Source organism: Myxococcus sp. AB056, assembly GCF_006547365.1.
Classification (GTDB): Bacteria; Myxococcota; Myxococcia; order Myxococcales; family Myxococcaceae; genus Myxococcus; species Myxococcus virescens.
This window is the reverse complement of the sequence record NZ_VHLB01000034.1, coordinates 1-57,671: the sequence shown is the minus strand read 5'-3', so window position 1 is coordinate 57,671 and position 57,671 is coordinate 1. Positions and strand designations below refer to the sequence as shown.

Here is a 57,671-nt window from a genome sequence, read left to right as displayed (position 1 = left end):
AGAACGAACGACAGCGAGGGGACGAGAGTGGCGCGCGATCCGGGCTCGAAAATTCGGTTGGCGGCGGTCGGTGACCTGCACTGCCGGGAGGACCACCACGGTCGCTTCCGGCAACTGGTCAAGCAGGTGAACGCCACGGCGGACCTGCTCGTGTTGTGCGGCGACCTCACCGACCGCGGAATGATTGAAGAGGGCAAGGTGCTGGCGGAGGAGCTGTCCGCGCTCCGCGTTCCCTGCGCCGCGGTGCTCGGCAACCACGACTATGAGCACAACCAGGTGAAGGAGATTTGCGGCGAGCTGGCCAAGGTCGGCGTCCACGTGTTGGACGGGGACCACTTCATCTTCGAGAAGGTGCTGGGCGTGGCGGGAGTGAAGGGCTTTGGCGGCGGCTTCGGCAACGCGACGCTCCAGGCCTTTGGCGAGGGCCAGACGAAGGCCTTCGTGCAGGAGGCCGTCACGGAGTCGCTCAAGCTGGAGGCCGCGCTGAGCCACCTCGACGTGGAGAAGAAGGTGGTCATCATGCACTACGCCCCAGTGCCGGACACGCTGGAGGGGGAGAACATCGAGATTCGCCCCTTCCTGGGCACCAGCCGCCTGTCCATGCCCATTGACCACTACGGCGCGGAGGCGGTGTTCCACGGGCACGCGCACCATGGCGCTCGCAATGGAAAGACGAAGAGCGGTATCCCCGTCTACAACGTGGCCATGCCCTTGTTGACGAAGCACACCCCGGACCAGCGGTATGTGTTGCTTGAGGTGTAGCCACCCCTCGGGGCAGCACAGTGTCGCGTAGCCGATATTGTGCGACATGTCTGGCGAGTGGACGCCTGAGGACCCAGCGCGGCCTGTGGTACGCGGTGACTTGCTGCGTCGCCCCCCGCTACCGGACGCGTCTCAACATGACAGGTGTTCCTCAGTGCCCCAAGAGTGGCCTGGCTGGCCGTTCGTGCTGTCGCGGAAGTGAGCGCGCCCTCTCGACCGTGCGGGAGGTTCGATGAGCTCCTCCACCCCTCGCGTCAATCGCTTTGGACCGCCGCTGCCGCCGCCGACGCTCGTTGGCTACGTGGTGGCGGCGCTGGCGGTGTTGCTCATCGCCGTCCTTACGTATCAGGCGCTGGAGACGCGGACGAACGCCGTGGAGATGGTCCGCCACACCATGGGGGTGGTCGAACGTCTCAAGACGCTCCTCTCCACGGTGAAAGATGCGGAGAGCAGCCAGCGCGGCTTCCTGCTGACGAGCGAGGACAGCTACCTGGAGCCGTACACCAACGCCAATCGGCTGCTACCCACGCAGTTGGCGCAGCTCCAGGCGTTGATGGACGACAACGAACTGCAGCAGCGGCGGCTGGTGACCCTCAACGCGCTCATGACCGAGAAGCTGGCGGAGATGCAGCGGACGGTGGAGCTGAAGCAGATGGGCCAGCCGGATGCCGCGCTGGCCCTGGTCCGGACCGGTGAAGGCATCGAGCTGATGAGCCGCATCCGAGCCCTGGTGGAGCAGATGGAGACGGAGGAGCGGCGGCTGCTCGAGTTGCGCAATGGCGACTTCCAGCGCGCGGCCGCCACGTCGCTGACCGTCACCTGGATGGGGTCGGCGCTGCTGCTCGTGCTCATCACCATCGCGGGATACATGACGTCGCGCGAGTTCCGGGCGCGCTCCATCCAAGCCTGGATTCAGCGCGGCCAGTCGCAGCTGAGCGCGGCGATACAGGGCGAGCAGCGCCTGGAGCAACTGGGCGACAACGTGCTGCGCCTGCTGGCGGGGTACCTGGATGCGCAAGTGGGCGCCATCTACCTGTCAGATGGGGCGGACCGCTTCCGCCGCTTCGCGGGTTATGCGCTGCCCGCGTCCGTCCCGAACTCGGGTGCGGTGCTCCAGCCGGGGGAAGGGCTCGTCGGCCAGGCGCTCAAGCACCGCCGAACCTTCCACGTCCGGGACGTGCCCGAAGGCTACCTGCCCGTCAGCTCCAGCCTGGGGCGCGGGACGCCGCGACACCTGCTGGTGGTGCCCGCGCAGGTGGACGGCAAGGTCAACGCGGTGGTGGAGCTGGGCTTCCTCCACCCCGTTCATCCGTCGGACCTGGAGCTGCTCGAACGGGTGTCGGAGTCGGTGGGCATCGCGGTGCGGACCTCCCATGACCGCACGCGGCTGGAGGAGCTGCTGGAGGAGACGCAGCGCCAGTCCGAGGAGCTCCAGGCCCAGCAGGAGGAGCTGCGCGTCTCCAACGAAGAGATTGAGGAGCAGAGCCGCATCCTGAAGGAGTCCCAGGCCCGGCTGGAGGAACAGCAGGCGGAGCTGGAGCAGACCAACTCCCAACTCGAGGCGCAGACGCAGTTGCTGGAGAAGCAGAAGGACGTCCTCACCCGGGCCCAGGCGGAGCTGACGGAGAAGGCCGAGGAGTTGGAGCGCACCAGCCGCTACAAGTCCGAGTTCCTGGCCAACATGAGCCACGAGCTGCGCACGCCGCTCAACAGCTCGCTCATCCTGGCCAAGCTGTTGGCCGACAACAAGGACGGGAACCTCACCGAGGAGCAGGTGAAGTTCGCGCAGACCATCTCCGCCGCGGGCAACGACTTGCTCGCGCTCATCAACGACATCCTGGACCTGTCCCGCATCGAGGCGGGGAAGCTGGACCTCCAGCCGGAGGCGGTGAGCCTGCCGCGCTTCGTGGAGAACCTGTCGAACACCTTCCAGGTGCTGGCGCAGGAGAAGGGCATTGGCTTCACCGCGCAGGTGGAACCGGGAGCGCCGGCCACGGTGGAGACGGACCCCCAGCGGCTGGGCCAGGTGCTGAAGAACCTGCTCTCCAACGCGCTCAAGTTCACGGAGAAGGGGGCGGTGTCCCTGCGCGTCCTGCCCGCCGGTCCGGGCCGGGTGGCGTTCGCCGTCACGGACACTGGCATCGGCATTCCCGCACACCTCCAGGGCCTCATCTTCGAGGCCTTTCGGCAGGCGGATGGCAGCACCCACCGCAAGTACGGCGGCTCGGGGCTGGGCCTCTCCATCTCCCGCGACTTGGCGCGGCTGCTGGGCGGTGACGTGTCGGTGGAGAGCACGCCCGGCCAGGGAAGCACTTTCACCGTGACGCTGCCGGTGGCGCTCAGCGACCGGACACTGGTGGTTCGCGAGTCCCCTGGCGCGGTGGCCTCCTTCCGTGCGCCCCCGTCGCCGGTGGCCCCGCGGCCCGCGCCTGTTCCCGCCTCGCGGGTGGAGACCGCGCCGCGCCCGCTGGCCGCCAGCGCGGTGGAGGACGACCGCGAGCAGCTGGCTCCGGACGCGCGCATCATCCTCGTCGTCGAGGATGACCGGCGCTTCGCCCTCATCCTCCGGGACTTGGCGCGGGAGCTGGGCTTCCTGGCCATCGTCACCGACAACGGGAGCGACGCCTACCAGGCCGCCGTGCAGTACCAGCCGAGCGCCATCCTGCTGGACATGAACCTGCCGGACCATTCGGGCCTGGCGGTGCTGGACCAGCTCAAGCGCAACGCGAAGACGCGGCACATCCCCGTGCACGTCATCTCCGTGGCGGACCACACGCGCGAGGCGCTGGAACTGGGGGCCGTGGGCTATGCCCTCAAGCCGGTGCAGCGCGAGCAGCTCATGGAGGCCGTGCGCAAGCTGGAGACGAAGTTCTCCCCGGGCGTGCGGCGCGTGCTGGTGGTGGAGGACGACGCCCGCCAGCTCGAGAGCATCCAGCACCTGCTGGAGAGCGACGAGGTGGGCATCGTCGGCGTGGCCACGGCGGGGCAGGCGCTGGAGAAGCTGCGGGAGCGCACCTTCGACTGCATGGTGATGGACCTCAACCTGCCGGACCTCAGCGGCTATGAGCTGCTGGAGCAGATGGCCGCGCTGGAGAACGTCTCCTTCCCGCCCGTCATCGTCTACACGGGCCGCTCGCTGACGCGCGACGAGGAGCAGCGACTGCGGCGCTTCTCCAAGTCCATCATCATCAAGGGCGCGCGCTCGCCCGAGCGCCTGTTGGACGAAGTCACGCTCTTCCTCCATCAGGTGGAGGCGCGGATGCCCCCGGAGCGGCAGCGCATGCTGCAGGTGGCGCGTGACCGGGAGGCGGCGCTGGAGGGCCGGCGCATCCTGGTGGTGGAGGACGACGTGCGGAACATCTTCGCCCTGTCCAGCGTCCTGGAGCCGCGGGGCGCCAAGGTGGAGATTGCCCGCAACGGAAGGGAGGCGCTGGAGCGCCTGACGCGCAGCCTCGCCCAGCCGTCGCAGACGGTGGATTTGGTGCTGATGGACATCATGATGCCGGAGATGGATGGGCTGACGGCCATGCGCGAAATCCGCAAGCGCACCGAATGGCACAAGCTGCCCATCATCGCCCTGACCGCGAAGGCCATGCGGGATGACCAGGAGAAGTGCCTGGCCGCTGGAGCCAACGACTACATCGCCAAGCCTCTGGATGTGGAGAAGCTGCTGTCGCTCATCCGCGTCTGGATGCCCAAGGCCTAGGGACGGGCGGGCGGCATGAGGGCATCCAAGGACCTGGACATCGAGCTGAGGCTGCTGCTGGACGCCATCTACTTGAAGTACCACTACGACTTCCGTGGCTATGCCATGGCGTCGCTCAAGCGGCGCATGACGCTGGCCGCGGACCACTTCGGCTGCCGCACGTTGTCACAGCTCCAGGGCCGCCTCATTCACGAGCCGGACCTGTTCCCGGAGTTGCTCAACTACCTCACCGTGCAGGTGAGCGAGATGTTCCGGGATCCGTCCTACTTCCGCTCGCTGCGCGAGAGTGTCGTCCCGCTGCTCAGGACGTACCCGTCCCTCAAGGTCTGGGTGGCGGGGTGCAGCACGGGCGAGGAGGTCTACTCGCTGGCCATCCTGCTGCGCGAAGAGGGACTGCTGGAGCGCACGCTCATCTACGCCACGGACATCAACACCCAGGCACTCCAGAAGGCGGAGGCGGGCGTCTACGCCGTGGACCGCATCGCCGCCTTCACTCAGAACCACAGCCAGTCCGGGGCTTCGGCCTCGCTCTCCGACTACTACACGGCGGCCTACGGGAACGCGGTGTTTGACCGCACCTTGAAGAAGCACATCGTCTTCTCGGACCACAGCCTGGCCACCGACAGTGTCTTCGCGGAGGTCCAACTGCTGTCCTGTCGCAACGTCCTCATCTACTTCAACCGTGAACTGCAGGAGCGCGCGCTCGGGCTGTTCAAGGACTCCCTCTGTCGCAGGGGGTTCTTGGGCCTGGGGGCCCGTGAGTCCTTGCGATTCTCTCAACACGCGTCGGCTTTCTCCTCCCTCGTCTGGGAGGACCGCCTCTTCCAGAAAGTGTAGGCCGCTCGTGGACTTCGAAAGCCTCAGGGGCCGCATCGACGCCGTGGTGGTGGGCGCTTCCGCCGGGGGCGTGGATGCGCTGGTCACGGTGTTGCCCTCGCTTCCCCGCGCGTTCCGCCCCTCGGTGCTCGTCGTCATCCACCAACCCCGGGAGCGACGCAGCATGCTGGTGGACATCTTCTCCGCGCGCTGCGCGCTCCCCGTCCGGGAAGCGCAGGACAAGGAGTCCGTCCAGCCAGGGACCATCTACTTCGCGCCGCCCGACTACCACCTGCTCGTGGATGAAGGACCTTCGCTGGCCCTCTCCGCGGACGACCCCGTGCTCTTCTCCCGGCCGTCCATCGACGTACTCTTCGAGTCGGCCGCGGACGTTTACGGTCACCGCCTGGCGGGCCTCATCCTCACGGGCGCGAATTCGGACGGTGCGCGCGGGTTGGCGGCTGTGCGGGACGCGGGCGGCGTGACTTTGGTGCAGCGTCCCGACACGGCCCACGTCGCCACCATGCCCGCCGCGGCGCTGGCGCGTGGCCCCGCGGATTTCGTGCTCTCGCTCGAACAGCTCGCCGACCTGTTGCGGAGGGTAGGAGGTGGACATGAAGGTTGACGGTACCGGGAAGGACTCCGCTCCCATGACGCCCCGGGTGAAATGCCTCCTCGTCGATGATCTCGAGGAGAACCTCATCGCGCTCGCTGCGCTGCTGCGCCGTGAGGACGTCGAGGTGCTCCAGGCCCGTTCGGGCGCGGATGCATTGGAGCTGCTGCTGGAGCACGACGACGTCGCGCTCGCGTTCCTCGACGTGCAGATGCCGGAGATGGATGGCTTCGAGCTGGCGGAGTTGATGCGCGGCTCGGAGCGCACGCGCCACATCCCCATCATCTTCGTCACCGCGGGGGCACACGACCAGCGTCGGCGCTTCAAGGGCTATGACGCGGGCGCGGTGGACTTCCTCTACAAGCCGCTGGAGCCGCACGTCCTGCGGAACAAGGCGGAGGTCTTCTTCCAGCTCCACCGGCAGAAGCAGCAACTGGCCCAGCAGTTGGAGGAGCTGACGGAGACGCTTCGCCTCAACGAGATGTTCACCGCCGTGCTGGGCCATGACCTGCGCAACCCGTTGAGCGCCATCCTCACGGCCGCGGACCTGCTCTTCCGCCGCACGGAGGACCCCGCTGTCCGCAAAAGCGCCAGCCGCATGCTGACGAGCGGCAAGCGCATGGGCCGGATGATTGAGGACGTGCTCGACCTTGCGCGGGCCCGGCTCGCGGGTGGCATCCCGCTGCGCCGGAGCGAGACGGACTTCGGTCTGCTCGTCCAGCGAATCGTCCAGGAGCACCACGCGGCGTTCCCCCAGCATTCCCTCGACGTGCGGAAGGAAGGGGACCTGGTGGGGGACTGGGATTCGGACCGGCTCGCGCAGGTGGCCTCGAACCTGATTGGCAACGCGCTTCAGCACGGGGACACCAGCGAGCCGGTGCAGCTCCGGCTGGATGGCAGCCACGCGGACACCATCACCTTCTCCGTGACCAACGTGGGCGTGATTCCCGCCGAGCAGCAGCCCTACCTCTTCGACCCGTTCCGGGGATGCTCACAACAGCGGGCTCGCACCGGAGGCCTGGGATTGGGGCTCTACATCGTCCAGCAAATCATTCACGCGCATCACGGCAGCGTGGACGTGGAGTCCGGCTCTGGCCGTCACACCGTGTTCCGCGTCGTCCTGCCCCGGCGGGGGACGGAGGTCATCAAGCTGTGAGCTTCGCCAGGTCCTTGTTCCGCACCGTCGCTCGTGAAGGGAGGCCGGTGGCGGGCGCTGTCTGACGGTGAGTCGGGGACGGGGTGCTCAGGGCGCCTGCTCCGTCTTCGCGGGCGGCTTCGGTGCGTCGGGGGCCTTCGCTGCTTCCTGCAAGTCCTCGGGCCTGGTGGGCAACGTCAGTCGTGACTCGGGCACCTTGAGGACGTCGGGGCCGGAGCCGCGGGCGTAGCGCGTGCCGGGCTCGTCGGGGACTTCAGCGCCGAGCCAGAGTCGCGCCAGTTCGCGCCCGTCCGCGCCTAGCAGCACGGCGCCGGGGGAGTCCTCCGTCACGCCATACCGGGCCCAATTCTTGGGGTTCGTCTCGCCGTAGCCCGTGGCCTTCAGGCCTTCCAGCGCGCGCAGCAGCGAGGCGAGCTTGAAGTGCTGTGCCTTGCCCCGCTGCGGGGCCTCCATGTCCCAGTGCCCGGCGCCTTCGTTGGCTTCCGACGTGCTCACCACGGTGATGGCGGGCGCGCCACCGCCCGGATGGAACACGATGCGGCGGACGTCCTGGCGCCGGAACTCCAGCACGCGCCGGTCCTTCAGCTCCCGGACGCTCACGTCCAGCACGCCGAGGGCGTCTTCGGGCACCTCGCCCAGCACGGCTTGCGTTCCCTGCTCGCGCAACGCATAAGCGCGCACGGCGCCATCTTCCGTCACGCGGGACATCCGCACGCGAACCGGCTCGCCCGGGCCACCGGTGAAGCGGGCGTCCACCACCGGGGCCTCCAGACCCAACCGCTTCCGGGACTCCGGCGTGTCTTCGGGGAAGGACAGTGCCCGCTGCTCCACCAGGGCCTTCAGCAGCTCCGCGACACGCGTCGCGTTCGCGTTGGCGGCCACCGGCGCGACCAGCCGCCAGCCCGCGCCGTCCGCTTCCCGCGTCAGTTGATACGCACCCTGCGGCGCCTTCACCTCGATGCCCTTCAGCGCGCGCTCGTCCAGGGGTGCCAGGAGGTCCTTGGCGCGCAGGGCGAAGGTGTCCCGGTCCAGGGCCCATCGCACCGTCCCCGCGGCGGCGTGGACCGCCGGCTCCGCGTCTCGGCGTACGTAGACGGAGCCGTCGTAGGTGTTCTCCTTGCCACAGTGCAGCGTCACCGTGCGCTGGCGAGCGGGGTCCTGCGCCCCCTGGCCTCGAGCATCTGGCACGAAGGCCCGGGCCGTGACGGTGAAGAGGGGCGGTTTCAGGCCGTACGCGTCCAGGTCGGCGTCGGTGGGCGCCTCCTTCACGGTGGCGCTGAAGCTCGAAGACGCCAGCGTGCCGAGGATGGTCTCCACCACGGCTGCCTCCGCGCGAGCGGACACGGGCGCCGTCAGCTTCCATGTGCCGTCCTGCTCGCGAACCAGCTCCGTGGTGTCGCCCCGGGCCCGCACCGTCAAGTGCGTGAAGACAGGCTTCGCGGCAGGCGCCCCGTCTTCCTGTCCGCGCGTCTCCTCCGTCCCCGTGACGAAGAGGCGCTGCTGGGCGTCGGCTTTCCGCCGGGCCCCGCTCGCTTCGGACGCCTTCTCCCCGGTGCATGCGGTGAGCCCCAGGCCCGCCGTGACGACGGTGAGGATGCTCCACCGCCACCTTCCGCGGGCCGGCGTCACTTGTTGCGCCTCGACAGCCAGATGGCCAGGCCCACGCCCAGCAGCGTCAGCGGCATGAGGTCCGTGGCGAAGAATCGGATGCGGCTGAGCGTCGCCGCGTCCAGCTCCAGCGTGGACACCTCGCGGTCCGGCGGGCGGATGGTGATTTTCGTGAGCTGGTTGGACGCCCAGCCCAGCGCGTTCATCACCAGGTTGCGGTTGGGCTCATGGCCCCAGTTCGGGTCCAGGAGAAGCTCCGAGTCCCCCATCACGACCAGGCGCGCTTCATCAAAGCGCTTGCCCGGCGAGGCCTGGGTATCACGCGTCACGGCGGCCACCAGCACCAACTGGCCCGTCTTCTCGCCATCCGACGGCACCGCGTTCTCCTCTGGCGTGCTCTCCACCCAGCCGTACTGGGACGTGAGGACCACCGGCTGCACCTGGACGCCCGGCGCCATCCCCATGCGCAGCAGGGTCAGGCTGCGCGGGGTGGGGAACTCCACGTTGAGTCCCCGCTGGTGCAGCGGCTTGCCAATCTCGTGGTCGCTGTAGAAGAGGGACAGCACCACGAAGGGATTGCCGCTGTTGTACTGCGCGTCCGCGACGATGCCCTCATCCACCTGCACGCCGTGCTCCGCCAGCAGCCCGTCCAGGCCATCACGGAGGCCGGCGTCAGCGAAGTAGAGCATGCGTCCTCCGGAGGCGAGATAGCGCTGGAGCAACTCCTTCTCCGGCGCGGTGTAGGGCCCCCGGGCCCCCGCGATGATGACCAGCGCGGCGTCCCGTGGCACGTCTTGGACACCCGCGAGGTTCAGCGGTTCCGCGGTGTAGCCCTCCTGGAGCAATTGCCTCCGGAATTCGGACAGGCTGGCGCCCGGGTCATGGGGCGGCGCCTGCTCCTTGTCCAGGGGCCACTCCCCGTGGCCGGTGACGAAATAGACCTTCTGGGTGCCCACCGCGTTCAGCTTGAGGACCGCGTGTGTCAGCTCCTGCTCGGACACGGTGGCGAGCAGCGTGTGCGTGGCGTGCTCGCCCTCGCCGCGTACCAGCACCACCGCCGTCTGGCCCTCACGCACCTGGTACTTCGCGGCCAGGTCCGGGCTGCGGCGCGGGTCCTTGAAGGTGTACTCGAACTTCCCCGGCGCTTCGGCATGGTAGAGCGCGAAGAGGGCTTCCAACTGGCCGTACTGGGCATGCGCCGGGGTGATGAACGCGATGGCGCGCACCTGGTCGGGAATGGCGGCCAGCGTGGACACCGTCTGCGGCGCCAGCGTGTGGATGCGCGCCTGCGTCAAATCCCAGCGCCGGTTCTGCTTGAAGGCCAGGTAGTTCACCGCCACCAGCACGGCCAACACGCCCAGCGTGGTGAGCACCGTGGTGGCGAAGAAGCTGCTGGAGCGGCGCGTGGCGAACTGGCCGAACTGCCGGTAGTTCGTCGCGCCGTAGATGCCCACCAGCACCAGCCCCGTGCCCGCCTTCACGGCGGCGGTGACGGCGCTGTCCGAGGTGATGAACAGGGTGAACGGACTCGACAGCAACAGCAGCAGTCCGAACGCGCCCAGGACCTTGCCGACATGAGCCGCCTTCATGTCAGGCCCACCGCTGCGCATCCACCGTGCGGTGGGTGAGGAAGAGGGAGAAGCCGATGACGGAGGCGAAGAACACCAGCGACTGCGCGTCCAGCACGCCCTTGATCATCCCCTGCAACTGGAGGTCGCAGGCGACGTAGGACAGCGCGGAGCGCAGCGGCTCCTCCGCGCGGCGGGCCACCTGGCCCAGCAGCATCCACGCCAGCAGGGCACAGAAGGTGAGGAAGGCCGCCAGCATCTGGCTCTCCGTCAGCGCGGAGATGAACAGGCCCACGGCCATGCAGGTGGCGCCCCACAGCAGCAGCGCACCGTAGCCCAGCAGGACGGTGGACCACTCCAGCACGAGCCCGGACTCGCTGTGGCCCAGCACGGACAGCAGTAGCGGGAAGACGAGCGTGAGCGCCAGCGTGGCGGAGATGACGCCCAGGCCGCCCAGGTACTTGCCCAGCACGACTTCAATGGGCCGCACCGGGGCCGTCATCAGCAGCTCGAAGGTGCGGTTGCGCTTCTCCTCCGCGAACAGCCGCATGGACAGGAACGGCGTGACGACCAGGGTGATGACCAGGACGCTGCCCCACAGCTCCACCACCACCCCGTCCGTGAGGTTGCGGTACATGTTGAAGTCCGGGGACATCTGCGCCCAGCCCACCCGGCGCGCCACGCCCTGGACGTCGTTGAACGCCTGCAGCAGGTCCATGAAGTAGAAGGCCGTCAGCGCCGCCATCGCCGTGAAGACGGCGTAGGCCCACGGCGTGGTGAAGTAGATGGACAGTTCCTTGCGGGCAATCGCCAGGGCGGTGCGCATGGAGGCGGGGTCCTCGAAAAAGGGGCCGCGCTCAGGCGGCGGTCAGCTTGATGAAGACTTCTTCCAGCGACGCGTTCTCCGCCTGCCCGTGGATGCGGGCCAGTTGGGAGATGTCGTCGTACGCGGCCATCTTCCCCTGGTGGATGATGAGCACCTTCTGGCACGTCATCGTGACCTCCGGGAGGATGTGCGTGGAGAGGATGACGGTGTGCTTGCCGGCCAGGCCCTTGATGAGGGCGCGCAGCTCGGCGCGCTGTGCGGGGTCCAGGCCTTCGGTGGGTTCGTCCAGGATGAGCACCGGCGGGGAGCCGAGCAGCGCCTGGGCGATTCCCACACGCTGCTTGTAGCCCTTGGACAGGTTCTGGATGACGCGGTCCATGACGTGCGTCACGCCCATGAGGGCGGCCACCCGCTCCAACTCGGCCTTGAGGGCGCTCCCCGACAGCCCCTTCAGCGAGGCGACGAAGCGCAGGTAGCCTCGCACCGTCATCTCCACGTAGAGCGGCGGCATCTCCGGCAGGTAGCCGATGCGGCGCTTCACCTCGAGCGGCTGGGCCTCCACGTCATAGCCTCCGACGCGGACTACCCCCTCCGACGGCGGAAGGAAGCCGGTGAGGATTTTCATGGTGGTGGACTTGCCCGCCCCGTTGGGGCCCAGGAACCCGAGAATCTCACCCGCCTCGACCTGGAAGGTGAGGTCGTCCACGGCCACCCGGTCTCGGTATCGCTTCGTGAGGTGCTGGACCTCGATCATCGGCATGGGCGCGGTATTAAACCCGACATTGGCGTGTCAAGGCGACACCGACTCCGGGTGTGGGCGTCGTTCAGCGGCTGGCCAGACTTCTGCAGGGAGGCCTACCAGTGTGGTTTTCCGGACACGCCGAACAAGGGTAGTGAGTCGAATCATGCCAATCGTGGTCCAGAAGTACGGCGGCTCGTCGGTCGCCGGCGTGGAGAAGCTCCGCAAGGTCGCCCAGCGGGTGAAGGACAAGCGCGAGGCGGGCTACCAGGTGGTGGTGGTGGTGAGCGCCATGGGCGACACCACGGATGAACTGCTGGCGCTGGCGAAGGGCGTTTCGGTGGACCCGCCCCGTCGCGAACTGGACATGCTGCTCACGTGTGGCGAGCGCATCTCCATGGCGCTGCTCTCCATGGCGCTCCAGGAGATGGACGTGCCGGCCATCAGCTTCACCGGCAGCCAGAGCGGCATCATCACCACGGACGCGCACGCGCAGGCCCGCATCGTGGAGGTGCGGCCGTACCGCATCCACGACGAGCTGGCGCGCGGCAAGGTCGTCATCGTCGCGGGCTACCAGGGTGTCTCCTTCAAGAAGGAAGTAACGACGCTGGGGCGCGGCGGCTCGGACACGACGGCGGTGGCGCTGGCGGCGGCGCTGGACGCGGAGGCGTGTGAAATCTACTCGGACGTGGACGGCGTCTTCAGCGCGGACCCCCGGGTGGTGCCGGACGCGCGCAAGCTGGAGTCGCTGAGCTACGACGAGATGCAGGAGCTGGCGAGCGCGGGCGCCAAGGTGCTCAACGCGCAGGCGGTGGAGTGGGCCAAGGCGCGCGGCATCACCATCCTCGCGCGCACGGCGCACGGCCAGGGAACGGGCACCGCGGTCCAGGAGCTGGCCGTCCCCACGGACCACCGCCTCAAGGGTGTCACCGCCGACGCGGAGATGGCCGTGCTTTCCGCCTCGGAGCCCATCCGCCTGGCGGAGCTGCTGGAGTTCCTGGATGCGCGCGCCGTGCGCGGGCGGACGCTGGACTTCGAGGGACAGGTGGGCGGGGCACGCAGGACGGTCATCACCGTGCCCCTGGCGGACATCCACGGCGCGGACGCGCTGCGCCGGGAGCTGGCCACGCGCTTCGGTGACACCGTGTCCTGGCGCGAGGACCTGGGCACCGTCACCTGCGTGGGTGTGGGGTTGAACGCGGACTGGGCGCCGCTGCGCCGCGCGCTGGCCGCCGCCGAGGAGCTGGGGGCTCACGTCCACGCGGCCCATACGTCGCCTTTGCAACTGACGCTGCTGGTGGACAAAGCACACCTGAAGGCGCTGACGGCCCGGCTGCACCGAGAGCTCCTGGGAGGTTAGGCCTTTTCCTACCCTGGGCTTTTGTCCGGGTGATCCATCCCAATCATTGCTCCAGGAGGGCACCCGCTTCCCTCCTGAGTGTTCGTGGCTACCCTCCGGTCGAATCACCGTGGCTTGGAGGAACGGGATGGCTCAAGCAGGCCGTTGGGCGGGCTGGGTGTGTGGGCTTGCGCTCATGTTCGGTGGCATTGGCTGTGAGGATGCGGCCGTGCGGCCGGTGATACCGGGTGACAAGCACGACACGCCTCCCCTGAACGACGGTTATGACGGCGGCGACGGTGAGCCGCATCCGGGCATCATTGATGCGGGGATGCCGGACGCAGGCACCGGGCAGCCCGAGCCTCCCGACGCGGGCCCGGTGGAGCCGCCCGCGCGAGACGCGGACGCCGTGCGCAAGGAGAACCGCCGCCCGGGGACCACGGCGTGGCGCATCACCCGCAACGCCCACAGCCGCGAAATCGAAGGCTATGCGCTGAAGGCCACGCTGACGCAGGGCGAGACGCTGCGCGTCGCCGTGTCGGTGTCCGAGGCCCGGACCTTCCGCTGGTATGTGTACCGGATGGGGCACTACGGTGGCACGGGTGCCCGTGAGCTGGCACGCGGAGGCCCGGTGGCCGGCGTGCGCCAGGGCGACTGTCCCGCGGACCGGTCCACAGGCCTCGTCGCCTGCCGCTGGGCCCCCACGCTGGAGATACCCATTGGTGAACACTGGGTGCGCGGCGTGTATGTGGTGAAGCTGGTGCGTGAGGACAACCACCAGCGCTACGTGCCCTTCTTCGTGCGCGACGCGAATCCGCGCGCCGAGGTTGCCGTCCTCATCCCCACTGCTACCTGGGCCGCCTACAACACCTGGGGGGGCACCAGTCTCTACGACGACCGCGACCGGGTGATGCGCGAGCACGGCGTCAGCCGCGCCTTCCGGGTGTCCTATGACCGGCCCAACTACCGGGGCCATGGCAGTGGCCACTTGCTGACGGACGACCTGAGCCTGGTTCAGTGGCTGGAGTCGCAGGAGCTGGACGTGGGCTACTTCACCGACGAGGACCTGGACGCCAGCTATGACTTCCTGGCCGGCGCCAAGGCCTTCATCATGTCGGGCCACGACGAGTACTGGAGCCCGCGCATCCGCGAGCACGCGGACCGGGCGGTGGCGGAAGGCCGGTCGCTGCTCAACCTGGGCGCGAACAATGCGTACTGGCAGGCGCAGATGGAGCCGTCCCAGGACGGCCGGCCGCGGCGCATCATCGCCTGCTACAAGGGCCACGCGAACGACCCGTACACGGGCGCTCAGCGCACGGTGAAGTTCCGCGAGCGCGTCGTGGGCCGTCCGGAGAACGCGCTCCTGGGCGTGCAGTTCTCCTCCCGCTGGCACCAGTTCGGCTTCCCCGCCGTCATCACCAACCCGGGGCACTGGGCACTGGCGGGCTCGGGGCTGAAGGCCGGTGACACGCTGTGGATGGCCAACGGCTACGAAGTGGACCAGTTGGTGAGCAACGGCAACTCGCCGGAGGGCCTGGAGGTGCTGGCCGAGTCCCCGCTGCTGTCGCTTCAGGGCGCCTTCGGCTTCGGCCACATGGTGCTGCGCAAGCAGGGCAGCGCCTACATCTTCTCCGCGGGCGGCATCGACTTCGTGCGCACGCTGGCCTCCGAGGACATGGCGGACCCGCGCGCGGCCCGCATCGTCGCGAACGTGCTCTACAAGGCGCTGGGCCGTCCGGTACCCGACACGCTGGTGCGCTTCGAGCGGCAGAACGCGTCGAGCCCGCAGGGGCCCTCCGCGGCCGACGTGCGCACGGTGGCGGGCGTGCCCGGAAAGCGTGTCCGCGCCGGTGTCCCCGTGGCGGGCAATTCGCTGGGGGCGCCCACCGCGGTGGCCCTGCTGCCGGATGGAGGCATCGTGGTCGCGGACGGCCTGGGCAACACGGTGAAGCGCGTGACGCCGGGGGGCGAGGTGAAGACGGTGGCCTCCGGCCTCAATGGCCCCATGGGCATCGCCGCGGACGCCGCGGGCAACGTGTACGTGGCCGACACGGACCACTACGTCATCCGCCGCATCGACCCGGAAGGGAAGGTGGAGGTGTTCGCGGGCGGGACGCCGGGCCTGATGGACGGCCCCGCGAAGCAGGCGGCCTTCAACCAGCCCACGGGCCTGGCGGTGACGCCGGATGGCACCGCGCTGCTGGTGGCGGACATGAACAACGGCGTGATTCGCCGCATCGACCTGGTGGCGGAGGGCCACCCGGTGACGACGCTGCAGGGTGACTGGCTCTACCGGCCCTCGGGCGTGGCGGTGAGCGCGGATGGGAACACGCTGTTCGTCGTCGAGTCCGGCATGTCCCGCGTGGTGCGCATCCGCGACGGCCTCACGTCGGTGGTGGCGGGCACGACGCCGGGCTTCCGTGACGGAGCGCCGGAGTCGTCCCAGTTCCTGCCGTACCTGGGCATCGCGGTGCTGAAGGATGGCTCGCTCGCGGTGTCGGACCCGGGCAACTACCGCGTGCGCCGCGTCGCCCTGAACGCGGACGGAAGCGCGCGGAAGGTGACGACGCTGGCCGGAAGCGGGCGCTACGGCCACTCGGACGGGCCGGGCGACGAGGCGGACCTCGTCCTCCCGGCCGGTCTGACGGTGGGGCCGGACGGCCGCCTCTACGTGGCGGACGCCGGCAATTCGCTGGTGCGCGCGATTACTCCATGAGCGCGGCGGCGGTGGCCTCGGGGCAGTCCGACTCCACCGCGCCGATGTCCGGCGCGGCGCCGCAGTAGGGCAGCCCCAGGTCCGTGCCCCGGTCCACCGCGCGCTCGCCGGGCATCAGCGTGTCCAGGTCCACCAGCGGCTCGCCGCTCTCATCCGAGTCCAGCTCCACGCCGTTCGACAGCCAGTGGGCGAGCGTGCTGCCCACCCACCCGCTCTGCGGGGCGACGAAGATGCCCGTGTTGAACGCGGCGTCGGCCAGGTAGAGGTTGGACGTCATGCTGAGGCCGGGGGCGGACAGGCCCATGCTGACGGCGTTGCGCGTGGCGAACAGGTTGTTGCGCACCGCGATGTTGGTGGACGGCCCACCGGTGCCGTGGCCCACCACGAAGGCGAAGCCGTCCGTTCCCACCACGGTGTTGTGCAGCACGCGCACGTCGCTGCCATTCTCGATGCGGATGCCGGAGCCCTCGGGCGTCTTCAAGTCGTGGATGCGGTTACGACGGATGGAGATGTTGGTGGGCGGCGCGCCCACGCGGTTGCCACCCACGGCGATGCCCAGCGAGGAGTCCGAGATGTCGTTGTCTTCGATGACGACGTTGCGCGCGGAGTAGTGCACGACCACGGCCTCGCCACGGGACGAGGTGGACTTCTCGAAGCCGTACAGGCGGTTGCCGCGCACGACGACGTCGTGGCACGTCTTGAGGTCCACCGCGTTCTCCCGGTTGTCGTACATGTCGTTGTCCTCGATGAGGACGCCGCGCGCCGGGGCGTTGTTGCTGAAGCCCTCGGGGCCCAGGCACTGCACCGAGTCGCCCGAGTTGTCGTGGATGTCGTTGCCCCGCACGGTGATGTCCACCGACGTGGGCGCGATGACGACGCCATGCGAGTCGTCGTTGCCTCGCGCGAAGTGGTGGATGTGGTTGTTCTCGATGGTGATGCCGTTGGCGCCCGCGTCGGTGCTGATGCCGCTGCCGAACGCGCCATGGTGCAGCTCGTTGCCCGCGAGCACGGTGCCCGTGGTGTTCCCAGAGAACGTCACCGCGACCTGGCGCTGACCCCGGACGTCGAACTCAAAGCCCTCGATGCGCCAGTGGGGACGCTGCACGTGGGCCATGAACCAGCCGCTGTGGGTGGGGACGAGCTTGGGCAGGCCCTCGCCACGCAGGGTGATGGGGGCCTCGGCGGTGCCGGCCTTGGCGCTGGCGTCGATGATGAGCTTCTCTGCGTAGGTGCCCTTCTGGACGCGGATGATTTCCCCCGGGCCCACCCGCGTCAGGGCCTTGGAGATGGTGCGCAGCGGCTTTTCACGCGAGCCATTCGCCGAGTCATTGCCAGACGGGCTGACGTACCACTCCCGAGCATAGGCGGGCGGCTCCGGTGCCTGTGGCGCAGGGACGGGAGCCGGCTGCTGCACCACGGGCGTGTCGTCTTCGTCATCGCCGTCGTGGCCAGAAACGTCGTCGTTGTCGTTCCGTGGCGGGGGCGTCGGCATGTTGGGGGCCGAGGGCTGCCGCGAACCAGGGTAGCTGGGAAGGGGGCTCGAATCGGACGCTGGAGCAGGTGCCTGCGCGCCGTTGGAGCAGGCGACGCCACCCACGGACACGAGTCCGAGGAGGCACAAACTGCGCAGTCGGGACATGGGGGTCGGCTCCTGGGGGAAGGGGGCGAGCCGACAACGCTCCTTTCGCCGCGCCGTATTCTGTCGGAGGCCGCGCACGAGCCCTTCTTGAGCGCCGCTCCCTCACTGTTCCAGCCGCAGGCGGAGCGCTGGCTGCGCCAGTCAGCCGAGCAGGGGAGCGGGACTTCAGTCCGGCGCGCGGGTGCTGCCCAGAATCCAGGAAAGGTACGGCGCGTGCCCCTCCGCGATGTCCACGCGCAGCACCTCCGGGACGTCGTAGGGATGCAGCTCGACGATGCGCGCGCGCAGCGGCTCGAAGAGGGCCGCGCGCGTCTTGAGGATGAGGAGGACCTCGGGCTCGTCCTGGACCTTCCCCTCCCACCGGTAGATGGAGCGCAAGCCGGGAACGATGTTGCCGCACGCGGCCAGCTGCGCTTCCACCAGCGCGCGGGCCAGCTCGGCGGCCTTGTCCAAGGTGGGCGCGGTGACGAGGACGATGATGGCGTCAGTCATGGGGGCAGGATGCGCGAAGCCTCCGCCGGCCGTCGAGCGGGATGGCGCAGACAGCCATCCAGCGTGACTACCGTCCCAGCGTGCGTCCGCCGCCCGGCGCATGGTGCATGGGCGCGTCCATCTCCTGCCGGGTGCGGCGCCGGTCCGGCGTGTCCTTTGGAAACTCGACGAAGGTGCACAGCTCGCACAGCCGGCTGTAGATGCGCTCACCCACGCGCTCTCGGAGCAGCTCCGTGTCGCGGACCGCGCTGCGTGAGTCCTCGGTGGTGCGGTAGCCTGTCGGCGCCGCGCTTCGGATGGCGCGCTTCTCCGGCTCCAGAGAGTAGTTCGACGCGAACAGCGTGGTGCGGCCCGCGTTGTAGCGGCGGGCGATCAGCTCATCGAGCGTCTCCATCTCGAAGGGGCTGCCGCGGCCCTTGCCCATCTCGTCGATGGCCAGCACCTCCACCTCCGACAGGGGCCCGATGATTTCGCCGCCGCTCTTGCCCTCCTGGAATCCACGCCGGATGGTCGCGTAGAGGAGGGAGATTTCGACGTAGCGCCCACGCACGCCCAACTCCAGAGCCAGGTGCGCCAGCGTCGCCGCCAGGAGGTGTGTCTTCCCGGTGCCCACGGGCCCGCTGAGGATGAAGCCCTTGGACGAACCACCCGGCACGTACTGGAAGGCGAACTGCATGGCCACATTGCGGCCCCTGTCCTGTTCCTCCTTGGATGCGCGGTAGTTTTCAAAAGTCGCATGCGCTGCTGAGGCAGGCAGCCCCAGCGCATCGAAGCGTGCAATGCGATTTCGCAGCTTGGTGCAGGTGCACGTCTCCATCACCTCATAGCGCCGGGGGCCCATCTTCTGGCTGAACTCGCCCTCGCGCTCGACCAGCACGTGCCCGCGCCCGCCGCACACCGAGCAGTGCTCGGAGCACGCGCAGACGCGCGCCTGGGCCTGGTCCCCGCGGCGCTCGATGACATAGGTCCGCCCGCCGCACACACCACACGCCTCGCCATTCGCCTTTGGAGCCATCTCACGCACCGCCATACCAGAGCCTCTCCTCGGCCGTCAGTCCACTGAACGGGCAATCAGGCGTCCCGCCCACCTACATCTCCTTCACGCCCAGCCGCCGGCGCACCGTCGCCAGCACCCGGAAGCGCCGGGACACCTTGCGGGCGCGCGGCGACATCACCTGTTGTTCAGCGGATGCCGCCAGGGCCTCACGCCACACGGCGCACCGATCCAGGAAGGGCAGGGCGCGCAGCACCAGCAGGAACGCCAGCGCTTCCTGGGCATCCATGGCCGCCGGCTCTTCCGGGACATGCGCCAGGACGGTGATGCGCAGGTTGCGCACACGGTGCGACAGCGCTTCGTTCCGCCCCGCCAGGTCCTCGAGCGCCGCGCACAGCCGCGCGTGCCGCGTCTCCTCCCAGGAACGGGCCCGCTTGCGCTTGGGGCTGGAGGAGGGTTCCTCGCCCGCGCCCGCCGCCAGCTCCCGGTACTTCTTGATCTCCGACTCCACCTGCCGCCGGCATGCGCGCAGCGAGCGCAGCACCGGCTCTCCGGGCCGCGCGTCCCAGAGGGCCTTCTCCGCCGAGCGGGAGATGCCGCGCGCCACCACCTCGAAGGGAACGCCTTCCCGGGCCCAGGTCGTCAAAAGCTCGGTGTCCAGCGCAGAGAGCATCAGCCCCGCACCACGCACAGCAAGGAAGTAGTCCTGCACCAGCTCTTCGAAGCTGGCGCTTTCGGGGAGGAGACTCATGATCCGACGCGTACTCCAGTGCAGGGAGGCCGGGCAACCGACCGTCCGTTCCCCCATACCTGGCAGGTCCGACATGGCAACTCCAGGGCGCCGATTTTCACAGCGGATCTGGAAGATTTTGAACCGACGCTCCCCGAGGAAAGCAGGCGGCCAGTCAGTGTTGACCCGCCGCGCGGAAACCGCGCATAGTGAGGGTCCCCGAATGGAAATTCCCGAAGATTCCCGGACACTTGCCTACCAAGCAAGCAACTGGGGACGCCGGTGCCCCTCTCCTAGGAAGACCATGCGCCGTTCGCTTCTCGTCTGCCTCGTCCTCCTGGCCACGGCCTCCGCCGCCCAGGAGAAGAAAGCCCCGCGCGATGCCGATCTCGGCCGGAAGTCCGCCACCGCGGTGGACAAGTCCCTGGCTGGCGACATCACCCGTGAAAAGAAGAAAGAAGAGGTCGCCCCCGCGCTTCAGTACGACCAGTTCCGGCTGGGCGTCGAGCTGCAGGTGGCCTCCAAGCGGCGCGAGCAGATCCAGTCGCTGAAGAAGATCATCTCCTTGTCGCCGGATCCGAAGGAGGCCCCCAGCCTCCTGTTCCGCCTGGGCGAGTTCTACTGGGAGGAGTCCAAGTTCTTCTTCTTCGAGGCCAACCGGAAGGATGACGACCTCATCCAGGCCATGAACCGCAACGACGCCGCGGGCCAGCAGCGGGCCAAGGCGGAGAAGGCGGAGTTCATCGCGAAGCAGAAGGAGTACGGCAAGCTCGCGGTGGAGCAGTACACGAAGATCGTCCAGGAGTACCCGAAGTTCGAGCGCACCGACGAGGTGCTCTTCTTCCTCGGCCAGTACCTCATGGAGGATGGCCAGGACCGCAAGGCGCTGGTGGCCTTCAAGCGCCTGGTGGAGAAGCACCCGCAGTCGAAGTACATCCCGGACGCCTACTTCGCCTTCGGCGAGTACTACTTCAACAACTCCAAGGGGAAGCGACCGGAGCTGGAGAAGGCGCTGGCGGCGTACAAGAAGGCCGCCGAGTTCCCCGAGAGCCAAGTGTACGCCTTCGCCCTCTACAAGCAGGGCTGGTGTCACTACAACATGGGCGACTTCGAGTCGGCCAAGGACAAGTTCAAGACGGTGGTGCTCTACGGTGAGCTCGCCGGCGCCAACGCCCTGGAGAAGGACGGCGGCAAGGGCGGCGGCCGAAGCTCGCTGCTGCGCGAGGCGCGCGCCGACTACGTGCGGGCGTTCGCGCACCAGGGTGACGTGGCGCAGGCCCGGGCGGAGTTCGGCAAGGTGGCCACCAACCCGGAAGACCGCTTCACGATGCTGAAGCAGTTGGCCAACCTGTACTACGGCGATGGCAAGGACCGCGAGGCGGCCATCACCTACAACGGCCTCATCAAGGAGAAGCCGCTGTCCCCCGAGGCGCCTGGTTTCCAGGGCCGCATCGTCGACTGCATCCTCCGCATGGGCAACAAGGAGCGCACCGTGGTCCAGGTGCGCCGGCTCGTGAAGATCATGAAGGAGGTCGAGGGCTCCGGCGTCATCAAGGAGGACAAGGACAAGAAGCTGCTGGCGGAGGCGAAGGAGCTGTCCGAGCGCACGCTGTCCAACCTCGCCGTCACCTGGCACAACGAGGGCAAGAAGACGCGCAACGAGGAGACGTTCCGCTACGCGGACGCGGTGTACAGCGACTACCTCACGCTCTTCCCGGAGAACCCCAAGGCGTACGACCTGCGCTTCTTCTGGGCCGAACTGCTCAACGACAACCTGCAGAACTTCGACAAGGCCGCCGCGAACTACACGCTCGTCGTGCTCCAGGACGCCAAGGTGCTGGAGGCCAAGGACGACAAGGGCAAGCCGAAGCCGGGCAAGCCGGGCAAGTGGCTGCAGAACGCCGCCTACAACGCGGTGCTGGCCTACGACGAGGTCGTCAAGGCGGGCGAGGCGCGGGGCGAGGGCAAGAGCGAGGCGGTGGGCTCGGACATCACCAAGAAGGCCGCCATCCCCACGCTGAAGAAGGCGCTGCTCGACGCGTGTGAGCGCTACCTCAAGTACGTGCCCAAGGGTGAGAAGCGGGTGGAGATCGCCTTCAAGGCGGCCAACATCTACTACCGCCACAACCACTTCGACGAGGCGGTGCTGCGCTTCAGCGAGATCGCGCTCGGCTACCCCGAGTACAAGTTCGAGAACGGCGAGCGCGCGGCGGAGATCTCCGCCAACCTCATCCTCGACTCGTACCACCTGCTGCAGGACTACGCGAAGGTGAACGAGTGGGCGCGGCGCTTCTACGCCAACGACAAGCTGGCGGTGGGCAAGTTCCGCGACGACCTGGCGAAGCTCATCGAGCAGTCGTCCTTCAAGCTCGTCAGCCAGCTGGAGGAGAAGAAGGAGTTCGAGAAGGCCGCCGAGGCGTACCTCGCCTTCGTGAAGGACTTCCCGCAGACGGAGATCGCCGACCTGGCGCTCTACAACGCGTCCGTCGACTACTACAAGGCGAAGCGCCTGGATAAGGCCATCGAGGTGCGCAAGCGCCTGTTCGCCGAGTACCCGCGCTCCAAGCACGTGCCGGACTCCATCTACGCGAACGCGGAGGCGCTGGAGGCCATTGGCGACTTCGAGGACGCGGCGGCGACGTACGAGGCCTACGTGCGCGGCTACGAGCGCAGCCTGGGTGAGAAGGGCAACGCCAAGGCGCGTGGTGGCGGAAAGAAGAAGCGGGGCGCGGCGGACGACAACAAGCCCGCGGTGGTGCAGAAGTGGGACGAGTCCAAGGCGCAGGTGGCGCTCTTCAACGCCGCCACCTACCGCGAGGGCCTGGGCCAGGTGAAGGCGGCGCTGCGCAACCGCGAGCACTACCTGACGCTGTGGCCGCGGGCGAAGGACGCCGACGAAATCCGCCTCTCCATCATCGACCTGACGGCCAAGAGCGGCGCCGCGTTCAAGGCCATCAAGATGCTGGAGGAGTACGAGCGCGACAACATGCGCTCCCCCAGCCGGTTCCTGGCCGCCGAGGGCCGCATCGTCGACCTGTACAAGAAGATGGGCAAGACGCGTGACGTGGCCCGCATGCAGAAGCGCATCTTCGAGCACTTCGACCAGCTGCCCCGCCGCGTGCAGGGCTCGCTGGAGAAGCCGGCGCTCGCCACGGCCGCGCAGGCGCAGTTCCTGTCGGTGGACCTGGACTGGAACGAGTACCGGCGCCTGAAGCTGTACTGGGGTGTGCCGCCGTCGCCGGACCGCTTCAAGGCGAGCATCCAGGACAAGAGCCGCGCGCTCCAGGTGGTGGAGAAGAAGTACGTGCAGACGGTGACGCTGGGCGCGCCCGAGCCCGCCATCTGCGCGCTGCACCGCATCGGCCTGGCGTATGACCACTTCGCCGACCGCCTCATCAACGCGCCCATGCCGCGCGGCCTGGACGAGGAGTCGGAGCAGGCGCTGCGCGACGAGTTCGCCAACCAGGCCCAGCCGCTCAAGGACAAGGCGACCGAGGCGTTCTCCGCCACGGTGGCCAAGAGCCGGGAGCTGGACGTCTACAACGACTGCGCCGCGGAGAGCCTGAAGCTGCTGCGCACCACGTACCAGCCAGACCGCTACCCCGACATGCACGAAGAGAAGGTGGCGCTGAAGGGCCGCGTGCAGCTCATTGGCGGCGACCTGCTGGCCACCATCCAGGACGTGCCGCCGCCGGCGCCCAAGGCGGCGTCGGACGCGCAGCAGGCCCGGGCGGAGACGCTGCAGGAGGACCTGACGGACCTCACCGCGCAGCTGCGCTCGCAGACCGAGACTCAGGTGGACGCCCGCCCGGCGGCCACCACCGACGGCGCCACTCCCGCGAAGCAGGGCGGGAATGACGAGGAGCCGGAGGACTTCCTCTAATGAACCGGACGACCCGCACCATGCGCCTGTTCCCCCTGTTGGCGGCTGTCTCGCTGGCCGCCGCCGGTTGTACTTCCTCCAAGGCCACCGGCCCCGGCTCGGCCAAGACGGCGGATCCGAACGCCGGCAAGACGGAGGCCCTGCAGCCCATCTCCAACACGGCCAAGGCCCGCTTCGAGGACGCGCTGAAGGCGTTCGACACGCAGAAGAAGGCCAAGGCCATCGACTACCCGTCGCTGGAGCGGAAGTTCCAGTCCGCCCTGGAGGCGGACGGGAACCTCGCCGAGGCCGACTACAACCTGGGCGTGCTCGCCGAGCGTCAGGGCAAGCTGACCGAGGCGCGCAACCACTACAAGACGGCGCTCACGAAGAAGCCCTCGCTGCGTCAGGCCTCTGAGAACCTGGCGGTGATGGAGCAGAACGCGGGCAACGTCGCCGGCGCGGTGGCGCTGTACCAGGAGGTGCTCCAGCGCTACCCGGATGACGCGCAGTCACGCGCGCGGCTGGCGGAGATCTTCCGGCAGCAGGGGGACCACACCAAGGCCATGGACCTGACGCGCGCCGCGCTGATGCGCGACCCGCAGTCCACCACCGCGCTGAAGGTGATGATCCGCAGCTACCTGGATCGCAAGCAGCTCGCCATGGCGAAGCTGGTGGCCCTGCGCGGCGTGAAGCTGGACGCGGCGGACCCGGAGCTCCACCACGCCGTGGGCCTCATCCTCCTGCAGGAAGGCGACGTGGATGACGCGCGCCTGTCCTTCAAGAAGGCGCTGGAGGTCCGCGAGGACTACGTGCCGTCGCACGTGGAGCTGGCGCAGCTGGCCCTGGCCGCGGAGAACTACCCCGCCGCCGAGCAGCACCTGCGCCGCATCCTCCAGGCGGACGGGAAGAACGCCGCCGCGCACCTGGACCTGGGCGTCGCCTACAAGGGCATGGGCCAGTTCGACAAGGCCATGCAGGAGTACGACGAGGCGGAGAAGCTCGACCCCGAGCTGGCGGCCGTGAACCTCAACCGCGCCATCATCCTCCACAAGGTGAAGGACGCGCCCGAGCGCGCCTCGGAGCTATACCGCAAGTACATCGCCATGGCCGGCGGTGAGGTGGCGCTGCCCGCCGAGGCTCCCGTGTTCGCCCTGCTGCGCGAGGTGGAGGTCATCGTCAACGCGAAGCGCGAGGCCAAGTTCGCCGAGGAGCAGGCGAAGCAGATGGAGGAGCTGCAGAAGCAGCAGCAGGCCCAGATGCAGGCCGCGGAGAAGGCGGCCGGTGCGGCGAACCCGCCCGCCACCGCCGCGACGCCGGCCTCCGGCACGGGCCCCGCGCCCCAGGTCACCCCCGCCAGCGGCAACACGCCGCCGGCGCCCGCCCCCGCGAACGGAAACTCCGACCAGAAGAATGCAGGCTCGGCGGAACCCGGGGAGCCGGAAGACGACCTGCTGTGAAAGTTGGGACGCCCCCGAGTGCCTTCGCTGTGGCGGGGGCACGGGGGATGATGCGAACCTTGTGTTTCCCCCTCATCCGGGGATTCGGTGTGCGAAGGGACCTTCGGGTCCCTTCCGGGAGGCAGTGATGCGTAAGGCGTTGATGCTGTGTGCGGTGCTCGCGGTGACGCCCGCCCTGGCCCAGGAAGAGGGCTCCAACCCGGGTGGTCCAGGGGAGGGCAATGTGCGCTACTCCAAGACGACCAACATCGACTTCGAGGACGACACCATCGAGGGCGACCTCACGAAGCCGGATGGCGAGTACATCGATGCGCGTGAGCGGGTGAAGCACTCGAACCTCATCCGCATCCGCGAGGACTTCGAGGACAAGGTGATGCAGTCCGTGGGCGAGCTGTAGCCAGCGCCACAACGCGGCGGGAACCCACCGCCGCGCGCGTTGTCTGACGCCGTACCCACTTTACGTTGGAGCCCCCATGGCCGTTCCTCTGACACTCAAGGTCTTCAAGGGCGACTCGCTGGTCGCCTCCAAGGACTACGAGCGCGACATCATCAAGATTGGCCGTCTCTCCTCGGCGCACCTGTGCCTGGAGGACGAGAAGGTCAGCCGCATCCACTCCGTCATCGAGGTCGCCAGCGACGGCGCCATGTCCATCATCGACATGGGTAGCGTCGAGGGCACGTACGTCAACGGCAAGCGCGTCACCAAGGGGCTCCTCTCCTTCGGTGATGAAATCCGCGTGGGTGGCACCACCATCCGTCTGGAGAACCCGGCCGCGGTGGCCGCGGTGAACCTGGCGGCCGCGGCGGCCAGCTCGGAGGTGGCGACGGAGAAGAATCCGGTCATCGCCGCGCCGGCGCCGGCCGAGAGCCTGGCGCAGGCTGCGGTGGCTGCTCCGGCCGCGGGTGCCATCGACCCGTCCTTCGCCGCCACCCAGCAGAACCCGGTGGCCGCTCCCGTCGCGCCCGCTCCAGCCCCCGTCGAGGCCGCGCCGGAGGAAGCCGCGCCGCGCGTGCGGAAGGTTCGCCGCACGAAGTCCAGCGGTCCGCTGGGCGTGGGCCTGCGCTTCGCCTGGGGTGACCAGCGCGTGGGCGAGTTCTTCCTGGGGCCCGGCAGGAAGGGGGCCTTCGTCGTCGGCAGCGCCGCGGGCGTGGACTTCGTCATGGGGGACGCCCGCCTGGGCGCCCCAACGTTCGACGTGGTTCGTTCGGACGGCCAGTCCTTCAGCGTTCGCTTCACCGCGAAGATGAAGGGCGAGCTCACCCGCAAGGGCGAGACGCTGGACCTGAAGGCCGTCATCGAGTCCGGCAAGGCCTCGCATGAGGGCGAGGCGTACTCGCTCACGCTGGACGCGGAGGACTTCATCTGGGTGGATCTGGGCGGCGTGACGCTCGAGGTGGCCTTCCAGCCCGTGCCCAAGCGCGTCGTGGTGCCGCTGGGCGAGTCCATGGACTACACCGCGCTCAACATCTTCCTGGTGCTGTTCTTCATCGCGACGGCGTTCGTCATCACCGCGATGAACCGCACCGTCGCGGGGGACGAATACGCGGACGAGCTGTCGGCGGACAACGCCCGCATCGCCAAGCTCATCATCAAGCCGCCGGAGGCGCAGAAGAACAAGTTCCTCGAGCGCCTCAACCAGCAGAAGGAGCAGAAGAAGAGCGGGGAGATGGCGGCGAAGAACCGCGGCGACGAAGGTCAGATGGGCAAGAAGGAGGCGCCCAAGACCAACAATCGCACCGCGCCCAAGGGCGACCCGAACAAGAAGGACGAGGCGCGCGCGCTGACGGCGAAGATCTTCGGCGGCGGCAAGGGCGGCATCTCCACGGTGTTCGGCAAGAGCGGCCTGGGCGGCGACCTGAAGAGCGCCATGGGCAACATGTTCGGCGCCAAGGCGGGCAACTCCGGCGGCTTCGGTGGCATGGGCCTGCGCGGTACGAGCGGCGGCGGCGGCGGCACGGGTGACACCATCGGCATTGGCGGCATTGGCACCAAGGGCCGTGGTGGCGGCACCGGCACCTACGGCAGCGGCGTGGGCGTGCTGGGCGGCAAGCAGAGCGTCGACGTGGGCATCACCTCGTCCGACCCGGAAGTCATGGGCTCGCTGGACAAGGAGCTCATCCGCCAGGTCATCCATCGCAACCGCGGACAAATCCGCTATTGCTTCGAGAGCCTCCTCAACCGCTTCCCGAAGCTGGGCGGCAAGGTGGCGGTGAAGTTCGTCATCGCGGGGAATGGTTCGGTCGCCTCGTCGTCGGTGGCGCAGTCCACGGCGGCCAACGCGGAGCTGGAGACGTGCGTGGCCGGACGCGTTCGCACCTGGAAGTTCCCCGAGCCGAAGGGCGGCGGCGTGGTGGTCGTCACGTATCCGTTCATCTTCAAGCAGTCCGGCGAATAGCGCCGGGTGGCCTTTCTCCGGGTGGGCAGGCCTGACTCAGGTCTGCCCACCGCGCCTTTCCCCGGCTCCCACTCCCCCGAGGGGGCCGGGCCAACGTCAGGACCGCATGAAAGCCCTCGCCTCACTTGCCCTGTGCGCCTCGTTCGTTCTCCCCACGGTCGCGAGCGCCCAGCAGCCCACCACTGCCCAGGGCGACCGCCCGGCTGTCACGTTCGATGAAATCGAGCGAGGCATCTACTTCGCGGTGCTCGGTGGCCCCCTGTTCATCACCAACCCGCCGGCCGCCGAAGGCACGCCGCGTCCGTTCTCCTCCGGGCCCATGGCGCAGGTGGAGGTGGGCGTGGACCTGGGCGAGCACGTGTCCGTCGGCCTGTTCCTCATGGGCTCGAGCGTGCGGACGGGCGCTCAGTACGTGGGTAACTCCGGCGGCGCGGTGTCGGGTGACTTCTCCACCCTGATCCCCGGCGCGGTGTTGCGTGCTCGCCTGGTGGGGTTCGCTGACAGTCAGGAAGTGAAGCGCACCTGGTTCTATCTCCGCGCAGGTGCTGGCTATGCGATGTTCTCGCCGCAGCGGCTCCTCCCCGATTCCGACATTCTTGTGTTTGCCGGGCCCGGAGTGGAGTACTACACACGGCTGCGCCACTTTTCCGTAGGGCTCGAGGTGACGGGGCAGTACCTCGTCTCCGGGGGCTCGTTCGGGTTCGCGGTGGCGCCGAACATTCGCTACGCGTTCTAGCGGGAGAAAGACGTGCCTCAGGAGAATGGAAGCGGTGGGCCGCGCCCGGGTGGGCGTGGTCGTGACGGGGGTGCACCGGGCCAAGGTCCTCGCCGTGACGGACCGGGTGGTTTTGGTGGCCGTGGCGGGCCCGGACGCGGTGACGGCCGTGGGCGTGGAGATGGCCGTGGACGCGGGCGCGATCGCGAAGAGGGCCCCGTGGGCCCTGGCCAGCGTGTCATCTCCGAGCTGAGCATCCTGGAGAAGGCGCTCTCCAAGACGGATTTCGGGGCGGAGAAGGCGCCGCTGCAGGCCATTGTCCGCTCGCTTCGGCCCATGCGGCTGAAGTCGCTGGACGACCTGGACATGAACACGCGTGGCCGCCTCATCACCACGCTGCTGCGCGTGCAGCGTCAGCCGAAGCCGGCCGCGCCCGAGGCGCCCGCCGCCGAGGAGGCCGCTGCTCCCTCCGAGGCGCCGGCTCCCGTGGAGGCCGCCGCGCCCGCCGAGGGTGAGGCTCCCGCCGAGGGAGGGGCTCCCGCCGAGGGAGGGGCTCCCGCCGAGGCACCTGCCACCGCCGAGGGTGAGGCCGCGGCTCCCGCCGAGGCCGCGGCTCCCGCCGAGGACCCGGCGCGGGAGAAGTTCGATGCGTGGACGGACGTCATCTTCCTCGTCGGTCAGGCCTGGCGTGCCGCGGGTGATGCCGAGCGCGCGGAGGCGGCCTTCGCGGCCAGCGGCCGTCAGCCCGGTCCCGAGGCCGAGGAGCCCGTCGCGGCGCCTCGCACCGAGGAGCGCCGTGAGCGGGGCGAGCGTGGGGAGCGCCGTGAGCGTGGCCCTCGGCCTGAGCGCGGTGAGCGTGCCGCCTCGGGTGAGCGCCGGGAGCGTCCGGAGCGCCGCGAGCGTCCTGCTCGGGGTGAGCGTCCGGAGCGTGGCGAGCGCCCGGAGCGTGGCGAGCGCCCGCTGCCGGAGCTGACGGGCACCTGGGACGAGCAGGCGAAGCAGCTCGAGACCATGGGCCGTACCCGCGACGCGGGCCGGCTGCACGAGCGCAACAACTCCTTCGCGGAGGCGGCTCGCCTCTTCGAGGCGGGGGGCGACCTCAAGAGCGCCCTGCGCAACGCCCTGGCCGGGAGCGACAACGACACGGCCCGCCGTCTGGTGGGTACGCTGCCGCCGGATCAGCTCGCGCCCACCCTGGAGAAGGCCGGCGCCTACGAACTCCTCATGGAGCACTTCGTCGGCAAGGGTGACTTCGAGAACGTGGCCCGCCTCTATGAGCGCGCCCGGCAGTTCGACCAGGCGGCGCTCGCCTACGAGCGTTCCGGGAAGCTCACCCTGGCACGCAAGTCGTACGAGCGCGCGCGGGACATCGCCAGCGCCAACCGCATCCGCGGGCTCGAGGTGAAGAGCCTGGTGGAGCGGGGTGACCGGCTCGGTGCCGCCACCCTGCTGGCGGCCGTGGGCCAGCGCCGCGAGGCGGTGGAGGTCCTCAGCCCGCTGCCTCCGCCCAAGGCCTTCCACTTCATGCAGCGTCTGAAGCTGGACGACGAGGCGAAGGAGCTGGCGCAGAAGGAGCTGGCCCGGGCCGAGCAGGAGCAGAAGCCGGCCGGCCGCGCCCGGTGGCTGGAGCTGCTGGGTGACATCGCCGCCGCTGCCGAGGCGTGGGAGGGTGCTGGCCGCAAGGACAAGGCGCTCCCGCTCCACGAGAAGCTTGGCAACCTGCCTCGCGCCGCTCAGCTCGCGGAGGAGCTGCAGCAGCGTGACAAGGCCGTTGCCCTCTACACTCAGCTGAATGACAGCGCGGGTGTGGAGCGTGCAAAGGCGCTTCCGGAGACGACCGCACCTGCCCAGGCCCCCGCGGCGGATGCGGCGGACGGAAGCGAGGGTGGCGAAGGTGGCGAGACGCCGCCTGACGCTCCCTCGGCCGGGTAGCAAGAAGGCCAATGATTCCCGCCGTTTGGCGGGTTTTGCATGATTGCTCGGGGGCGCTGGCGACCGGTAGAGTTCCGGTCTCTGGCGCCCTCGCTGCTTTTTCTTTCCATTCCAAGGCCCGCCCCTCCATGCAACAGCCCACGCCCTCGTCGCGTCCCACGCTGCGCGTGTCCGATGACCGCACCTTCGTCGAAACCGAAGCGGCACTCGACAAGGCCGGCCGTGTCGAGGAATTGATTCGCCTCTACGAGGGGCGCTCGCGCGATGTCGCCTCCGATGAAGCGGTGCGCCTGCTGTGCCGCGCCGCGGAGCTCGCGCATGACCGGCAGCGCAACACGCAGCGCGCGGAGGAACTGCTCAAGCGCGCGTTGCTGGTGGCGAAGGATCCGATCCCCGCGCTCCGAGGCCTGAAGCGGCTGCACGAGTCGCGGCAGGATGGCGCCGCGCTGGCGGACGTCCTGGAGCGGCTGGGCGGCGTCACGCACGGCGAGGAGTGCGCGGGCCACTACCTGAAGGCGGCCGACGTCTACGAGCAGAAGTTGTTCCGGCGCGACCGCGCGGTGCTGTGTCTGCAGCGTGCGGCGCGCGCGAAGCCGGACCGCGCCACCTTCCGGCGCGTGCGTCAGTTGCTGTTGTCGGAGGAGCGCTTCCAGCCGGCCTTCGAGGCTCTGGAGCGCGAGCGCGCGGCGCTAGGGGACGCGGGCATGGCGGAGGAGTACGCCGCGCTCGCCGAGCGGCTGGTGGACGACCCCACCGAGCATGAACTGGCGCAGCGGGTGGTGGATGTCGCCCAGGCGTTGGAGCCGCAGAACGCGCGGCTGGAGAAGGCCGCGCGCGCGTTGCAACGCTTCGAGCAGACGTGGCGTGACCGCGTGCGAATGCTGCGCAGCATGTCGCTGGAGGAGCGCGACCGGAAGAGCGCGGCGCGCCTGTCGCTGCTCGTGGCGAAGCTCTTCGCCTGGTACGACCCGGGCGCGGCTGCGAAGGTGAAGGAGGCGCTGGACCGCTGCTTCCTGCTGTGGCCGGGCATGCCCGAAGGGCTGTCGCTCATCGAGAAGCTGACGGTGCGCTCGGGCGGTGATTTCGCGCCGGCGATCGAGCAGATCGAGGCGATGGCGGGCGAGGTGAAGGACCGCACCGCGCAGGTGGACCTGTGGCTGCGCGTGGGCACGCTGCGCCTTGGCCGGATGAACGACGCGGACGGCGCGCTGGCGGCCTTCGAGAAGGCCGTGGCGGCGGACCCGTCCCGCGCGGACGCGGCCAGCCTGACGGCCGAGCAGCTCCTGGAGAAGGGCCGGGCCCCGGAAGCCGTCGCGGTGCTGGAGCGCTACCTGGGCACGGTGAAGGACCGCTCCACCCAGGCGGGCATGCGGCTGCGGCTGGCGGACCTGTTCCTGACGCAGCTCAAGGACGCGGACGCCGCGCGTGAGCACCTGGAAGCGGCGCTGAAGCTGGACCCCACGCAGGCGTTGGCGGCCTTCCAGCTGGCGCGGCTGTTGGCCGAGGACGACGAGCTGGAAGCGGTGGTTCCGCTGCTGGACCTGGCCCTGCTGGCGCCGCGTCCGCGCCCGGAGCGGGTGGCCTTCTGCGAAGCGCTCGCGCTGATGTTCGAGGAGAAGGACGACGCGCGCGGAGCCTTCGAGGTGCTGTCGCGCGCCCTGGAGCTGGAGCCGGGCCGTCCGTTGCTGTTGGGCACGGTGGTGGAGCACGCGGAGAAGGCCCAGGCGCAGCCCGCGCTGGCGCTGGCGCTGCAACGCGCGGCGGAAGCGGCGCCGGTGGCGGAGGTGGCGGCCACGATCTGGCGGCAGCTGGCCCAGTTGCTCCAGGGCCCCCTGGCGGACCCGTCGCGCGCGGAGGCCGCATGGCGGGAAGTGCTGGCGCGTGCGCCGGGTGATGCGGCTGCCGTGGAGGCGGTGAAGTCGCTGCAGGCGGCCGCGGCGCTCGCGGACGACCCGAAGGCGCGGCTGGAGGCGGACGTGTCCCGGCGCGAGGCGGCCGGCGCGGCGCCCGAGGAACTGGAGCCATTGGTGCGCCAGTTGGTGCAGCTCGCGCCAGAGGATGCGGCGGGCGTGCAGCGACTGCAGGCGCTGTGCGTGGCACAGTCGAAGTTCGACGAGGCGGCGGCGCTCGCGGGGCGGTTGGCGGGCCTGGCGGAGACGCAGCTGGAGCGCAACGAGTGGACGGCGCGCCAGGCGAAGCTGTACGCCGAGCGGCTGGGGCGTCAGGAGGACGCGACGGACCTGTTCCTCGGCCTGCTCTCCGAGAACGTCTCCACCGGCGTGGTGGTGGGCGGACTGGAGCGGCTGGCGGCGGCGGGCATTCGCACGGCGGAGGTGGCGGAGGCGCTGGCGGCGCACTACGGGCGCAGCGGCGACCACCAGCGGCAGGTGGCGGCGCTCCAGCAGCAGTTGGAGGTGACGACGGAGCCCACGGCCCGCAAGCGCCTCTTCTCGTTGCTGGCCAGCATCCATGAGAAGCAGCTCGCGGACAGCCGCGCGGCCTTCGACGTCCAGGTGCGCGCGCTGCGCGAGGACGCGAAGGACGAGGGCTCCCGCGCGGAGTCGCTGAGGCTGGCCAGGGACTTGTCCGCGCACGCGGAGCTGGGGCGTGTGCTGCGCACGCTGGCCTCCGAGTCCGAGGACCCCGCGGTGGCCGTGCCGTTGCTGCTCGAGGCCGCGAGCCTGGCGGAAGAAGGCGCGCTCGCCGCGGAGGCCATCGCGGCGCTGGAAGCGGCGGTGACCCGTGCGCCCGAGTCGAACGCGGTGCTGCAGCGGCTGGTGCGTCTGTACGGGCGCGCGGGCCGGTCCGCGGACGCGGAAGGGCTGCTGCGCAAGCGCATCCAGGGCGCGCGTGGGCAGGAGCGGCTGGAGCTGCTGCTTCAGCTGGTGGACCTCAACTCGGAGCTGGGACGCGATGCGCAGGCGGCCGAGGCGCTGCAGTCCGCGCTTTCGCACGGCGCCGAGGAAGGCCGGCATCTGCCGCGCCTGGCGGAGCTGTACGAGAAGGCGGGCCGGACGCGCGAGCTGGGAGACACGCTGGCGCGGATGATTGCGCTGGCCGAGTCCGCGGGTGACGCGGACAGAGTGGCGCGGCTGAAGCTGCGTCGTGCGCACCTGCTGCAGGAGTCGCAGGACGGCAGCGCGGAGGCGGTGCAGAGCTTCGCGGACATCCTGCTCCAGCGCCCCACGGACCCGGATGCGCTGGCGGCGCTGGAGGCCATGCTCGCCTCGGGCCCGGCGCGCGAGGCCGCTGCGCGTGTGCTGGTACCTGCCTTCGAGCGCACCAAGGACCACCGCAAGCTGGTGGCCACGTTGGATGTTCTGGCGGAAGTGGCGAAGGACGACGCCGCGCGAGTGCAGGCGCTGCGACACGCGGCGCAGGTGCACCTGACGCACCTGCGGCAGCCGGAGCTGGCCTTCGCGGCGTTGGCGCGCGCACTGCGCCTGGCGCCCGGTGACGCGGGGCTGCGCTCGTCGGCGCGGCAGGCGGCGGAGGACGCGGACTCGCTGGACAGCTACGCGGAGATCATCGCGGAGCTGGCGGAGGAAGGGGACATCGGCTCCGCGCGACTGGCGCTGCTTCGCGAGCTGGCCGAGGTGCAGGAGAAGAAGCTGGACGACAAGGCCGGCGCGGTGAAGGCGCTGCGCGACCTGCTGGCCATCGAGCCGGGCAACCTGGACTGCCTGCGCGCCCTTCAGCGGTTGCATCGCGCGGGGGAGGAATGGGCGGCGCTCGCCGAGGTGCTGGAGAAGCTGGCCGCGGCATCGCCGGAGCCCGCCGAGCAACTGGCCTTCTTGCGCGAGGCGGCGCTGCTGCACGAGACGAAGTTGATGGACAAGGAGAGCGCCGCGGACGCCTGGCGCGTCATCGCGGAGCGCGACCCGGCGAGCCGTGAAGCCGCGGCGACCCTGGACCGGCTCTACACCGAGAGTGGCCGTCACTCGGACCTGGCCTGGGCGCTGGCGCTGCGCCGCAACCAGGAAGGGCAGAGCCCGCAGGGGCGTGAAGTCTCCTTCCGTCTGGCGGAACTCCAGCGCACGGTCCTGGATGACCCGAACGCGGCGCTGGGCCTCTACCGGAAGATTCTGGCCGAGGACTCGGGCCATCCCGGTGCGCGCGCGGCGCTCGAGGCCTGGGTGAAGGCAGCGGTGCCCGCGAGCGGCGCGGCGCTGGATGTGCTCGACCCGGTGCTGGTGCAGGTGGGCGACCACGCCCGCCGTGTGGCGCTGCGTGAAGCGCGGATGACTTCCGCGCTCACCGTGGAGAAGATCCTCCTCTCGGGAGAGGTTCGCCGCATCTACGAGCGCGACATGCTCCAGCCTTCGCTGGCGTTCATGTCCGCGGTGAAGTCCTTCGCGCAGGGGTTGGACCGGGAAGGCGTGCAGCCGGACCTGGAGCGGCTGGCGCGCGAGACGGGCTCGCACGAGGTGCTGGCCGAAATCTACGAGACGGCGGCGACGGAGCTGAACGCGGGAGACCCCGCGGCGCTGGAGCTGCTGCGGCGCTCGGCGGAGCTGCGCGAGTCGCTGGACCAGCCCGAGGAGGCCGCGCGGCTGTGGAAGAGCCTGCTGGCGGACGCTCCCCAGGACCGGCAGGCGCTGGAGGCCCTCTCCCGCCTGTACGAGAAGGGACAGAACGCCAAGAGCCTGTCCGACGTCTACACGCGTCAGGCGCAGCTCGCCACCGACCCGGAAGAGCGCGTGGGCCTGCTCCTCAAGGCGGGCGAGGCGTACGCGAACGCGGGTGAAGACGCGAAGGCCATCGAGACGTATCGCTCCGCGCTGGCGCTCCGGAAGGTGCCCGAGGGCCTGCTCGCGCTGGAGAAGCTCTACGCGAAGTCTCGGCGCTTCGTGGAGCAGGCGGACGTGCTGGACCAACTCGCGGATGGCGCCGCGGATGAAGGCGCACGGCGCAACTGGCTGCTGAAGCGCGCCCAGCTCCTGGAGAAGGAAGTGGGGCCGGCGGAGTCGCTGCCGGTGTACCGCCGTCTGCTGGAGCTGGCGCCTGGAGACGGACAGGTGGTGGCGGGCCTGGAGCGGCTGATGGCGCACGAGGCGCCTCGCTCCGAAGCGGCGCGCCTGCTGGAGCCTGTCTACCGTGGCGTCAACGACACCCGGAAGCTGGTGGACGTGCTCGAGGTGCTGCTGCCGGGCGTGGCGCCCGAGCGGCGGCTGGAGCACCTCCAGGAGATCGCCACCCTGCGCGAGGCGCTGGGGCAGACGTCGCTCGCCTTCGTCGCACGCCTGCGCGCCTTCAACGAGGCGCCGCAGGAGGCCGCGGTGCGCGACGAGCTGGAGCGGCTCGCGGCCGACTCCGGTGCGTTCGAAGAGGTGGCGGCGGCCTACGAAGACCAACTGGAGCGCGGCGCGCAGGATCCGCTCGCCGGTGACTTGTGGCGGCGCCTGGCGGGCATCTACGACAACCGCCTCAAGCGTTACGACCTGGCCGTCCGTGCGATGGAGGAGATGTCGCGCAGGGACCCGAAGAACAAGTCGGTGTTGGATGCCATTGCCCGGGTCCACCGCCGCACAGGCGCGCACCGCGAGCTGGCGCTCGTCATGCGCCGTCAGGTGGCGGCCGAGGCGAACCCGTCCTCGCAGGTGAACCTGCTCTTCGAGCTGGCGCACCTGGCCGAGGAGACGCTGGCGGACAAGTCGCTGGCGGCGCAGTCGTACCGGGAAATCCTCGGCCTGCGGCCGGAGAACGCCAACGCGCTGAAGCTGCTGGGGCGGGTGCTCGCGGAGATGGAGCGCTGGCCGGAGCTGGCGCAGCACATCGAGCGGGAAATCCAGCTCGCGGACGAGCGTGGCGCCCAGGAAGAGGCGTCCGACCTTCGAGTGCGCTTGGGCCGGCTGAAGGTGTCGCGTCTGGACGACCCGCGCGGCGCACTGGAGCTGTACCAGGCCGTGCTGGCGCGCCGGGAGGGACATGCCGGCGCGGTGGGCGCGCTGGAGGAGATGGCGCGCTCGGAGAGCCCGCTGCGTGGCGCCGCGGCCAGTGCGCTGGAGCCCGTCTTCGCCTCGGTGGGCAACCACCTGAAGCAGGTGGAGATGCTGGAGTCCCGTGCCTCGGCGGAGGCCGTGCCGCAGGAGCGCGCCGCGCTGCTGCGCCGCATCGCGGAAATCTACGCCGGCTCGCTCGAGAACGCGGAGATGGGCTTCCTGGCCGCCACGCGCGCGCTGCGCGAGCTGCCGGATGACCTGCGCTCGTTGGAGTTGTGCGTCGCGCTGGTGGACAAGGCAGAGGCGCCCGAGGAACTGGCCGCCATCCTGACGGAGGTGGTGGGCAAGGCGGGGGATGCGTCCCGCGCCGAGCTGTACCGCGCGCTGGCCCGCATCCAGACGGACCTGGGCGAGCCCTCCGAGGCGCTGGTGTCATGGAAGCGCGTGCTGGAGCTGCGGCCCACGGACACCGAAGCGCTGGATGGCACCGTGCGGCTGGTGGCGTCGCAGGGCAAGCCCACGGAGCTGCTGGAGGTGCTGCGCCGGCAGCTCGCGGTGGCGGAGGACCCGGCGCGTCGCGCCACGGTGCTCTTCCAGATGGGCACGCTGCAGGAGGAGCAGCTCAATGACGCGCTGGGCGCGCTGGCCACCTTCCGGCGCCTGCTGGAACTCAAGCCGGACGACCTGCCCACGCTGGAGCGCATGGAGGCGCTCTGCCAGAAGCAGGAGCGTTGGCCGGAGCTGGCGGACGCACTGGCTCGCCGCATCGCGCTGATTTCCACGGAGGAGGGACTGGAACTGAAGTTCCGTCTGGCCATCGTGCGTGAGTCGCGGCTGCTGGACCGCACAGGCGCGCTGGCGCTGTACGGCGAGGTGCTGTCCGTGCAGGCCAACCATGCGGGCGCGGTGGGCCGCATGGAGGCGCTGGTGACCCGCGAGCCGCAGAACCTGCTCGCGGTGGAGACGTTGCTGCGCGCCCTCCGTGCCAGCGGCGACATCACGCGTCTGGCTCAGGTCATCGAGACGCGTGTGGGCGTGTCGGGCGACGCATTCGAGCGCAAGGCGCTCCTGGGCGAGCTGGCCACGCTGCGGGAGTCCCAGGAGGAGTCGGAGCTGGCCTTCCTGGCCCTCTTCCGCGCCTTCAAGGAAGACCCGAACGACGCCGCCGTCCGTGCTCGGCTGGAGAACGCGGCGGATGCGTCCGCCAGCTATGACGAGCTGCTGGCCGCGTACGAGGAAGCGCTGCCGCGCGTCGCCGAGGCCGCGGATGCCGCGCAGGTCTGCCTCCGATTGGGACAGATGCTGGAGACGAAGCTGCGCGACTCGGACCGCGCCGTCTCCTACTACGAGCGCGCGCGCACGCTGCACCCCACGGTGCAGGAGCCGTCGCTGGTGGCGTTGGACAGGCTGTACCTCCAGTTGGAGGCCTGGCCGGAGCTGGCGGGCATCTTGGAGGCCCTGGTCGCTGGCGTGACGGAGCCCTCGGAGCGGGTGGGCTACTTGTTCCGCCTGGGCCAGCTCTACCAGGAGCGGCTGGACAGCCCGGACCGCGCGGCGGGTGCCTACGAAGGCATCCTGGCGTTGGACCCGGAGCACCTCGCGTCGGCGCGGCTGTTGGAGGGCATCTACGAGTCGGCAGGCGCGTCGGAGAAGCTCTACGGCATCCTGAAGCTCCAGGCGGAGAAGGTGTCGGGCGCCGAGCGCGACCGCGTGCTGGCGAAGATGGCGCAGGTCTCTGCCGAAGGACTGGCGGACCTGGGCGGGTCCATCGAGCTGTACCGCGAGCTGCTGGCGAAGAACGCGCGCAACGAGCAGGCGTTCTCCGCGCTGGAGTCTCTCTACGAGCGCGCTGACCGGCCGCAGGACCTGCGTGAGCTGCTGGAGGGCCGGCTGGCGGTGACGCTGGACCCCCGCGAGGTCGTGCGGCTCAATGAGCGCCTGGGCCGCGTCGTGTACCGCCTGCTGAAGCAGCCGGAACACGCCGTGCCGTTCTTCAAGGCCGCGCTGGACCGGGATGCACGTCACCGCGGCGTGCTCGACACGCTGCGCGAGCTGTACGACGAGACGGGCCAGCGTGAAGAGTTGGTGGGCGTGCTGCGCCGGCTGATTCCTCTTCAGGAGAGCAGTGACGGCGTGAAGGCGCTGCGTCTGCGCCTGGCGGAAGTGCTCGCCGGAATGGGCCGCCGCGAGGAGTCCCTGGACGCCGCCCGACGCGCGCTGGAAGTGGAGCCGCACCAGGTTCCCGAGCTGGACCGCGTGCACGAGCTCTTCGTCTCACTGCGTGCGTGGAACGACGCGGTGCGCGCGCTGGAGCTGAAGGTGCAGGTGCACCTCCTGACGGAGGAGCGTGAGCAGGCGGTCGCTGCTTACTTCGCGGTGGCGGACCTGTGGGTGGGGCAGGGCGGCAAGCCCGAGCTGTCCTCGGGCGCGCTGGAGAAGGTGCTCGAGCTGGACCCCGCCAACCGCACCGCCTACGAGCGTGCGTGCGACCTGTACCGGACGCACAACGATTGGCGTGCGTACGCCCAGGTGATGGACCGCTACATGCCCCACCTCGTCACGGACGAGGAGAAGCTGGCCGCGCTGCGCGAGCTGGCCCGGGTGCAGGAAGCGCGGCTGGGACAGAAGGACGTGGCCTTCCTGGCGCTGTGCCGCGCGCTCCAGTTGGACGCGTCGGACGACACGCTGCGCGAGGAGGTGGAGCGGCTGGCCGACGAGACGGGCAGCCACGAGGAGCTGGCCGCCGTCTACGAGGAGGTCGCCGACGAGCTGCCGCGTGGCGCCCTGGCCGAGCGGCTCTACGCGACGCTGGCGCGCGTCCACGACACGCACCTGGATGACCCGCAGGCGGCGGAAGCGGCGTTCCGGAAGATTCTCGAGTTCGACCCGACCAACGCCACCGCGCTGGATGGGCTCGCCGCGGTGTTCCAGCGGCGTGGCCGTCAGCGTGAGTACGTGGTGGCGCTGGAGCAGAAGCTGGAGGCCGCCGGCTCCATCGAGCAGCGCAAGGGCATCCTCCGCGAGATTGCTCGCGTCTGGGACGAGCAGTTGGAGGACCCTGTCGAGTCCGCCAGCGCGCTGCTGCGTGCGTTGGAACTCGAGCCCGACGCGGAGACGCTCAGCGTGCTCACCGCGCTGTACCGTCGTCAGCGGTCGTGGCCGGACGTGGCGTCCACGTTGCTGCGGGCCCGGGACCTGGCGGACAGCATCGAGGAGCGCGCGCGCATCCAGGTGGAGGTGGCGGGCGTCTACGAGCGTGACATCGGCGACGACGAGTCGGCGGTGGCCGCGTACCGGCAGGCGCTGGAGTTCGACCCCGTCAACCGCGAGGCGCTGGATTCGCTGGAGCGGCTCCACACGCGGTTGGACCACCCGGCGGATCTGCTCGCCATCTACGAGCGGATGCTGGAGCTGAGCGAGGACTGGCGCGAGAAGATCCGCGTCCTCTTCCGCAGCGCGACCATCTGGGAGGACAAGTACCAGAACCCGGCGAACGCGGACGTCTGCGTGGAGAGCGTGCTCGCCATCGATCCGCAGAACGTCCAGGCCATCAAGACGCTCATCCGGCTGCGCCGGGCGCAGGCGCGGTGGGAGGACCTCATCGCGGCGTACGAGCGGCAGCTCGCGCTGGCCGTCAGCCCGCAGGAGCAGGCCGAGCTCTACGTGGACATCGGCAACGTTCAGTACCAGCAGCTCAAGGCGCTGGACCGCGCGGTGAACAACTACCACGCGGCGCTCGCGGTGGACGCTGAGTGCCGTCCGGCGTTGCACGCGCTGGGCACGATGTACGAGCGCAGCGGCAACTGGCCCTTCGCGCTGGAGATGCTGTCGAAGGAGGCGGAGCTCGCCGGGCAGTCAAAGGACGCGGTGGAGCTGTACTACCGCCTGGGCAAGATCAACGAGGACATGCTGATGGACACGGGCAGCGCCCGGACCGCCTATCAGCAGGCCCTCGCGGTGGACCCCGGCCACCTGCCCAGCATCCGCGCCCTCAAGGGCATCCAGGAGCAGGAGAAGGACTGGAGCGGCTACGAGCAGACCCTGCGTCAGGAGGCGGAGCAGACCGAGGACCCGGCGGCCAAGGGCCGCGCGCTGCTGGACGTCGCGCGCTACCACGCGGAGACGCGCGAGGACCGGGACACCGCCACCGGCTACTGGCAGGAAGCGCTGAAGCACATCCCGGACAGCCTGGAGGCCGCGCGCCCGCTGTCGGACGTGTACATCGCGCACGAGGACTGGGCCTCCGGCGAGCGGATGCTGGACATCGTCACGCGGAAGATGGCGGAGATGGCGGTGGCGGACAAGGACTCCGTCTCCGCCGCGGACCTCTGCCGTCAGCTCTACCGTCTGGGCTACGTGGCGGAGAAGCTGGGCAAGCGTGACAAGGCGCTGGGCTGCTACGAGAAGGCCTACGAACTGGACGCCACGTACCTGCCCGCGCTGGAGGGCTACGGCAACCTGCTGGTGCAGACGCGCCGCTACGAAGGCGCGCTCAAGGTCTTCCAGACCATCCTCATCCACCACCGCGAGGAGCTGACGGACCTGGAGGTGGTGGAGGTGTACTGGCAGCTCGGCGACATCCACGCCGCGCTGAGCCAGACGGACCGCGCGCAGAACCACTTCGAGAAGGCGCTGGCCATCGACCCGGGCCACGAGCCGACGCTGCGCGCGTTGGTGGCGCTACTGGAGAAGCAGGGCCAGTACGAGAAGTCCGCCGAGCTGCGGCAGCAGTTGGTGGGTGTGCTGGAGGGCGAGGCCCGCGCGAAGGTGTGCCTGGAGCTGGGCCGCATCGCGCGTGACGAACTGCACGACCCGTACATGGCCATTGACGCCTTCACCAACGCGCTCAAGTCCCAGCCGGACGCGCCGGAGGTGATGGACCAGCTCTACGTGCTGCTGCGCGAGACGCGTCAGGGCCAGAAGGCGGCGGACGTGCTGGCGCGCATGCTGGCGCTCCCCGCGCTGGGCCTGGAGCCGCACAAGGCCAAGCGTGTCTGGTTCGCGCTGGGCGAGCTGCGCCGCGATGACCTGAAGGACGTGGAGGGCGCCACCGAGGCCTTCAACGCCGCCCTGGACCTGGACCCGCGCTTCGTGGAGGCCTTCAGCGCACTGGAGGCGATGCTCGGCGCGGCGCGCCAGTGGAAGCAACTGGAGGAGAACTACACGAAGATGCTGGGCCGGCTGCCCAAGACGCCGGAGACGCACGTGGCGCGCATGGCGCTGTGGCGCGCGCTCGGCGACCTGTACCTCCAGGTGCTCAAGCACCCGGAAGGCGCGGTGGCCGCGTACGGCGTGGCCGCCAAGGGCCTGCCCGACGACGCGGCGGTGCAGGAGGCCTTCGCGGACCTCGCCGGACAGATGCCGGGCCGGGAGGACGAAGCCATCGCCGCGCTCCGCCGCGCGCTACCGAACACGACGGACCCGCGCAAGGTGGTGGGCGCGTTGGTGCGTCTGTCCGCGCTGCGCAAGAACTACGACGGCGCCTGGCTCGCCGCGCAGGCGGTGTCCGGCCTGCTGGGCGAGGCAGGGGAGGACGAGCAGGAGATCCTCACCAAGCTGGGGCCCTACGCGAAGAACAAGGAGAAGGTGGAGCCGCGGCCGTTGAACGACCAGCTGTGGCACAACCACCTGTTCCACCCGAAGGCGCGCGGCCCGCTGGCGGAGCTGCTGGGCCTCCTCTTCGCGAAGGTGGGGCACCTGTACGCGGTGCCGTCCCAGCAGTACCAACTGGTGCCCAAGCGCCACCGCATCGACGTGGCCAGTGCGCCCGAGTACCACGTCCACCACTACCGGTATGTGGCGCGCGTGCTGGGCATGGAGGCGGTGGAGCTGTACTCGCCCTTCCTCGTGGCGACGCGCGAGCGGATGGCGAAGCGCTCCAACGAGCCGGCGCCCGAGCCGCTCATCAACGTGGAGTTGCTCCAGACGCACCCGGCCTCGCTGCGCGTGGGCGGCAAGTACTTCGCGGAGCAGGGCCAGAAGGAAGTCTATTACCTCCTGGGCCGCACCCTGGCGCTGGCGCGCTCCGAGCTGGCCTTCAGCCAGCGCGTGGCCCCCGAGCGGCTGGAGGCCATCCTCCAGGCGGCGCTGAGCCTCGTCGTGGGCAACGTGCGCATCGCGGAAGCGCAGCACCTGGTGGAGCCGGAGCGTCGGCTGCTGGAGCGGAGCCTCAACGAGCCGGACCGCGCGGCGCTGGCGAAGGCGGCGCGTGCGTGGTTGCCCACCGCGACGCCGCAGGCCGTGCGGCAGTACCTGGAGGGCGCGGAGCTCACCGCGGCGCGGGCGGGCCTGCTCGCTGCGGGAGAGATGGAGCCGGTGCGCCGAATGGTGCAGGGCGAGACGGGCTCCGCCTTCCGCGTCCCGGTGCGTAACAAGCTGCGGGAACTGTTGGTGTTCGCCACCTCCGAGGACCTGCACGAGCTGCGCGTCGCTGTGGGTACGCACGTGGAGGTACAGGTGCGCAGGTAGGGACAGACCCCGACGTGGGGGTCGTGCGTTAAAAGGCAGGCGGGCGGACTTGGCTCTGAACCTTGACCCCTCCGTCTGCCACTTCTACGATTCAGGCGGGATTTCTCCCGTCATTTCCGAGGCTTACGGGAACGATGCGTTTCGTCTGCGACAGCTGCCGCGCGCAGTACATGATCAGCGACGACAAGATTGGCCCCAAAGGGGTCAAGGTTCGTTGCAAGAAGTGCGGCCACACCATCACCGTGCGTCCCGCTGGCGCGACGGCCGCGAAGGACTCTGCGTCTGAGTCTTCGACCTCCGAGGCCTCCGCCTCGACTGACGTAGGGAAGGGGAGTGACGCCTCCGCCGCCACGATGCCGGCGACGTTGGGCACGCCGCCCGAAGGCGGTCTCTTCACCGACGTGGAAGAGGACGAGATTGGCGCCGTCTTCGACCAGGTGCTGAGTTCCGGCACGCAGAAGATTCCCACCGAGGCCGCGAACGAAGCCGCCGCGCGCGAAGCGTCCGCGGAGAACGTGCGCAAGCTGGCCGAAGCGGAGGCCGAGCCGGACAAGGAAGAAGCCAAGGCCAACGCGGCGGCGCACGAGTGGTACGTGGCCATCGACGAGAAGCAGGTCGGCCCCTTCAATGTCGAGAAGGTCAAGGACCTGTGGGATCGCGGCGAGGTGGGCCCGGATAGCCTCTGCTGGCGCTCGGGCTTCAGTGATTGGATTCCGTTGTCGGAGACGGCGGAGCTGGCGTCAGTGCTGGCGCCGCGGCCCTCCAAGCCCGTCATCGTCGCGCCCGAGCCTGTGTCCGGCTCGACGCCCACGGTGTCCTCAGGCCCCGTGCAGTCCGCCTTCAGCGCGGGGAAGGGGGCGCGTGGTGATTCCGGGCCTGCGGGCGCTTCTGAGGAGGCCGTGGGCTGGAAGCCGTCCGCGGCCAGCGTGCTGGCCTCGCTGGTGAAGGAAGAGAACGACGCGCTGTCGAAGCCGCCCCCGACGCCCGCGCCCGCGCTGGGCCGGGAGCCGGTGTCGCAGTCGCGACTGCTGGACGTGCCCATGCCGCCGCCGGAGCCGGTGTCCTCGCCGTCCCTGCGGGGCGCGGAAGTGCCGATGGCGCAGCCCATGGCCTCGCCCATGCCGTATGGGCAGCAGCCCATGCAGCAGTATCCGCAGCCGGCGCCCATGCCGTATGGGCATCAGCCGGGGCCGCAGTATGCGCAGCCCATGCCCGCGCCGTACCCGCAGCAGCCGAGCTACCCGGCCGCCTATCCGCCGCCGGGTGGGGGCAAGGGCAAGACGGGGCTCTTCGTTGGCATTGCCGCGGGGCTGCTCCTGGTCGGTGGTGGCGCCGCGGCGCTCTTCCTGAAGGGCGAGTCTGGCGCGGACGCGGCACCGGCGAATCCCCCGGTCGTCGCGGCGGCACCCGTGGCCACGCCGACGCCGTCCCCCAGCAATCCTCCGCCTCCTCAGGCGAACACGGCCCCCACGGCGGCCGCTCAGCCGCCCGTGAATCCCGCGACGCCGCCCACGGAGGTCGCTGCGGCGCCGGTGAACACGCCTCCGCCGGAGACGCCGCCCACGGCCGTCGCGGCGGCGCCCGTGGCCACGCCGACGCCGCCTCCGGTTGAAACGCCGAAGCCTGCGGAGACGGTGGTGGCGAAGGCTGAGCGGCCCACGAATCGACGCACCTCGTCGTCGTCGCGCCGGGAGGACCCGGAGCCTCGCACGTCCGCGCCGGCGCGTGCGGAGCGGCCCTCGTCGAGCGATTCGGATGATGACTTCGACGAGCTCTTCGGCACGAAGAAGTCGGCGCCGGAGGCGAAGCCGTCGTCGGCGCGTCCGACGGCCTACGTCCCTCCTGAGCCTGGGGGCGGGGTTCCGGACCGGCTGCAGCAGTCGGACATCATGGCGGTGGTGCTGGCCAACAAGCCGGCCATCATCAAGTGCGTCAACGAGCAGAAGAAGAAGGACCCGTCGTTGAGCGGCAAGCTGGTGATGCGCTGGACCATCCAGACGAGTGGCAAGACGAGCGCGGTGTCGTGCCGCACGGATGAGTTCCGCACCACCTACATGGCGAGCTGCATTTCCGGGCTCATCAAGAGCTGGTCCTTCCCGCGTCACAAGCGGCAGGGCGAGCCCATCGACTTTCCGTTCACCTTCTGAAAGGTGAGGGGCGTACCTTGAGGCTATCGCGACATGAACGTCGCGATGGCCTCCGCTCCCGCTGTCTGCTTGCGCGAAGGGTGAATTTCGCGGCCGAGCAGCCGTCCAGGTGGCGTCGACACTCGTTGACACGTCCGGACGGGCGGGACTAAGCCTCACTTGCTCGCATGGTTGTTGGGGCCTGTAGTCAGTGGCCGGAGGCCCCCCGGGCGGCGTTCCAAACAAGAGGAAATCTCAACATGCAGCTTCGCAAGATGATGTTGGTGCTCACTGCGCTTGGCGCGATGAGCGGTCTCATGGCTGGTTGCGGTGACGACACGACGTCCCCGGGGGCGTGCACCAGCAACGACGAGTGCGGCGAGTCGGAGATCTGTCACCCGACCGCCCAAGTCTGCGTGCAGACCTGTAACTCTGGTTCGGACTGCCCCTCCACGGCGAAGACCTGCGCCCCGCTGGGCGGCACGGGTCCCAGCGCCACCACGAACATCTGCCAGTGCTCCACGGATGTGCTCTGCAACGGTGGCACGGACTCTGAGTCCACGGGCCTGGTCTGCTCCAACCTGGACAACGTCTGCGTGACGGCCTGTTCGACCGACGCCCAGTGCTCCGGCGACCGGACCTGCAACACGACCACTGGCCAGTGCGAAGAGGGTGACACCGAGCCCGTGCCCGGTGAGAGCTGCACCGGTGAGGGCCGCTCCACCTGTGGCTACGGTCTGATCTGCACCAGCAGCACCTGCTCCGAGCCGCCCGCTCCGACGTGCCAGAACTACACCGCGTACCCCAACAAGGCGGCGGACGTCGGCACCACCGGCCCCATCATCTACGACATGGCGACCGTCAATGCGGTGGCGGGCACGACCGCTTGGTGTCCGGGGGCGAAGCGGCTGCGTCTGTCTGTTTCTGCGTACACCGATGCTGCGTCGCCGTTCCCTCAGACCGCTCCGGAACTGGGCAGCTTCTACTACGTGAGGACGGATGGATCGCGAATCAACGCAGTCATCAGCAATGGGGCGAATGACTACGTCATCACTCAGAACGGTACCCGCGCTGACATCATTGTCAACCTGTGTGTTCCGGCTGACAGCACCACCACTTTGGTTGGCTACCACTTCGGTGACGGCAACTTCTTCTGCTTCCGGTCGAACTACTAGGACTTGATTGCGGACTCCCCGGAGCTTTGGGTGTGGTGCGGCGATTCGCAGCATGCTCACAGCACGGGCCACGATGAATCTTCTTCGCGCTCGACCGTCTCATCATGGGAGCGCGGATAGTTCGGCGTCTTGATAAGGAGAGAACATGCGGTACACCAAACTGATTCGGACGATGACTCTCGGGCTGGCCCTGGCTGCCCCGACGGCGATGGCCAACGATGTCGCTGTCAAGCTGAAGTGCCCGGCCGGCGCGACCCAGGTCGGTACGAAGGCTGAAGGCCTGTCCTGCGCGAAGATTGATGCGGCGCAGGGGACCCAGGTCGCGCATGGCGAGTACGTCGCGTTCCACCCGAACGGGGTGAAGGCGGCGCAGGGGCAGTTCGAGAATGGGTTGAAGGTGGGCGTCTGGACCTTCTTCGACGCCGCTGGAAACAAGCGGGGAACCACTGAGTTCAAGGATGGCGGGTGGGATGGCAAGCGCACCGCTTACTTCTCCAACGGCAAGCCCCAGCGCATTGAAGAGTACAAGAGCGGCAGGAAGCATGGTTTGACGCAGGAGCTGTCCAAGGACGGCAAGGTCGTCAGCAAGGCTCACTACGACCACAACCGCCTCGTCTCTGCTCAGTAGGCAGGTGACTTCATTGCGGTAACAAGGGCCTCTCCTTTTGGAGAGGCCCTTTGTTTTTGAGGCCTTCCCCAGCCGGGTCGACTCAGTTAGGAAGTTGCGTGTGAAGCCCCCCTCCCTTGCCCCTGCCTTGCCCGATATTCCCATCCGACCGGTGGGGCAGATGGGCCTGCGCGAACTCGAACGGATCCGGCTAATCCTTCGGGGCGGCTCGGTCATCGACTGGCGGAGGATGTATTTTCAGACCCGGGACGAGGTAGACGCCTTTCTGCGACTGCTTCAACTGGATTTGTCCCAGTCCTTCGATGAGATCTGGGCGCGTCAGGTCCTCGCAGAGGCCGTCGAGTATCTCCGGAAGACGTTCAACTACCGCGTGTCCAATGTGGTGGCACAGCCGGAAGAGATTCATGACCTTTTCCTTTTTGCGTCGGGAGTAAAGGGCTCTTCCCGCCATCGGCGAATTGCATGCGTCGTCCTCAAGGTGATGCACGTTATTCAGCACATCGAAGGACGGGATTTGCTGTTCCGCCTGGCAATTTCAGAAGTCGAACTGGCGGAACTGGTGACTGCGAAGGTCTTGAGTGTCGCCACGGAGATGCAGGCCAAGGGATTGCCTGTCGTGGAGTTTGCTCACTCCATCAAGACGCAGGACTCACTCATCACGAAGTTGCTGGCAAAGAAGGAGACGGTTGCTGCGCAGGTATATGACCGGACTCGATTCCGTGTGGTGACAAAGCGGCGCGAGGACTTGCTTCCTGTTCTCTACTACCTCACCCAGCGCCTCTTCCCCTTTCACCTCGTCGTTCCAGGGCAGACGGAGAACACGCTGCTACCGTTCAAGCAGGTGCTCACTGAGAACCCTCATTTCGAGCAGTTCATATCCAAGCTGCAGCTCGACCGTGATTTCGAGGACCGGGAAGGTCCCGGCAAAAACATCTATTCGGGTAACTCGTATCGGGCGTTGAACTTTGTGGTGGATATTCCCGTTCGAATGGATGCGTATCTTCCTACCCCCGAAGAGGACGACCGTCAGCGCAAGGGGAGGATCGTTATTTCATTGGTTGAGTTCCAAATCGTCGACGAGGAGACGGCTCGGATTAATGAGATGGGAGAGAACTCTCACGATGCCTATAAGCGAAGGCAGAAGAAGCGAGTTCTCAAACGCCTGAGCCAAGGTCTTGTGGTCCCCAGGCGTCAAACGTAATGGCTCTCTGAATCCTGAACGGATGAAGCGGAGCACTCACGGCCAACTCCTACCAGGCCCTCGACCATGAGTGCCTCAGTCACATCATTGATTGTGACGATAGACGTGAATGTCGGTGCCGGTTGAACCTGCTTCGTGCCAAGCCAACCATGGGCGGCTTTGGCGATCCATGTCAAGCGTGGGCCGATGTGCCTGGGCACCGCTCCCCGTCATGGAGCGCAAAGGCGGACCGATGGGCTCCCAGGCGGAGGCGCGTTGGCGGGAGACATAGATGGACCGCTGGGAGTTCGCGACGCCGCTCCATGCCACCGTGGGAATGCCATTGTCGCCAATGGCGAGCGATGGCTCAGTATTGTTTGTCGAGTCGTGACTGAGGAGCACCGGCTCGGCCCACTCGCTACCTGTCCAGCTCGAGAAGTGAATCGAGCCTTCTACTGTGCTCTTATGCACTTCTTGCCATGCGACGGACGGCACGCCAACTGCTGAGGTGGCGATGCTGGGGGTGACCGCGGCTACTGACTGGGGCGCGGTGATGATGCTGCTCCCCATTGCTCCTGAATGGTTCAAGAGCACGCCAATGACACGGGTTTCATGCTGGGCATGGTAGGCGTCGTATGAGACGAATACGTTCGTGCCGTGCGCGCTGATGGTCGCTCTTCCAGTCGTGTCATAATCCAATGGAGGATGTACTTCGATGGTCGTCCAGGTCGTCGCACCTGCGCTAAGTTCAAAAGCAACGAGCCGGGAAACGCCGAATTGATGTGTTGCGTAGACGTAAATGGTTCCGGTGCTTGTTGTTGTTATGCTGGGTTCCGCGATGAACCTGTCTTCGGTTCCCGTAATGGGAAAGGCAGGTAGGTCCTCCCAGAAGGTGTTGTTCCAACGCCGCGCATATAGGTTTTTCCCGGTGCCAACTCCCGTCGCTTCCTGCCAGGCGATCAACACCCTTCCCGAGGCATCAAGATGCAGCGTGGGGTTCTCTGCGTGAGTTCCGGTGCCAGTAAGTCCACTCAGTGCTCCGCCTAGATGGATCCAAGTCGCGCCGTTCCAGCGGGCCACATGGATGTTCTTGGCTGAGCCATCAAACTCAGACCAAGCGACGACGGGCAGGTCATCTGTATCCAGCTTGAGTACTGCATTCTCTGCTGGGGTCGATCCAGTCCTTGCACTGAGAGCTCCGCCAACGGGGAGCCAGACAGGGACTGTGAACTGCCATTCGGTGGTGGACTGCAACACATTGCCCGCCAGGTCCTGGATGGGCTGACTGCCGGTTCCGAGCTTCACCAGGACGGTACTGGGGGCAGGCAGGGGCGTGGTGGGCGTAATCGTCAACGTGGTTCCGTCGGCGGAGAGGCTGACGCTTGCCTCAATCCGGGTGTTGCCGTGAGCGAGCACTTCCACGTTGTCTGGAGATATGCTCGCAGGGCGCACTGGCTCGCTGAGCGTCGCCTCCAAGGATGCACGCGCGCTGACCTGCGCATCGCTCGACGCAGGCGCGCGGCTCGAGACATGAGGAGGCGTGCGATCAACGATCACCGTTCGTGCGACGCTCGTAAAGGTAGTGCCGCCTCGCGCGGCGCGCGCCACAAGTTGGAAAGATCCTTCGGGCATCCCCCGGGTGTCCCACATATAGGTGTACGGAGGCGCCGAGACACGCGCCAGAAGTTGCGTGTCGCGGTGGAACTCGACAGTGTCGGCCGCGCCCCCCTCAATCGTTGCTTCCAGCGGCAACGCTCCGTTGGTGTAGGTGGCAGAGTCCGCTGGGGCGGGAGCCGCCCATCGCACGACCAAGTCTCCGGCCGGTACGACGGTGAGCTTGAGCGAGGCAATCCGGAAGTCGTTGCCAGATGCCGCGCGGACCGTGATCGTCGATTCTCCCGTCGCCGCGCTGGGGGAGACGTGGAGGGTCAATGTGGCGGTCGTCTCGCCAGCAGGGATCTCTGTGGGCAGAGCAGTGATGCCGGAAGGCGGCTGCTCCAATGTCACGGAGACACTGTCCGAGTATCCTTCGGCTCGAACGATGGAGACCTGAATGGGGCGGTTGCCGCCCTGGAGTGCGGAGTCCTCGCTGGGGCTCAGTCTTAGTGCGAACTTCGTCGTGGGCTGTGCTCCTCCGTCCGGGGTTGGGTCGGGCTCGACCTCTGGGACGTTGATGCACGCAGTGGACAGGGTGATTGCGGTTAACAGCAAGGCGCAGGGGAGTCGGGACATGAGTCGGATGCTTGGCAAAGAGCGTTCCAGGAGCCGCGACGGTTGTTGAGGATGCCTGCGCCCGGCGAGGCTGCGGCCTCTCCGCGCAGCCCAAAGGCGGGTGGTGCAAGGGCGTCGCGTTCGATGCTTGGACGCATACCACGCCTTGTGGCGGTCCCGTCCCCACCGGTGGATTCCAGTCCGAACGCACGGATGCGCCCTGAAAACACGAACGCCCGCGCTCCCAGCACGGATGCGGGGAGGCGGGCGTGGGCACCGGGGCCTCGAGCGGCCTACTTCTTCTTCCGGTTCTTCTTCTTGTTCTCCTTCTCCCGCTTGCGGCGCTCCTTGATGGCGTCGCGGTCTTCGCTCTTGCCAGCGGCGGAGGGCGGCGCGTAGCCCATCAACCGGGCCTTGGCCATGGCGGCCTGGCCCATGGGCGGCGTGTAGCCGGGAGCAATCTGCGGCAGCTGCATGGGCATGCCCATGCCGGGCATGCCACCGCTCATCATCTTCTCCATCATCTTCGGGTCGCCGCCGAACATGCTGGAGAGGTCCATGTTCTTCATCTGCGACAGCTGACCCAACTGCTTGAAGCCGGGGATGCGGCCCAAGAGGCCCGGATTCTGGCCGATGGTGCCCATCACCTGCTGCATCATCCCGAACTTCTGGAGCAGCTCCTTGACCTCTTCGACCTTGCGGCCGCTGCCCTTGGCGATGCGGTTGATGCGGCTGTTGTTGACGGTATCTGGCCGCAGGCGCTCCTTCGCCGTCATCGAGTCGTACATCGACTCAATCTTCGTGAGCTCCTTCTCGTCCGGATTGAGGTGCTCGGTGAGGTCGCCGAAGAGGGGGAACTTCTCCAGCAGGTCCTTGAGCGGTCCCATCTTCCGGACCATGCGGATCTGCTCGACGAAGTCCTTCATCGTGAACTGGCCGGACAGGAGCTTCTTGGCATCCTCCTCGGCCTTCTTCTCGTCGACGACCTTCTCGAAGTCCTTCATCAGGCCGACGATGTCGCCGAACCCGAGGATGCGGCCCGCGAGGCCGGCTGGGCGGAACTCCTCCAGCTTGTCCATGGACTCGCCCATGCCGAGGAACTTGATGGGCTTGCCCGTGACTTCCTTGATGGACAGCGCGGCGCCGCCGCGGGCGTCACCGTCCAGCTTGGTGAGGATGAAGCCGTCCAGCGTCAGCCGCCGGTCGAACTCCGCCGCCGTGCGCACGGCGTCCTGACCAATCATCGCGTCGCACACCAGCAGGATGTTGTCCGGCTGGACGTTGCCCTTGATGGACTCCAGTTCGGCCATCAGGGACTCGTCGATGGCGAGCCGGCCGGCGGTGTCAATGAGCACCACGTCGCACTTCTGCTCGCGCGCGGCGGCATAGCCCCGCTTGGCGAGCTCGGGCGGCTGGATGCCGGGCTCGTGGTAGACGGGGACCTTGAGCCGCTCGCCCAGGACCTTGAGCTGGTCCACGGCGGCGGGGCGGTAGATGTCGGCTGCGACGAGCAGGGGCTTGCGCCCTTCCTGGAGGAGCCGGCTGGCGAGCTTTCCGGTCGTGGTCGTCTTTCCGGAGCCCTGGAGGCCCACCATCATGATGCCGGACAGCTGGCCCTTGGGCTTCAGCTTCAAGCTGGTGTCGACAGGCCCCATGAGGGCCTCCAGCTCGTCGTGGCAGATCTTGATGAAGTGGTCCATCGGGCTGACCTTGCGCTTCTGGCCAGCCGTGTCGGTGATGGTCGTCTGCACCAGCTCGCCCACGGACTTCTCGCGGACGCGGGCGACAAACTTCTTCACGACGTCGAAGGCGACGTCAGCCTCGAGCAGGGAGACGCGGATGTCGCGCAGCGACTCGTCGACCAGCTCCGGGGTGAGCTCGCTCTTGCCGGCGAGGCGGTTCTTGGCGGCGCGGAAGCCCTTGGTTACGGTCTCGAGCATGGGGGGCGCTTTATAACAGGGTCAGGCGGGATGCGACGGTGGAGCACATTCCGGCCGTCGAACTGTGAAGAGAAGGGGGCCCGGACCGGCCTCCCTGGCGGCGAATCCGGCCCGGGGCCCTGGATTCTTCAACGCTCTTGAGGGGTTGGCGCATCCCTAGGCACCCTGGCGCGGGCCTTGAGGCATCGCCGGGCGCGAAGTGAGGCGCCCAGGCCTGCCAGGAGCCCCAGCGGAGAGGGAAGAGAGCCTGGGGCTGCACGAGGCCTTTGCCGGAGGTAGGACAGGCCCTGTAGGGTGCTGCCCGCAGCCGGGCACGAGTGGCGGAACTGGCAGACGCAGCGGACTTAAAATCCGCTGGCCCGTAAGGGCCGTCCGGGTTCGATCCCCGGCTCGTGCATTTCTAACCGGCTGTAATTACTCAGGAGTTCTCTTCAGGCGGCGCCATGTGCCCCCAATGTGCCCCTGACTGGCTGCTCTAGGACTCGTACGGCGTCCTTCTTCACGTCAGGGCTGAGATGCGCGTACCGCATCGTCATCTCGATAGAGGCATGCCCGAGCAGTTCCTGAATCGCTTTGAGCGGCACTCCCCTCATGACGAGGTGACTCGCGAACGTGTGCCGCAGCGTGTGCCATCCGATGGGGCGCAGTCCGGCCTGCTTGCTGGCCCGGCGGATGGCGTTTCGGCACGTGTCATTCTTGAGGTAGGCCCCATCCTCGTCGCAGAATACGAACGCTCCACGCAGGTGTCGATGGGCCTTGAGGGCGCTGAGAGCGATGCCGTTGAGGGGCACCTCGCGTGAGCGGCCTCCCTTGGGACTGCCGAAGTGACCTCTCCATACGTTGCGCTTCACGATGAGGCGCCCCGAGACGAGATCCATCGCGTCCCATTGAAGCGCGATGAGCTCTCCGCGACGCAGCCCTGTGTGAAGCGCCACCGACACCATCGCGCGCCACTCTGGTTCGGTGGCGGCGATGAGACGCTCGGCTTCCTCGAATGACAGGAAGTCGAAGTCTGGGCGCTCCGCCTTGAGGAATTTGACACGTGGCACATATCTGAGGACTTCCTGGTCTACGGCCACCGTGAAGACAGTACGCAATACGGTGAGTGCGTTGTTAATCGTCTTCGGTGCAAGTCCCGCTCGCTTCTTCTTCGCCTTGAAGTCCTCGATGCGTTCTGGATTGACGCCATCGAGAGGCAAGTCTCCGAACGTGGGTAGCAGGTGCGTATCGAGCAACTGCTTCTTGGCGGCAACGGTGCTCGCCTTGTTGTTGTTCTCGCTGTAAATGAGGAACCGCGGCGCGAACTCCCTCAGCAACGGGATGCGTGCCTCCTTCTCTTCCTCCTTTCTGAAGGAACCAGTGAGGAGGGCATGCCGCAACTCCCGCTCGTACTGCTCGGCTCCTCGGCGCGTGTTCACCGGGGCCGCCTTCCGGATGCGTTCGACCCGCCCATCCGGATGCTGGAGTTTTACGTCCACCGTCCATGCCTCCTGCTGCTTCCCGTTCTTGTCCGTCCACTTCCGCAGCCTGACGCTCATGATTTCTCTCCGAGCGCAGAACCGCCGTTACCCAGGTGCCAATCTAGCAGGGCAGATCGTTGGATGCGGAGCGCTCTTCCTAGGCGAACGATGCCGGGCACTTGGCTGAGGCGGATGGCCTCATAGAGCGTCTTCCTGTTCACGCGGAGTAGGCCGGCGGCTTCGTCCACCGTCAGGAACGCAGGGAGGGCCTCTGGGTTGATGGGGGCGGGCGCGGACACGGCTACCTCGGGAAGACGCGACGGGGACCGAGGCGCCCGAGGGCATGCAGCCCGATGCCAATGGCGTCCCAGATATTGTGATGTAGTGAGGACGCGGAGGGCAGCTCCACGCGCAGGTGTTCGGCGGCATCAAGGCGTTGCTTGATGCGCTCGATGAACGCATCCGGTTCTAGAGAGCCTTTCCAGTCGCGCGGATAGATGCTGCGGCGACTGGCGATGCCTGGCAGGGAGCCGCCGAGCATCCCGACAACACCGGCCAACTGGATGAGGTCGTTCTGGTCACCCTTCTGATGCGAGGCTGCGTAGACGCGAGGCAACTCGATGACGAGTTGGAATGGCTCATCGCCCAGTCGCGGCCGGAGCCACTCCCGAACCGCGAAGGCCATGGACGCCCACGAGGCCAGCGACATTTCTCCGCTTTGGCGCTCGGGGTTCTTCGGCATCCCGGCGGCCTCTAGCGTTACGCGCTCACGAGTTGGTACATCGAACACCGCAACGCCGCAGTGCCGGAGGCCAGGGTCGATAGAGACGAGCTTCGCGGCGAGGTGCGCGGATGCGTTTTCCGGATGGAGGGACGAGCTCACTCCTTCTTGAATGGGGACACCTTCCGCAAATGGTTCGTGCCGTGCCTACTAACCCGCAATATTGCGCCATTGATGCGTATGTCGGATAGACTAGGCCCACTGGAGGAGTGGAATGCGTGACTACCTTTTTGTCGATCAGCACCGACTGGACTCCTTTTGTTGTCAAATCATGGAGAAAAAGCAGGGCAAGGTGAAGGTTAAGGGTGGGCTAAGCTTTGACGTACCTCTCGTGGGGGCAAAGTTTGACTTTGCGCTGGAGCCTGCTGAACAAAAAGAGAGCCTGCATGGGCAGATTGATTTTCTGGTCGGAGAGCTCGGACGCATGCGAAAGCTATCGCGAAAACGCCCCGCTCGATTCCCGGGTGATTTTGAGACAGGGGAATTTGTTTTGGAGGAGTTTGAGGCGTGTCGGTTCGTGTTCGGGAAGGAATTTCTAAAGGGAGTGACTGGGGCGAACGAAATTGCAGTGTGGGTTTCCGATCCAGAATATGGCGAGCTGCGCAGTGATGGATATGACACCGGCGGGTGTTTCTTGTTCTTGGTTGAAGTGTGGCTGGATGTGCCAAGAGGATTGAAGTTTATGTCCGGGTTTTCTGCACTGCGGGTGCTCGCTAAAGAGCTGGCCGATTCGAAAGTCGAGAGGGGGGCATTGGAGGCCATGCTGATGGCTGATGGGAAGTATCTCCATCCTGCTAGAAGACTTATTGATGCAGGAGCTGTCACTTCGGGAGAGGTGAGGCGTGTGTCGTCCTTGTATTACAAGAGGTACTTTACCAATGAGCAGTTCTTTTCGTTTTCGGGGGGCAATTATCGTACAAATGAACTGTTGGGCTATCCGATATTCATTGCGCACGAGTTGGGCGGGGTTTCTTGATGGCGCGATTGGACTTGTTCTTCTGCCGGTCGAGCCCACACTAAAAGGCGCCCCGAGATGTCTCTAACGGTGGCCGCTTCCTTCGAGAGCACCCGCGACAGGGCAGGTTCGGCTTCAATGGCGCCAGCCAGGTCCGGCGTTACCTCGCGCATAGCCTGCCGCATGAGCTCCGCCATCCGTTCGGCGGCATCGTGGAGCTTGTTGGGGCAGTCTGCGCGCAGCTCCGCCACCAACTCGTCATGCACCATGAGGACAAGGCGCGAGCCCCAGAGGGGTGAGCGACGGTCCGCGTACATCTCCCGCGACACACGCCATGTGGCCAGCTTGGCGCCCACTGCTCCGAGTCCCTGGAACGGCGTGTTGAGCCACTGGGTGTAGCCGCATCCACCCCGGAGGATGTTGGCGCCCGGAATCATGACGTCCACGAACTGTCCCTGACGGGTGAGGGCGCTAGCTCGGGCAAAGAGCGCGCGTTGCTCGGGCCACGCGTCCAGCCACCTGTTGCCGTAGTGGCGCGACACCTCGACGCATGCGGCGCAGACCATCTTGACCTTGCCCTGGACGCGCACCGGAACGCGCTCCACGCCACACGTGTCCTCTAGCTTCGCGAGGAGGCAGAAGCGGACGCCGTCCTTGGCGCGTGCGTGGTACGCCATGCCGCCAGCCCCGAGGCCCCCGCCCTTGCCGAAGTTGAAGATTTTGGCGAGCGAGCGGAAGGACGTGGCGGTGGGCTCCTTTTCCTTCACTCGCGGAAGGAGGGTGTCGTAGCTCTCGCCCAGGAAGGTGGCCGCGGCGGAGGTGTGGACGTCCTCCTTAGCCAGCAGCGCCTCGGCCATGCGTGAGTAACCCACATCCCAGATGGCACGTTGGGCCATGGTGCGCAGCTCGAGGCCCGCGTAATCGACGGAGCAGAACACGTAGCCGGGACGAGCCTCGTGGCACTCGCGCACGCCCCCGCGCTGCGGGAGTTGTTGGTAGTCGCTGGAGACGCGCGTGGTGGATACCAGGACGTTGAATCGCGGGTTGAGGGGGACCGCGACGCCCGCTTCCAGCTTGCCCAGGTAGGTGGAGCGGTACTTGTCCACCTTACCGGATTTGCCCAATTCCTCCAGCAACGCGTCGCCCGAATCCAGGAGGGTGTCCCTGTCGGTCGCTACCTGGCCCTCGGGGAACCGGGGCGACGGAGGGGTGACGGGCGGCGCGCCGTTGTAGGCGGCGGTGACGAGATGGGAGAGGCGCTTCGAGTCTTTGGTTCCGTTGGGCCGGAAGATGCCGGCGACTTGGAAGCGGGCGCGGTTTGCTCCCCACTCTTCTTCGACGCGGTGGCGCAGTTCCTCGACGCGACGGGCATCGGTGCGCAGGCCCCAGATGGAGGCGAAGTGGAGGCCGAGGGCAGTGCGGACCTGGTCCGTTTCGGCATGGAGGTTGCCGCCATTGGCGACGCTGGACGCGGCTCTGTGCTGGGCCAGGTGGACGTCCATCGTGAAGCGCGCGTCGCGCAGCGGGTACTTCACGGCGCCTTCGGGCCATTCCTCCAGCGGCACTCCGTCCAACTCTCCATAGCGGAGGCGCCATGCGTCAGGGGCGTGCTTGTCCGCGCTGATGTCGAGTCCCAGGTGACGTCTCGCTAGGAGCGCCAGCGGGTAGCGTGCGCCTTCGTCGTCCCCAAGCGGGCGGCCTGTCATCGGGTCCACGCCGTGGAGGCCCCGTGCGATGTCCAGGAGGGCCTCGCGGATGGCCACGTCATGGAAGCGCCCGGCCTCGGCGGAGGTGAAAACGGCGTCCACCAGTCGCGGGTCATCCGCGCACATGACGCCCAGGTCGTATGCGAGATTGGCACCCGTCAGGTGGATGTCCGGCGAGCGGAGGGTCTCGCGGAACCACGCTCGCGCCTGAGCAGCGGAGAGGAGTCGCTCGCTGCCCGATGCCTCCTGGGCGATGGAGGCGCAGACGAGCGGAGGCGCCAGGAGTCCGGGTTGAATCGGATAGGTCTCGGTGTCGAAGCTGAAGAGGACGGGCACAACACCGAAAGGCCCGTGACGTGGGCCAATCGTGACGCCCTTGGGTGAGCGCCAAGAAGTCCAGAGCTGACGGGATGCGTCAGGACAGGGCGTCAGCGAGCGGCGGGAGCTTCGCGGCGGCGCGCTTGGCCTCGATGGAAGCCAGCTCTGCGTCCGTGGGGCTCACGTTGCTCCAGCGGTAGCCCTCGATGACCTTGCCGGGCCTGCCTTCCTTCTCCGGGAGCGTCTTGGGGAAGACGTCGCAGTCCACCAAGAGGAATGCACCTGCCTGATTCGCCTCGGTGAACTTGGCGATGAAGTCCTGGGAAACTTCGTGCTCCTCTGCCCCTGCCAGGGCCATGAGGAAAGCCTTGAAGCGCCCGCCTCCGTTCTTCTTCGCGTCGGAGACGTTCTCCACGTAGCTGGCGATGAGGCCGGGCCGCGTGGGCTCGGTGCTGGCCTGGGTCCTTTCCGACGTCATCACCTTCACTTCAGCGATGGCGGAAAGGCCCTTGAATCCGTCTTTAGTACGGATGGACTGCACCTCCAGGCGGTAGCGTCCGGCCTTGAGGTACTGCGCGCCGAGGGCGGTGAGCGTCAAGGTAGTTGTCGCGTGAGAGGGTTCAGCCGACGGACCGCACCTCCTGCGGAAGCGGGGTGAGGTTGGGAGTGGGATTGAGGCGCACGGGGCCTACCGGCGTCCAGTCGCGCGTGC

General features: G+C 68.0%; 36 protein-coding genes and 1 tRNA gene (1 of these 37 running past the window's edge). 22 read left to right on the top strand and 15 right to left on the bottom strand.

Features of this window, described 5'->3' with window-relative positions:
- The 6 genes from FMP39_RS17015 to FMP39_RS16990 form a co-directional block, all read left to right on the top strand.
- Positions 1-74, top strand: the end of a protein-coding gene (locus tag FMP39_RS17015; RefSeq protein ID WP_171443731.1) for a nucleotidyltransferase. The gene continues 751 nt to the left of window position 1, outside the view; the window shows 74 of its 825 coding nt (coding positions 752-825); its start codon lies beyond the left edge, outside the window; the stop codon is at positions 72-74.
- The gene (locus FMP39_RS17010; RefSeq protein ID WP_141591371.1) at positions 58-762 is read left to right on the top strand and encodes a metallophosphoesterase; all 705 of its coding nucleotides are present in this window, start codon (positions 58-60) and stop codon (positions 760-762) included. The genes FMP39_RS17015 and FMP39_RS17010 overlap by 17 nt, the downstream gene beginning before the upstream one ends.
- Before the next feature lie 232 nt (positions 763-994).
- Complete coding sequence (locus tag FMP39_RS17005) at positions 995-4,468, top strand: response regulator (protein WP_141591369.1); 3,474 nt, start codon at positions 995-997, stop codon at positions 4,466-4,468.
- Positions 4,469-4,483: 15 nt separating this feature from the next.
- On the top strand, positions 4,484-5,305 hold the full coding sequence (locus FMP39_RS17000; RefSeq protein ID WP_141591367.1) for a protein-glutamate O-methyltransferase CheR: 822 nt from the start codon (positions 4,484-4,486) through the stop codon (positions 5,303-5,305).
- Between the two features lie 7 nt (positions 5,306-5,312).
- Positions 5,313-5,909, top strand: coding sequence for a chemotaxis protein CheB (locus tag FMP39_RS16995; RefSeq protein WP_141591365.1), 597 nt, complete (start codon positions 5,313-5,315; stop codon positions 5,907-5,909).
- Entirely contained in the window at positions 5,899-7,053 is a 1,155-nt protein-coding gene (locus FMP39_RS16990; RefSeq protein ID WP_228558059.1) for a HAMP domain-containing sensor histidine kinase, read from the top strand. Before FMP39_RS16995 ends, FMP39_RS16990 begins: the two co-directional genes overlap by 11 nt.
- Before the next feature lie 87 nt (positions 7,054-7,140).
- Here the strand turns inward: FMP39_RS16990 and FMP39_RS16985 are convergent, their stop codons facing one another.
- From FMP39_RS16985 to FMP39_RS16970, 4 genes are read right to left on the bottom strand one after another with little or no spacing between them, the layout of a single operon-like run.
- Positions 7,141-8,682: a DUF4340 domain-containing protein gene (locus FMP39_RS16985; RefSeq protein WP_141591362.1), complete on the bottom strand. Its 1,542-nt coding sequence runs from the start codon at positions 8,680-8,682 to the stop codon at positions 7,141-7,143.
- On the bottom strand, positions 8,679-10,250 hold the full coding sequence (locus tag FMP39_RS16980; protein WP_141591360.1) for a GldG family protein: 1,572 nt from the start codon (positions 10,248-10,250) through the stop codon (positions 8,679-8,681). The genes FMP39_RS16985 and FMP39_RS16980 overlap by 4 nt, the downstream gene beginning before the upstream one ends.
- A gap of 1 nt (position 10,251) precedes the next feature.
- Positions 10,252-11,055, bottom strand: coding sequence for an ABC transporter permease (locus tag FMP39_RS16975; protein WP_141591358.1), 804 nt, complete (start codon positions 11,053-11,055; stop codon positions 10,252-10,254).
- Positions 11,056-11,086: 31 nt separating this feature from the next.
- Positions 11,087-11,809, bottom strand: coding sequence for an ABC transporter ATP-binding protein (locus tag FMP39_RS16970; protein WP_011554860.1), 723 nt, complete (start codon positions 11,807-11,809; stop codon positions 11,087-11,089).
- Positions 11,810-11,960: 151 nt separating this feature from the next.
- Here FMP39_RS16970 and FMP39_RS16965 point away from each other — a divergent pair, with 151 nt between their 5' ends.
- Both FMP39_RS16965 and FMP39_RS16960 read left to right on the top strand, forming a co-directional pair.
- Entirely contained in the window at positions 11,961-13,154 is a 1,194-nt protein-coding gene (locus tag FMP39_RS16965; protein ID WP_141591356.1) for an aspartate kinase, read from the top strand.
- Positions 13,155-13,281: 127 nt separating this feature from the next.
- Positions 13,282-15,849, top strand: a complete 2,568-nt coding sequence (locus FMP39_RS16960; RefSeq protein ID WP_141591354.1) for a N,N-dimethylformamidase beta subunit family domain-containing protein — start codon at positions 13,282-13,284, stop codon at positions 15,847-15,849.
- Here the strand turns inward: FMP39_RS16960 and FMP39_RS16955 are convergent.
- The 4 genes from FMP39_RS16955 to FMP39_RS16940 form a co-directional block, all read right to left on the bottom strand.
- Positions 15,839-17,488 carry a nitrous oxide reductase family maturation protein NosD gene (locus FMP39_RS16955; protein WP_141591352.1) on the bottom strand — a complete coding sequence of 550 codons (1,650 nt, stop codon included), beginning with the start codon at positions 17,486-17,488 and terminating at the stop codon, positions 15,839-15,841. The two genes, FMP39_RS16960 and FMP39_RS16955, sit on opposite strands and share 11 nt — an antisense overlap.
- Before the next feature lie 165 nt (positions 17,489-17,653).
- Positions 17,654-17,980 carry a divalent-cation tolerance protein CutA gene (gene cutA, locus FMP39_RS16950; RefSeq protein WP_141591350.1) on the bottom strand — a complete coding sequence of 109 codons (327 nt, stop codon included), beginning with the start codon at positions 17,978-17,980 and terminating at the stop codon, positions 17,654-17,656.
- Between the two features lie 67 nt (positions 17,981-18,047).
- Positions 18,048-19,010 (bottom strand): ATP-binding protein, encoded by a 963-nt coding sequence (locus FMP39_RS16945; RefSeq protein ID WP_141591348.1) that lies wholly within the window; start codon positions 19,008-19,010, stop codon positions 18,048-18,050.
- A gap of 58 nt (positions 19,011-19,068) precedes the next feature.
- Positions 19,069-19,725: a hypothetical protein gene (locus FMP39_RS16940; RefSeq protein WP_171443714.1), complete on the bottom strand. Its 657-nt coding sequence runs from the start codon at positions 19,723-19,725 to the stop codon at positions 19,069-19,071.
- Positions 19,726-20,008: 283 nt separating this feature from the next.
- Here FMP39_RS16940 and FMP39_RS16935 point away from each other — a divergent pair, with 283 nt between their 5' ends.
- From FMP39_RS16935 to FMP39_RS16885, 12 genes are all read left to right on the top strand, one after another.
- Positions 20,009-23,587, top strand: coding sequence for a tetratricopeptide repeat protein (locus FMP39_RS16935; protein ID WP_194858434.1), 3,579 nt, complete (start codon positions 20,009-20,011; stop codon positions 23,585-23,587).
- Positions 23,587-25,026, top strand: coding sequence for an adventurous gliding motility TPR repeat lipoprotein GltE (gltE, locus tag FMP39_RS16930; RefSeq protein WP_141591343.1), 1,440 nt, complete (start codon positions 23,587-23,589; stop codon positions 25,024-25,026). The genes FMP39_RS16935 and gltE overlap by 1 nt, the downstream gene beginning before the upstream one ends.
- Positions 25,027-25,153: 127 nt before the next feature.
- Positions 25,154-25,423, top strand: a complete 270-nt coding sequence (gene cglF, locus FMP39_RS16925) for an adventurous gliding motility protein CglF (protein ID WP_141591341.1) — start codon at positions 25,154-25,156, stop codon at positions 25,421-25,423.
- 76 nt (positions 25,424-25,499) lie between these two features.
- Complete coding sequence (gene gltG, locus FMP39_RS16920) at positions 25,500-27,422, top strand: adventurous gliding motility protein GltG (protein ID WP_141591339.1); 1,923 nt, start codon at positions 25,500-25,502, stop codon at positions 27,420-27,422.
- 106 nt (positions 27,423-27,528) lie between these two features.
- A complete protein-coding gene (cglE, locus tag FMP39_RS16915) occupies positions 27,529-28,158 on the top strand; it encodes an adventurous gliding motility protein CglE (RefSeq protein ID WP_011554849.1) in 630 nt (209 codons plus the stop codon).
- A 25-nt stretch (positions 28,159-28,183) separates the two neighbouring features.
- Positions 28,184-28,390 (top strand): hypothetical protein, encoded by a 207-nt coding sequence (locus FMP39_RS37445; protein WP_194858433.1) that lies wholly within the window; start codon positions 28,184-28,186, stop codon positions 28,388-28,390.
- Entirely contained in the window at positions 28,357-30,069 is a 1,713-nt protein-coding gene (locus FMP39_RS16910; protein WP_194858432.1) for a DEAD/DEAH box helicase, read from the top strand. Before FMP39_RS37445 ends, FMP39_RS16910 begins: the two co-directional genes overlap by 34 nt.
- Positions 30,070-30,197: 128 nt before the next feature.
- Positions 30,198-42,479 (top strand): tetratricopeptide repeat protein, encoded by a 12,282-nt coding sequence (locus tag FMP39_RS16905; RefSeq protein ID WP_141591335.1) that lies wholly within the window; start codon positions 30,198-30,200, stop codon positions 42,477-42,479.
- A 134-nt stretch (positions 42,480-42,613) separates the two neighbouring features.
- A complete protein-coding gene (gene gltJ / locus FMP39_RS16900) occupies positions 42,614-44,626 on the top strand; it encodes an adventurous gliding motility protein GltJ (protein ID WP_141591333.1) in 2,013 nt (670 codons plus the stop codon).
- A 239-nt stretch (positions 44,627-44,865) separates the two neighbouring features.
- Complete coding sequence (locus FMP39_RS16895) at positions 44,866-45,780, top strand: hypothetical protein (protein WP_228558058.1); 915 nt, start codon at positions 44,866-44,868, stop codon at positions 45,778-45,780.
- Positions 45,781-45,925: 145 nt separating this feature from the next.
- Positions 45,926-46,408, top strand: a complete 483-nt coding sequence (locus FMP39_RS16890) for a toxin-antitoxin system YwqK family antitoxin (RefSeq protein WP_090493066.1) — start codon at positions 45,926-45,928, stop codon at positions 46,406-46,408.
- A 100-nt stretch (positions 46,409-46,508) separates the two neighbouring features.
- Positions 46,509-47,609: a TIGR04552 family protein gene (locus FMP39_RS16885; RefSeq protein WP_228558057.1), complete on the top strand. Its 1,101-nt coding sequence runs from the start codon at positions 46,509-46,511 to the stop codon at positions 47,607-47,609.
- Between the two features lie 84 nt (positions 47,610-47,693).
- On the opposite strand, the gene FMP39_RS16880 is transcribed toward FMP39_RS16885, so the two are convergent.
- Together FMP39_RS16880 and ffh are read right to left on the bottom strand one after the other, a co-directional pair.
- A complete protein-coding gene (locus FMP39_RS16880) occupies positions 47,694-49,595 on the bottom strand; it encodes an Ig-like domain-containing protein (RefSeq protein ID WP_194858431.1) in 1,902 nt (633 codons plus the stop codon).
- Between the two features lie 497 nt (positions 49,596-50,092).
- Positions 50,093-51,739 (bottom strand): signal recognition particle protein, encoded by a 1,647-nt coding sequence (gene ffh / locus FMP39_RS16875; protein WP_011554838.1) that lies wholly within the window; start codon positions 51,737-51,739, stop codon positions 50,093-50,095.
- 311 nt (positions 51,740-52,050) lie between these two features.
- On the opposite strand from ffh, the gene FMP39_RS16870 reads away from it, so the two are divergent.
- Positions 52,051-52,136: transfer RNA gene (locus FMP39_RS16870), tRNA-Leu, on the top strand.
- 34 nt (positions 52,137-52,170) lie between these two features.
- Here the strand turns inward: FMP39_RS16870 and FMP39_RS16865 are convergent.
- The 3 genes from FMP39_RS16865 to FMP39_RS16855 are packed head-to-tail and all read right to left on the bottom strand — an operon-like array spanning position 52,171 to position 54,082.
- On the bottom strand, positions 52,171-53,277 hold the full coding sequence (locus FMP39_RS16865) for a tyrosine-type recombinase/integrase (protein ID WP_141591325.1): 1,107 nt from the start codon (positions 53,275-53,277) through the stop codon (positions 52,171-52,173).
- Entirely contained in the window at positions 53,274-53,447 is a 174-nt protein-coding gene (locus tag FMP39_RS16860) for a helix-turn-helix domain-containing protein (RefSeq protein WP_368667066.1), read from the bottom strand. The genes FMP39_RS16865 and FMP39_RS16860 overlap by 4 nt, the downstream gene beginning before the upstream one ends.
- A gap of 53 nt (positions 53,448-53,500) precedes the next feature.
- On the bottom strand, positions 53,501-54,082 hold the full coding sequence (locus tag FMP39_RS16855) for a hypothetical protein (RefSeq protein WP_141591321.1): 582 nt from the start codon (positions 54,080-54,082) through the stop codon (positions 53,501-53,503).
- A gap of 112 nt (positions 54,083-54,194) precedes the next feature.
- On the opposite strand from FMP39_RS16855, the gene FMP39_RS16850 reads away from it, so the two are divergent.
- Complete coding sequence (locus tag FMP39_RS16850; RefSeq protein ID WP_141591319.1) at positions 54,195-54,956, top strand: hypothetical protein; 762 nt, start codon at positions 54,195-54,197, stop codon at positions 54,954-54,956.
- Here FMP39_RS16850 and FMP39_RS16845 read toward each other — a convergent pair.
- Both FMP39_RS16845 and FMP39_RS16840 read right to left on the bottom strand, forming a co-directional pair.
- Positions 54,914-56,977: a DNA polymerase gene (locus tag FMP39_RS16845; protein ID WP_228558056.1), complete on the bottom strand. Its 2,064-nt coding sequence runs from the start codon at positions 56,975-56,977 to the stop codon at positions 54,914-54,916. The genes FMP39_RS16850 and FMP39_RS16845 overlap by 43 nt on opposite strands.
- A 79-nt stretch (positions 56,978-57,056) precedes the next feature.
- Positions 57,057-57,557: a hypothetical protein gene (locus FMP39_RS16840; protein ID WP_141591317.1), complete on the bottom strand. Its 501-nt coding sequence runs from the start codon at positions 57,555-57,557 to the stop codon at positions 57,057-57,059.
- Between the last annotated feature and the right edge of the window lie 114 nt (positions 57,558-57,671).

What these genes read in the sequence shown, in the direction of transcription:
- FMP39_RS17005 (WP_141591369.1), top strand. Translation starts at nt 995, where the DNA reads ATGAGCTCCTCCACCCCTCGCGTCAATCGCTTTGGACCGCCGCTGCCG.
- FMP39_RS17000 (WP_141591367.1), top strand. Translation starts at nt 4,484, where the DNA reads ATGAGGGCATCCAAGGACCTGGACATCGAGCTGAGGCTGCTGCTGGAC.
- FMP39_RS16990 (WP_228558059.1), top strand. Translation starts at nt 5,899, where the DNA reads ATGAAGGTTGACGGTACCGGGAAGGACTCCGCTCCCATGACGCCCCGG.
- FMP39_RS16980 (WP_141591360.1), bottom strand. Translation starts at nt 10,250, where the DNA reads ATGAAGGCGGCTCATGTCGGCAAGGTCCTGGGCGCGTTCGGACTGCTG.
- FMP39_RS16975 (WP_141591358.1), bottom strand. Translation starts at nt 11,055, where the DNA reads ATGCGCACCGCCCTGGCGATTGCCCGCAAGGAACTGTCCATCTACTTC.
- FMP39_RS16970 (WP_011554860.1), bottom strand. Translation starts at nt 11,809, where the DNA reads ATGATCGAGGTCCAGCACCTCACGAAGCGATACCGAGACCGGGTGGCC.
- FMP39_RS16965 (WP_141591356.1), top strand. Translation starts at nt 11,961, where the DNA reads ATGCCAATCGTGGTCCAGAAGTACGGCGGCTCGTCGGTCGCCGGCGTG.
- FMP39_RS16960 (WP_141591354.1), top strand. Translation starts at nt 13,282, where the DNA reads ATGGCTCAAGCAGGCCGTTGGGCGGGCTGGGTGTGTGGGCTTGCGCTC.
- FMP39_RS16955 (WP_141591352.1), bottom strand. Translation starts at nt 17,488, where the DNA reads ATGTCCCGACTGCGCAGTTTGTGCCTCCTCGGACTCGTGTCCGTGGGT.
- cutA (WP_141591350.1), bottom strand. Translation starts at nt 17,980, where the DNA reads ATGACTGACGCCATCATCGTCCTCGTCACCGCGCCCACCTTGGACAAG.
- FMP39_RS16945 (WP_141591348.1), bottom strand. Translation starts at nt 19,010, where the DNA reads ATGGCGGTGCGTGAGATGGCTCCAAAGGCGAATGGCGAGGCGTGTGGT.
- FMP39_RS16940 (WP_171443714.1), bottom strand. Translation starts at nt 19,725, where the DNA reads ATGAGTCTCCTCCCCGAAAGCGCCAGCTTCGAAGAGCTGGTGCAGGAC.
- FMP39_RS16935 (WP_194858434.1), top strand. Translation starts at nt 20,009, where the DNA reads ATGCGCCGTTCGCTTCTCGTCTGCCTCGTCCTCCTGGCCACGGCCTCC.
- gltE (WP_141591343.1), top strand. Translation starts at nt 23,587, where the DNA reads ATGAACCGGACGACCCGCACCATGCGCCTGTTCCCCCTGTTGGCGGCT.
- cglF (WP_141591341.1), top strand. Translation starts at nt 25,154, where the DNA reads ATGCGTAAGGCGTTGATGCTGTGTGCGGTGCTCGCGGTGACGCCCGCC.
- gltG (WP_141591339.1), top strand. Translation starts at nt 25,500, where the DNA reads ATGGCCGTTCCTCTGACACTCAAGGTCTTCAAGGGCGACTCGCTGGTC.
- cglE (WP_011554849.1), top strand. Translation starts at nt 27,529, where the DNA reads ATGAAAGCCCTCGCCTCACTTGCCCTGTGCGCCTCGTTCGTTCTCCCC.
- FMP39_RS37445 (WP_194858433.1), top strand. Translation starts at nt 28,184, where the DNA reads ATGGAAGCGGTGGGCCGCGCCCGGGTGGGCGTGGTCGTGACGGGGGTG.
- FMP39_RS16905 (WP_141591335.1), top strand. Translation starts at nt 30,198, where the DNA reads ATGCAACAGCCCACGCCCTCGTCGCGTCCCACGCTGCGCGTGTCCGAT.
- gltJ (WP_141591333.1), top strand. Translation starts at nt 42,614, where the DNA reads ATGCGTTTCGTCTGCGACAGCTGCCGCGCGCAGTACATGATCAGCGAC.
- FMP39_RS16895 (WP_228558058.1), top strand. Translation starts at nt 44,866, where the DNA reads ATGCAGCTTCGCAAGATGATGTTGGTGCTCACTGCGCTTGGCGCGATG.
- FMP39_RS16890 (WP_090493066.1), top strand. Translation starts at nt 45,926, where the DNA reads ATGCGGTACACCAAACTGATTCGGACGATGACTCTCGGGCTGGCCCTG.
- ffh (WP_011554838.1), bottom strand. Translation starts at nt 51,739, where the DNA reads ATGCTCGAGACCGTAACCAAGGGCTTCCGCGCCGCCAAGAACCGCCTC.
- FMP39_RS16865 (WP_141591325.1), bottom strand. Translation starts at nt 53,277, where the DNA reads ATGAGCGTCAGGCTGCGGAAGTGGACGGACAAGAACGGGAAGCAGCAG.
- FMP39_RS16850 (WP_141591319.1), top strand. Translation starts at nt 54,195, where the DNA reads ATGCGTGACTACCTTTTTGTCGATCAGCACCGACTGGACTCCTTTTGT.